Genomic DNA, 57,671 nt, shown 5'->3' with positions numbered 1-57,671 from the left:
ATAACAAAGTAAAAGAAGCTGGATACGAAACTTTTAAAGAGCCCTGGGATGCGGTCTGGGGACAAAGGTATGCAATTATTAAAGACATTGATGGCAATTTTTTAAGTCTTTTTGCTAATCAATAAAATAAACAGGTAGAGTAGGAGCGTTCAAATGAAAGAAGTATCCTTTGATGATATTTTTATACTAGGAAACACTGTAGTTGATAACAAACATTATAAGCACGTCCATTATCCAGAAATGCTTATTCGTTATGACAGTAACTTCCTTGATTTTAAAGTTTTACCGACAGTCAAAGAATTTGTAGCAATTGAAAGTTATTTAAGAAGTTACCATATCGAACACGGTCAAAATCATTTGAAATTTTCTTTACCTGAGAATAAAAAAATGTCTGAACCATTCGAAACATACTTAACTAAAAATGGTTATGAAATCAGTTGTTTAGAACTCTATGCGATTGAACCTAAAAACTTCCCACAAATCAGATTGATGTCCAATTTCTGACGGAGGATCATCTAGAGCAACTTATAAACATTAAGTATGAAAATGATTTAGAGTATGGCGAAGCTTTTGCTCGACAAAAGACTCAACAAATTAAAAAGCAATTTTCAGATCCAAAGATACAGCAAGTTATTGCGTTTTATCAAGGAGAAGCTGTTGGTTATGTCGATTTAATCTTGAGTAATCATACCGTTGAGATTGATGAACTATCCGTTGTTCATATAAAGCATCAAAATAAAGGCATTGGCAGCCACATTCAACGCTTTGTTATGGATCAATACTTAGATAAAAAAATCATTTTAGTTGCAGATGGTGAAGATACACCGAGAGAAATGTATAGCAAACAAAATTACGAATATCTTGGTTTTAAATATGAGTTTTTAAAAACTGAACTATAGGTTTTGATTTTTAAATTATTCAAAAAAATCGCAAGAGAAGAGGGGACTAGCTACTCTTTTCTCTTGCGATTTCAGCTCTTTTGACTTGTTCCAGTAGTTTAATGAGTTTGTCTCGATTCCACAATTCCACATTGAGTTTTTCTGCTAATTGTTCAGCTCGTTGAGTAAAGTTACTGTTGGTAATAACGAATCCTTTATCTAAAGAATAAAACCCAATCCCCGCATGAACTTCTTGAACAGCTTTATTTCCAACATTCTTTTTCCATCTCTTACACTGAAATCCATACTTAACTCCATCTTTATGAGCAATAACATCAATACCCTGATCGCCGACACTAGGAGTTACTTTCACATTTGAATAACCAAGTTCTTTTAGTAAGTATTTGGTATAATGTTCAAACTCAGAACCCGTCATCATATCAATCTCACAGACTCATAGAGAAATAGAGTCGATATTCTTATCTACTTACGCATATGATTTAAAATAATTTTTCTACATCGTTTATAATTTTTTGTTTTTGAGCGGCCAATTTTTCTAAATCTAAGACACTCTTTTTAGCTCGCATAATTTCAATCATTTCCATCAAATCATTTTCATTTGCTTCGTGCATAATATATTCTTTTATCTTGCGTTTATCCCATTTTTTTCTCAAAATTACACTCCTTAATTATTTAAGTAAAATAACTCACATTAATTCATTATAGTTGATAATTATAGAATTTTAATAGAGCTGATTTTCTATAGTTTGTTAAAAGATAGTTTCTAAATGTTTTAATCACTAATGAGTAATGATAACTACTAAATAAATATCAACAGAGAGACAGTCAGTGTTTAGATTAATTGTTGAGCTCTATAAATCATTTTTTAGATAATAAATGACGCGTAAGACACTTATATTCAATTATTCGCCAATTTTCCTGTAATTTACTCCTAAATAGTGGGGCGCTTAAGATAATCATTGATCAAACAAACTAAAATAGATTCTGGTGAAACTTCATATAATGTATATTATGTAAACCAAAATAAATTTATAATAATGGATCATATGAATTGCTACTTTTCTTGTGATCTCCCCCTCTTTTAAGGATAAAAATGCTTAATTATACTAAATTTACGCTTTTTATCCCAAATAACGAAAAAATATTATTACGGAATGCTCTGATAGCTTTTTGTGTCTGTTAATAATATTTTTTCCGCTTACTTCGGATCAGCATTAAAAATATGTGCTCTGACAATTCATATATTTTTAACGCTAAACATTTTAAGGACTTTAAAAAAACTACGTCAATCGAACACGTTTACTGATGTTGTAAATAATCATGCCACCGATAGTCATCGAGAATAATTCTCCCAGACCAACACTAAACCAAGTGATGAAAAATGGTAGTTCATAAAACATTGCTAGCGTACTTGCTACGGTAAACACCAAAACTAACAACACTTAAGAGCGTCGTTATTACGATATATAATGCTGTTACTAGTGCGACTTTTGTGACTTCTGAGGCAGCCATTTGTTGAATGGTGGCTTTTGATTATTCATTTTAAACATGATAAATAAGCTCCTTTGCAAGGGTTTTTATCCCTTGGTAATAACTTTGGCCACAGGAATAGCAATCTGAGGAAGTGCCGAAGTGTGGTTTGTTTATTTCAACGTCCAACCGCCGTCGATTGTTACAATACTGCCTTGCATATAACTAGCTTGTTGGCTCGCTAAAAAAAGTGTTACATTTGCTACTTCTTCTGGTTGGGCCCAACGTTTTACCGGTGTTTCAGCGGCTACTTTTTTCGCCATCTCTCCCTCTCCCATAAAATCAGCAGCATTCATAGGAGTCTGAATAGCCCCAGGCGCCATGCCACATACTTGGATACCTTGATCCGCGTAATCGAGTGCAAGTTGCTTAATAAAGCCAACAATGGCATGCTTACTCATTGTATAGGCCATCCCTCCACCACCTGCTACAAAACCCGCGATCGAACTCATTGACAAAATGACACCTTGTTTTTTTGCGAGCATTGTAGGCAGAACAAGCTGAGTTAAACAAAAAAAACTTTTGACATTTACTTCAAACAGTCGATCAAATAGCTCCTCTTCGGTTTCTAACAAAGGTAGAAAATCATCCAAAATACCGACCGTGTTTAATAAGATATCAATACTACCAAAGTTCACAGTACATTGTTCAACAGCATCGGACAGGTCATTTGGTTGACAAACATCACCTGTGAAATAAGCAAATGATATTGGGTATTGTTCTTTTAAGATTTTGAGTGGCCTTTCTTGGCAATCGAAAGCAAAAACGAAGGCATCTTGTGCTAAAAAGGCTCTCGCTTGTGCAAGTCCGATACCAGAAGCAGCCCCTGTTACAAAAACAACCTTCTTTTTATACTCAGAATAATGAACAGTCGTATTCACTACACAATCAACCAATCGTTTGCTAAGATATCGCAAACTGCAGGTGCAAAACTAGAAAAACCTTCATCACTTGTTTTAATTAATAAATACGGCGTTACTGGCAAACCATCAAATGTATCATGGTTAACGAGTAAAACATACTCTTCTGCTCCACTCCAGCCTTTTCGGATAATTTTCTCACCGTTTTTTAGTTTTGGTAAAATTTCTTCAAATGTCATACTATCCCTCTTTCTTTTATATTCGTCGTTATTTGTGAATCGCTTCACATATCTATGACGCATTACATTATAACATTGTTTTCTAGTCGCTTCATCTGTTAATCGAAAGAAAAAAGAAGCAGTCTAAACTGCTTCTTTTATCCAATAATAACTGTTTCATCAGGGTATTTGAATGTTTGTTTGTTACTGATGCCTCTTGAAACGAGTGAGAAGACAACCGTCATAATCCCTACTCTACCGATAAACATTAATAAGAGTATGAGTATTTTACCTAACGGGGTTAATTGCGGTGTCAGACCCATTGTTAATCCGACAGTACCCAATGCTGACACAACTTCGAATACAATGTACTCTAAGCCAAGTTCGTTTACATCAGGAACCGTTTCGCTAATCGAAAGAATCATCGTACTGACAATCACTAATGACAGCATTAGAAAGAACAACACTAAAGCTCTTGAAACAGTTGTTTCTTTAATCGTACGTCCTTTGTACTCTGCCCGTTCTTTTCCTTTGAAAATACTAATGACTTTAATCAGTAAAATCCCGAATGTTGTTGTTTTAAATCCTCCGGCAGTTGAACCTGACGTTCCACCGATGAACATTAAAATAATCGTTAATAGTAGTCCGGCATGAGTCATTGAAAAGTAATCCACGGAATAAAAGCCTGCTGTACGTGGCGTCACAGACATAAAAATGGTATTAAAGAAGCGTTGGATGAAATTACCCTCAACTAAGCTTTGACCATTTTGCTCGGTTAACATAAATCCGATTGTGCCAAAAATCAATAATCCAGCTGTTACAAGTAAAGCAATTTTACTATGTAAACTTAAACGACGTGTCTTTTTATAATCTAAAATATCATACCAAACAATAAACCCTAGACCACCCGAGATAATTAAACCACTAATTACCGATAAGACCCATGGATTTTGTTGGAAAGGCACTAAACTATCACCAAACACGTCGAATCCTGCATTACAGAAAGCGGAGATTGCGTGAAAAAAACTATACCAGATGCCCTTTTCGAGTCCGAATCTCGGAATAAAATCAATTGCTAGTAAAACCATCCCAACAAATTGAATGAAGAAAGCATTTTTCATAATATAAATCATTAAATTCATTTCACCTGAACGCCCTTCGATGTTAAGCGATTGGCGTAAGGCAATTCTCATACCCAGTCCGACTTTTTTACGAGTAATCAAGTAAAAGATAATCGGTAAAGACATAAAACCGAGTCCACCAATCTCAATCAAAGTAATAATGACTAGTTGACCAAAAAAACTCCAGTGGACCGCAGTGGTTACCGTAGTTAGCCCGGTAACGCATGTGGCTGAGGTTGCTACAAACAAAGCATCCAGGAAGTTGGTCGCCTCCCCTGTTTTTGATGAGATCGGTAGAGATAATAGTATTGCGCCAAGTAAGATGATGCTTGCAAATCCAAAGGTAATCATTTGAGCGGCGGTAAAATGAGAAGTATATTTTTTTCTGACCATGTAGATAGCCTCGCTTTAGCAGATTATTTTTTCATGTTTTTGACTTTAATCATGCGTGTAACGCCTGCTCGCTCGTTCTCCTCTAACTTCATCTTGATAAAATAAATTGTTTCTTCTAGCTCAGGGATTGTCATATATTCTAATGCGTTTACTCGACGTCTGGTTTTTTCAATTTCTTCAGACATCAATTGGCAAGTTTTTTCAATCTCCGTTAGTTCCAGCAATTTAGGTAGAAAATTAGTGAAGCGTTCGATCGATAAGTCCAAAGGCACATTTGAGTTTAAAAATCCGTACTCTAATGGTGCATTCACATATTCCTCATTATAATCGAACTTCATCACGGGTACAACGACACTCATAATATTTTTTTCAGTAATATCTAATGAAACGTTCGTTGCTGGTAAGATAAAAAGCTCTTCAATAAAATTTTCGTTGATCGATGCATTGGCTAATCGAAAAGCTTTCATTGCATGAGTCATTTCTTCTTCTACTTCTTGTCGTAGTGTATTGTTTTTTCGAATCAACAAGATGAACTGACGCATCAATTCATCTTGTTTGTCTTTTAAAAGTTTATGCCCACGTTTCGCTGTTCCTAGTTGCTTCGATAAACGGGCAAGTTCCATTCTTGTTGGATTAATATTTTTAATCGCCATTTGTCTCTACCCCTTTTCTGGCAGATATTCGTCAATCATTTCGTCTTTAATTCGTTTTAATTCCGTTCTAGGTAAGAGATCTAGTAATTTCCAACCTAAATCCAATGTTTCTGTGATAGAACGATTGGTATGATAGCCTTGGTTGACGTATTGCTCTTCGAATAACTCTGCGAATTGGGCATAGATTCGATCAGTTTCTGATAAAGCCGACTCTCCCAGTACGACAGCTAATTCTTTTGCTTGTTTTCCTTGAGCGTACGCTGCGAACAATTGGTTCATTGTTGCCGCGTGATCTTTACGTGTCTTGCCCTCTCCAGTTCCTTTATCTTTCAAACGGGAAAGCGAAGGTAACACATCGATTGGCGGTTGAATGCCTTTCTTGTATAAATCACGAGTTAAAATGATTTGCCCTTCTGTAATATAACCGGTTAAATCGGGAATTGGATGGGTTTTATCTTCTTCAGGCATCGTCAAAATCGGTATTTGAGTAACCGAACCTTGTAGACCTTTAATGCGACCCGCACGTTCATAAAGTGTTGCTAAGTTCGTGTATAAGTAACCTGGATAACCGCGACGTCCAGGAACCTCACGACGAGCAGCAGAGATTTCACGTAGCGCCTCACAATAGTTTGTCATATCTGTCATAATGACTAAAACGTGCATTCCTTTTTCGTAGGCTAAGTATTCTGCGGCAGTTAGCGCCATTTTAGGTGTTGCAATACGTTCAATCGCCGGATCGTTTGCTAAATTCATAAAAACAACCGAACGATCAATCGCTCCTGTTTGACGGAAATCTTCCATAAAGTATTCAGCTTCTTCAAAAGTAATACCAATTCCAGCAAAAACCACAGCAAAGTTATCATCCGTATTCAATACCGCTGCTTGACGAGCAATTTGAGCGGCTAATTCTTTATGGGGCAAACCGGATGCAGAGAATACAGGTAATTTTTGACCACGAACCAATGTATTTAAATGATCGATAGATGAAATACCTGTTTGAATAAATTCATCTGGATAGTCACGAGAAATCGGATTGATTACTTCACCATTAATATCCATCATTTTTTCTGGTAAAATATCGGCACCACCATCTCGCGGACGTCCAAGACCATCAAAGACACGTCCTACCATATCTTCAGAGACACCTAATTGTAACGGGTGCCCTAAGAAGCGGACGGCTGAGTCACGTAAGTTAATACCGCCTGTCCCTTCAAAGATTTGAACAAGTGCTTTGTCTTCTTCGACTTCTAACACTTGCCCTTGGCGGATTTCTCCATTTTGAAGGCGAACTTCGATTAACTCTTCGTATTTGACACCAGCGACATGGTCGACAGCCATTAAAGGACCGACGACTTCGCCAATTGTTTTATATTCCTTAATCAAGTTACATTCCTCCTTGTTGTAAGATATCTTTCATCGTTGCGTGAATTGACGCTTCTAACTCGATAATTTGCTCGATTTTTTCTTCAGCGACATACTTCATACGAGCGATTCGATCACGTAAAAGAACCGTACCACGCATTACTTCTGGTAAATGTGCGCCTAGTTCAATTGCTTTTTGGCCTTCTTCGTGGAACAAAACAATTGTTTTAAGCATGTGGTATTGTTTTTCACGCGAAGTAAAGGTATCAACATCATCAAAAGCATTTTGTTGTAAATAATCTTCACGAATTTGTTTAGCTGTTTCTAAAGTTAGTTGATCTTTAGCAGATAAAGAATCGATTCCGACTAGGCGTACAATTTCGTTTAATTCTGATTCTTTTTGTAAAATACGCATCGCCTCTGTTACTAATCCCGACCAATCCACTTGTAGTTGTTGATCTAAATAAGCGCCAACCTCTATTAGATAGAGTGAATAACTCTTCAACCAATCGATTGATGGGAAATGACGTTGTTGTGCAAGAATTGAATCTAGTCCCCAGAATACTTTAACAACACGCAACGTATTTTGTGTCACGGGTTCAGAAATATCTCCTCCTGAAGGCGATACCGCACTAATCGCTGTGATACTTCCTTCGCGACGGTCTTTACCTAAAGTAATGACGCGTCCTGCACGTTCATAATATTCAGCTAAGCGACTACCTAAGTATGCCGGGTAACCTTCATCGCCTGGCATTTCTTCTAGACGTCCGGACATTTCACGTAAAGCTTCTGCCCAACGAGAAGTTGAATCAGCCATAATCGCGACTGAATACCCCATATCGCGGAAGTATTCGGCAATGGTGATTCCCGTATAGATAGACGCTTCACGTGCGGCTACGGGCATATTAGAGGTATTGGCAATTAAAACAGTCCGCTCCATCAATGATTCTCCCGTATTTGGGTCAATCAGTTCTGGAAATTCATTCATTACGTCAGTCATTTCGTTTCCACGTTCGCCACAACCAACATAAACAACTAAGTCAACATCTGACCATTTAGCGATTTGATGTTGGACAACCGTTTTGCCAGCACCAAATGGTCCAGGAACTGCTGCTGCTCCACCCTTGGTTACCGGGAAGAATGTATCGATAACACGTTGTCCGGTAATCATTGGAACATCTGGGTTGTTCTTTTCTTTCACTGGACGTGCACGACGCACGGGCCATCTTTGTAGCATCGTAATTTCTTTGTCTTCTTTTTCTGTTTCTACAACGGCAATGACTTCATCAATCGTATACGCTCCTTGATGAATCGCTTTAACCGTTCCTTTAACACCTATAGGGACCATAATTTTATGATTAATGACTTTAGTTTCTTGAACTGTCCCTAAAATATCACCGGTTTCTACTTCTTCACCAATTTTAACCGTTGGTACAAAGTCCCATTTTTTTTCATGGTCTAGTGCAGGCAAGCTGACCCCTCTACCTAAAAATGGTGTTTGTGTTTGTTTTTCTAAAACGTCTAACGGGCGTTGGATCCCGTCAAACATTTGAGCAATAATTCCTGGTGCTAATTCAACAGAAAGAGCTTCTCCTGTTGAGCGGACAGGTTCACCTGGTCCAATCCCTGATGTTTCTTCATATACTTGAATGGATGCAACCGTTCCGCGCATCTCGATAATTTCTCCGATCACGCCCATGTCTCCAACATAACAAATATCTTGAATACTTGCATGACCCATATTTTCAGCCATCACTAATGGTCCTGAAACTTTTACAATTGTTCCGATATCCACCTGTTTCACTCCTTTATAAAATGTTTTGGCCGACTGCCTTTTCAACATTTTTCTGTACTTCAGCAAGTCCGATTCCTTGTGAACCATCATGGTCGGGAATTAAGACGATTGCTGGTGTTAATAATTTTTTGACAGATTCGATTTTTTGAGGAATTTGTCGTGCACAAGCCTCGGTGATGTAAATGACACCGTACGACTCTGCAATCATATGGTCGATGCTTTCCAGAATCACGGTTTCATTCAGTCCGTAATACACACTAAAACCAAATAATTTAAAAGGCATAATAGATTCTTTATCACCGATAACACCAATTTTATATGTCATAAAGTGATCGCATCCTTTCTTTTATGGCATCGGTCGTAAAACCACTACGTTTACCAACAATAATCAAACGCAAGTTCATCGCTTCGATATCTTTTGCATTTAGGTAAGCGAGCAACGGAAGTGGACCAAAGGCTTGCGTTTGGGCACTCTGTAAGGTATTTGTTAAATGATTATCGATAATCACATCTAAACGTAAAAAATCAATTTTGTCTTTTGATAAAGCGGGTTCGAGTAACTCCGCATACTCACTTTCTGAAATAAACTGAATAAAGTCACTTAACCACTTATTTGAAAACGCTAATAAGGTTTCTTTTTCAATACTGCCATCTTCTGAAATAACCGTCGACATAAAGCCTTTGGAGCGTTTTTGCATCAAGCAGCGTGCAACGGTGATCAGATTTTTCAAATCAATCGAAGCAATAATATTTTCTAAAATGTATGTATCTTTGAGTGATTCAGCGATTTTCCGTTGCTCACTTAAGAAAAATCGATCATAAATGACGTCAATTCCTTGTAAGATACGGGATTCTTCAAAATATTCGCGTACTTCTTGAATGCTTCGAACGATTGTAGGAGGCAGCGTACTCGATTCGCCAGTCTCAATCGCTGCTTTTAACTCATCGATACTATAAAAGCCATCGGGTATAAATAAGTAATCGTAATTTTCTTGCATTTTATCGGCTTTTGTCAAAACTTTTAAGTTATGTGTCGTATAACGCATCGTATACAGCCAAATAAGTCTTGGATTTGGAACAATTTGAATCAGCTCTTCATAAGTATCAACCAACTCTTGATTGAGCGATTGTTCAAAATGATGTTCAAAGTCTGCGGTAATATATTTTCCATATACCGTTTGTTTTAAAATCTCTCCTACCTTATCAACAGATGGTGCTTGAATGAGTTGGTCAAAGGTTTCTTTAGATAGCAATTCATTTTCTTTAATACGAATAATCGGATTGACTGTATGATAACTGTTATTCATGTCTCTCCTCCTTATGAAAATAATGACTCCATGACACTTCTACCTGTTTTCTTCCGTTCTTCTAACAATAAATCACGGTATAAGAAATTGTATTGTACCCCTTGATGCTCGATTAGAAAACCATAGTCGGCTTGTAATTGTGGCGCTCCGATAGTAATGGTCATGTTTAATTCTTTACTCGTAGTTTCTGACCAAGCGTCATTAAAAATCGCAGGATCCATTTTCCTAGCAGGAAGAATGGTAACTTCCGTTAATTGAAGTTGTTTTAAAATTCCCTTAGCAAAACTTTGTGTTTCTTCAACCGTCCAATCAATCATTTGCTGGCGCACTTCATCGAACAAACGTTCAAGATATGCCTGTTTTTTCTTTAATGCATTTTGACGCGCTTCAACCGTCAGACGGTTGCTTCGTTGTTGATGCGCTTTTTTGATTTGATCTGTTTGTTTTTCAAGTTGAAGTTCATGGTCTTTTATCAATTTTCGCTGCTCAACTAGAAAATGGGTATCTATTTCTGCCAAGCGACTTTCTTTCAACTCATTTCGTTCTTCGATTCCTTGTTGATTAATCTTTTCAATAATTAAATCAATAGCATCCATGCTAACTTCCTCCTTTATGGTTCGTTATTAAATGCTACCTAAAAGTAAGAAAGAGATAACGAATCCTAAGATTGCATACATTTCAACCATTACGGCATACATTACACCTTTAAAGAAATGTTCTGGTTTTTTAGCTAAAATTTGAATACCTGCAGCGGAAACTTTCCCTTGAGGAATAGCTGAAGCTAACCCTGTAAAAGCAACGGGCAAAGAAGCACCTAAGTAAGCAAGCCCAGTGATAATGTCCATATCTGGTGATAAGCTTGTAAAGATCATTGCTGCAATCGCGAATCCGTATAAACCTTGTGTGGCTGGTAATAATTGTAAGATTAATGATTGACCGAATTTCTCTGGTTGATTCGTCATTAAGGCTGCCGCAGCTTCCCCTGCTTTACCAACACCAATCGCTGATCCGATTCCTGAAAAGATGGTTGCTGTTGCCATCCCTAAAATAGCAAATAACATTCCTGCATTGTTTTCTAAAATAAATTTAATCATGTGTATTCTCCTCCAATTTTTCTTCTATATTGACATATTTTTCAGTGGGTTTGAACGAATCAAATGGTCGTCCGCCACCTTCATAAAATTTCCCGAAAAACTCAACGTACTGTAATCTCGCCGCATGGACATAAGCGCCTAACATCGATAAGAAGACGTTGAGTCCGTGTAGTGCCACAAGTAAGACGATTCCAATGCTGTAACGAGCTGCGGGCGGCATTGTACCGACGAGCATATTAAAGGCCATCGCAATACTCCCACCTGAAATCCCTAAGGCCATCAAGCGACTGTAACTAACAAAGTCTCCGATGTAACCGGTAATCCCATATAGTTCATAAAGACCACTAAAGAAACCACCGACTTTTGATTTGCTTTGAATCATTGGGATAACAATAATTAGAAAGGCACAAAAGAGTGCTAAGTACGTTCCAATTTTTGTTAATAAATCTGAATTAAACAATAAGCTACCAGCTGCGGCAATAAAAATACCGGTTAAAATACCTTGCCATGAAAAGCCTTGGCTAATCGCACTCAAGTAATCCTTTTTCTTGATGTTTTCTTTCGCCGCTAAGAAAAGCCCGGTGTAAATTTGAATGCCACCAAAGACAACCGATAAACCAAAGATTGTCATAAAGTCTTCAGTCGGCGCTAGTAATTGAAAGGGCATCTCAACACCAAAGACGCTACCGTAAATTGTCCCCCAAATCATGATTGAAATGGACAGAATTTGGAATAGCTGGACAAACTTTTTCATTCCTTTAGGTAAAACGAGTAGTCGTAATGCCAGAGTAGTGAACAAGAATGTTAAGAAACCATAACCTAAGTCTGCTACCATCATCCCAAAAAAGACGAGATAAAAAGGAGCCATCCAAGGTGTGGGATCAATCTCTTCATACTTAGGAACAGAATACATACCCGTTAAAATTTCAAAAGGCGCCACGAAACGATTGTTTTTCATTTTTGTCGGTACGTGATTTTTTTGAATTTGTTCTTTTGTTGGTTCTTCAAAAGAAAGAAACAGGGATTGATTGAATTGCTTTTGTAAAAAAGTTGTAATCCGTTCTTGATCATCTTGATTCACCCAAGCTCGAATGACGACTAAGTGTTTGGCCAATACGAGTTTTTCCTTTGCTTGCTCACGTGTGAGACGGGCCAGTAAAACTTCTTCATTAAATTGCAAAATCGACACTTGATCTTTTAAATAGCCGATCTCGATAGTTAATTTCTTACTCGTTTCGACCGCTTGTTTCAGTGCTTTTTTCGCTTGTTTTAAAAGCTCTGTCGTACTTTCTTCATAGGGGACTTGCTCAAAAGATACTCCTAGAGAAATCAAAGAGCTTTGAACCGTCGCTACTTTTTCTTTTAAGACGGCATAACTGAATTTAACTTCTTTGTCATTGCTGTAGTTCACTTCAAAATAAATATCCTTTTCATCGCTTAAGTAAGCACGGACACTTTCCCAACCATCCGCTGCAACTTTAGCCAATTGAATCTCAGTCGATTTTAAGACATAATCAGGTGCAATATCATATTGATACCATTGTGTTGCCCACTCTTCGACTTGTTGCCACTCGATTTGTTCTTGTTCATTTTTTTGCCATTCTTTCTTTAGACGGTCAATTTGTTTGAGCAAACTAACTAACGCATCTTCGTTGAATCCTGCTTCTAATGCTTGTAGTGAATAATTCTTACGGGGCAACTCTTTAATTTTTTTCTTTGATGAACCGTGATCTCGAATAAATGTAATGCCTTGCTCGATTTGAGTGAGCCAATAATTGTACTCACGAATCATCGCTTGATCGATTTCTTCTATTTCTGGAAAGTAAGTAGTTAACCACGCTTCATTTTCTTCAGAATCGAAAATATCTTCAATTTCCACATTTTGAATACTCTGTAAACTTTGTAAAATCGCATCGTGCTGTTTTCTTTCCGCAAGGAGTGTCATTTTTGTTAGACGACTAACAGCCATAAGCTCCCCTCATTTCTTTAATGATTTTTTGGACCATTTCATTTTTTTGTTGAAGATAAATTTCTTCGTTTTTAGCATCGACTTGCTGTGCTTCTGCTTGAAGTTGCCGTTCTAATAACCGTTCTTGTTCCAACAATGATGATTCCAATTCAACCATCAATTCTTTTCGTAATTGCTGATTTAACGTTTGTTGTTCTTGCAAGGCATTTTGTTTTTCTTGTTGATAGTAATCAATTTCATTTAATAATTGCTTTTGTGCCTGCTCATTTTGTTCTTCTGCTAAGCGAATACGCTCAAGTGCTTCTTTCATCTGATGTCCCTCCTTTCAAAAATAAAAAGAGCATACCTCTGATCAGAAGTATGCTCTAAAAAGCTCGATAGCTACTTCAAATAAATTCTTCTCACCCCTTGAAGAATACGATCCTTGAAGCAAATAGCTCAACCATTTTATCTATTCGATTTTGTATCACCTAATTAATATATCAAAAAATGGATCAACAAGTCAAATTGATTTGTGTCTTTTCGGTAAAAGAAAAGTGAAATTCTAATGAAATTCCATTCTAATGATTGATTTATGGGGCTGTAACAATTGTACCACTTTCATTCTAAAAAAGGAAAAAATAAATAAAAATGCAGAACAATCCAAAGAATCGTTCTGCATTAAAAAATTATTGACGAATTAAGTAATCAAATGCCCCTAATGATGCACTTGCACCATCACCCATTGAGATGATAATTTGTTTATAGGCACTATCTGTACAGTCACCTGCAGCGAAGATCCCTTCAACATTTGTCATCTTATGACCATCAACAGCGATTTCACCACGTGGGTTCAATTCAACCGCTGTGTCTTTCAACCAACCTGTATTTGGTACTAAACCGATTTGAACAAAGACACCACTCAAAGCAATATGATGTTCTTCATTTGTTTCACGGTTTGTATACGTGATACCATTTACTTCATCGGTACCTGTAATTTCTTTTGTTGCTGCATTCGTAATGATAGTCACATTACTTAGAGCATTGGCACGATCTTGCAATACTTGGTCCGCTTTTAATTCTGGTAAGAATTCTAAAACGTAGACATGTTTTGCAAGGCCAGCTAAATCTAAAGCAGCTTCAATTCCTGAGTTTCCACCACCAATAACAGCAACATCTTTTCCTTTGAAAAGTGGGCCGTCACAGTGAGGACAGTTGGTTACACCTTTTGTACGGAATTCTTCTTCACCAGGAACATTGACATTACGCCAGTTTGCTCCAACAGCTAAGACAGCTGTTTTGGTCTTAAGAATCGCGCCGTTTTCTAATTCAACTTCAATCAAGTCGTTTTTACGAATCGATTTTGCGCGTTGGTTTTTCATAATATCAATCGGATATTCTTTTGCATGGTTTTCAATTTGAGCCATTAATTTCGGACCTTCTGTATAAGGCGTTCCAATCATGTTCTCAATTCCTACAGTATCCATTACTTGTCCACCGTAAGTGTCGACAACCATTCCTGTTTTAATCCCTTTACGAGCGGCATAGATTGCTGCACTGTTCCCAGCAGGACCACCACCAACGACTAATACGTCAAAGACGCCTTTATCGTTGAATTCGTCTGCGCTCGCAGGACCAGCAATCATTTCTACTAGTTGCTCAATCGTTAAACGACCACTTGCAAACTCTTCGCCATCTAACATAACGGTTGGAACAGCCATGATTTTTTTCGCTTCAACTTCATCTTGGAACATGCCGCCTTCAATCATCACGTGAGAGATTAACGGGTTAACCACAGACATAATGTTCAATGCTTGAACGACATCCGGACAGTTATGACATGTCAAACTAATGTATGTTTCAAAAGCAAGTGGTTTATCAATTGCTTTGATTTGATTAATGACTGCTTCATCGACTTTTGGCGCACGACCACTAACTTGCAAGAGTGCTAAAATAAATGAAGTGAACTCATGTCCTAAAGGTAGACCAGCAAATTCAACACCACTGGTTTCACCTTTTTTAGCAATTTTGAAACTAGGACTACGACTCAAAGAAATCTCTTCTAGGGAAATACGGGGACTCATTGCCACGATTTCTTCTAGAAACTCACGAACTTTATTTGAATTTTCGTCAGTCGTTAAACTCGCTTGGAAAACAACATCCGACTCTAATAAAGTCAAATATTGGGCTAATTGATCTTTTGTTTCTTTATCTAATGCCATTGACATAAATCCCCCTTAAATTTTACCTACTAAATCTAAGCTTGGTTTTAATGTTTCTGCTCCTTCTTTCCATTTAGCTGGACATACTTCACCTGGATGCGTACGAACATATTGCGCTGCACGGATTTTATCAATTAAAGTACTTGCATCACGGCCAATACCATCTGCGTTAATTTCCATTGCTTGAACAACACCCTCTGGATCGATGATGAATGTTCCACGTTGTGCTAAGCCATCTTCGCCTAAAACATCAAAACCTAATGAAATTTTATGTGATGGGTCACCAATCATGATGTACTCGATTTTACCAATCGCATCTGAATGATCGTGCCAAGCTTTGTGAGTGAAGTGTGTATCTGTAGAAACAGAGTAAACTTCTACACCTAATTCTTGTAATGTTGCGTATTGATCTTGTAAATCTTCTAACTCTGTTGGGCAAACAAAAGTAAAGTCTGCTGGGTAGAAACAAACAATGTTCCATTTTCCTTTAAAGTCTTCTGATGAGACTTCAATGAATTCTCCCTTGTGATAAGCATTTGCTTCAAATTCGACAATTTCTTTTCCGATTAATGACATAATACATCCTCCGATTAGAATAATTATTTGAGAAAAACATCTCTAAATAAGAATATACAGAAGTTTAAACAAGAATTCAACCAATATGCTTAAGTTTTTATTAATATCTTTTAAGATAGACTTAAGTTGACTCGAATCGCACTAAAACCTTTATATTCTCAATTAGACCCCTTCATTCTCAATTGACTGTTTGTGATGGATACGATTTTTAAGTAGTTCACCTACGACATAACCAACTAAAAAGATCAACCAACTATATAACCAAGCACGAAACATGAATGAAAAAACAAAATAAACAATGACGACGCTAACCCAAAATATATCTTCATGAAAGCTTGCAACTGTTCGATTGCGAGTCTTTTTAAGACGTTGACGCTTCTTTTTAACATTTGTGCTCATATTCACGATTCGTTTAAATTCTTTTTGAATGAGTGACACATATAAAATAAGAAACACGCCGATGCCGCATAAGATAAAGAAGAAAAAGATACCCAGCATCGAAGAATAGAATAAATGAAAGAAAAAGAATATTGTAGGTAAAGCGAAAAGGAAACTAAGGAAACCTGCACTCATTCCAAAAAGATAACTCTTACGATACTCTTCCATTTTTTGTTCAGCATGCGCACGTATCTCAGCTGAAACAGAAAGATCAGCTAGCTGTTGTGTTTTTTTACGATATTGCAAGAAATGAATGAAGGAAATTAAAAAACCAATCCCCCATAAAAAAAGAATAAACATGAAGATTAAAAACGTTAAGACACCACCATTACCGTATGGTAGTAACGGTAAGCAAGAAAAACCAAAAGCAATCATCGCAAGTCCCACACCCATTGATATGTTCAATGTACGAGTTTCTGCCCAATAAGTTTCAATTTCATCGATCGTTAGAGTTGTTTGTTCGTCCGCTGGATCAAACTCCACTTCGGGTTTTACTTTGTTTAATTCAAGTTCTGTTAAAATATCATCAATGGAACCAAATTCACTAATCACGATACCGATGGCTTCTTTTTCAGAAACACCCTCTGCAACCAATCCTTCAAAATGATCTTCCGCTGTATTTAATAAATCTTCCTTCACTTGTAATGTTTCCGGGGTAACCGGTACTTGTAAAAACAAGACCTCAATGTAATCCTTAATTACTTTCATTTGTCATACTCTCCTTTAAAAAATAATCGACGACTTTTTTCGTCAACTCCCATTCTTGCCTTTTGGTTTCCAAATATTCTTTACCTAGTGGACTAATCGAATAATACGTCCGCTTCTTACCGTGAGTTTGGTTACCCGGATAAGATGTTAAGTAGCCTTGTTTTTCCAAACGGGTGAAAGTGGAATAAAGCGTGGTTTCTTTGATAATGTAGACTTCCTGTGTGCCTTCACGAATTTTTTTGGATAATTCGTAGCCATAGGAATCACCTTGCATTAACAAAGAAAGGATAATGGTATCGTTGTAACCGCGAATACTATCACTGGATATCATTTTTAACCTCTTTTCTAATAATTACTCCATCTGTCAAAGTAATTATACCTAAAGTACTTCATCAGGTAAAGTAAAATATCGAAAAAGAAAGCATCGAAACTAGCTTTAGCTGCTAAAGCTAGTCCTAATTTACAAAAAGAAGGTGCCGTTTTTTCGAATAAACGGCACCTTCTTTTTGTAAATGAAAACATTAAATTTTTTATTCTTTTGAGTAACGAAGAATGAAAATAGCCTCTTCTATTTATAAATATCTCTCCGATGCCCAACTTCTAAAACTAAAATAGTGATTGTTTCATCACTAATATTTGCTAATAAGCGGTAGTCACCAATTCGGTAGCGCCACTGGTCACTCTTATTCCCAACTAAACTTTTTCCATGAATCCGAGGTGAATCGGTTCCTTCTAAATTTTTAGAAATCCAAGATAGGATCAATTGCGCTTGATGTCTATCCATCTTTTTTAAGGCTTTTTGAGCATTCTTTTCATAACGAACCGTATATTTTTTATGGATCATAAGCCTAATTCTTGAAGCATCGCTTGATGTGAAATACTTTCGTCATTTAACTCATGCGACTTAATGGCTTTCTCATATAAAGCCATGTCAATTTGATCTTCTAATCCTTCTAATAGTTTCGTTCTAGCTAGTTCTGATAAACTTAACCCGTTGAGATCAGCCATCGATTGAATAAATGCTTTTTCTTCGTCAGTCACTCGGAATGTTACTGTGCTCATATTAAAAACCTCCTTGTATACGTTTGTTCTACAAAACTATTGTAATACAAATGTGTACAATGGTCAAGAATTCAAATTCCGCTCGATTCACGAATTTTTGTCGTATGCCTTCTGCAGTAGTACAGCACAGAGGATTTTTTGGATACTAAAATTTATCCGTCCCGAAAAGAAAAAACCTTCAGATCGTGTCACACATCTGAAGGTTCTAATTGACTTATTTGAAAGCTTGGTTTACATCTTCTAACATGATTTTTAATGATTCTAGTCCAGAACCAGCTAAATACCAAACTTCTGAATTTAAAACAATGACCTTACCATTTTTACCAGCATTTGTGTCTTTCACTAAGTCGTTATCTGCTAGCGATGTCTCAGATTGATCGCCACCGACTGCTTTTGTACGATCGACGACAAAAATGATGTCTGGGTTTTGTTTTAAAATATATTCATATGAAACGTTTTGTCCATGAGTTGACGCTTCAATATTTTCATCGGATTGTTTAAATCCGAACGTGTCATGTACAATCGAGAAACGTGAACCTTTACCGTAAGCAGATAACTCGCCTTCATTCATTAAAACAACTAGAGCTTTTTCGCCACTTGCTTCTGCTTTTTCTTTTGTCTCTGCGATTTGAAGTTCCAAATCACCTAAAGCGACTTCAACTTCTGCTTCTTTACCGAAGATTTGTCCGATTGCTAAAGCATTGTGTTGAATTGAATTCCAAGTATCTGTGCTGTCCACTTCAAAGAAAATCGTTGGTGCAATTTTTTCTAAATCGGGTAAGAAATCACGTTGACGACCTGAAATAATAATTAAATCTGGTTGCATCGCATTAATTTTTTCCAAATCGGGTTCTTTAATGCCACCTGCTGATTCCACCGTTTCAAAATCAGTTAAGAAACTCGGTAAATTACTTGTTGGTGCGCCAATCACTACATCTTTTAGACCTAAAACATTTATCGTATCTAACGCACTATTATCGAAGATAACGACTTTTTTCGGTTGATAAGGGACTGTTATTTCACCATTACCATCTGTAATTGTTACTTCTTTTTTGGTCACTTCTGATGTCGATGTTTCTGTACCTGAAGTCGCATCCGTATTTTTTGTACCTGAGTTGCCACAGGCTGCTAATCCTAAAGTTAAAACAATTAAACTGCTTAAAATAATTTTTTTCATATTTGTTCCTCCAATTTTTTTAATGGAAATACATGCAGAATCTTTTTCCTTCAATTTCGCAAATCTTAACATTCATACCAAACAAACGATTTAAAATTTCCGGCTGAATAACGGTTTCTGTCTCTCCTTGAGAAAAGATTTTTCCGTCTTTCATCGCAACGATGTAGTCTGCAAATCCTGCTGCAAAGTTAATATCATGCAAGACAATGATAACCGTTTTTTTATGTTCTTTAACGAGTTTCTTGAGTAAATGCATCATTTGATTGGCATGGTTTAAATCTAAGTTATTTAGTGGTTCATCTAATAAAATATAATCGGTATCTTGCGCTAAAATCATCGCAATATAGACACGTTGTAGCTGACCACCCGATAATTCATGAATGGAATCCTCTTGTAATTCGATTAATTCCATCTGCTCTAAAGAAGTTTGAACAATTTCATGATCTTCTGTCGTTAACTTCCCACGATTATAAGGGAAGCGACCAAATGAAACCAAGTCATAGACAGAAATGTTCAATTGAACGCCATTACTTTGTTTTAAAATTGCTAATTTTTTAGCGAGTTCTTTTGACTTCCAATTGCGAATTTCTTCATGATCTAAATAAATATCACCGGACGATTGTGACTGCAAGCGGCTAATTAAAGATAAGAAAGTACTTTTACCAGCGCCATTTGGTCCGATAAAGGCAATCAATTGCTCTTTGGGCAATTCAATATCAATCGCTTCTAGAATCGATTTATCTTCGTACTTCTTTGAAATATTTTCTGCTTTAATCATGCTTTTTTCCTTTCTGCGATAATTTTCCCAACAAAGAAAATTCCACCGATAAATTGTATAACCACACTAATCGTTGTATTCCATTTAAAGACTTGCTCAACTAAAAACTGACCACTAATCAGTAATGTTACACCAATTAAGAAACTACCTAGGAACAATTGATGATGACGATACGTATTAAAGACGCGATAGCTAATTGTCGCGATGATAAAACCTAAGAAAATTGTCGGACCAACTAATGCCGTCGCAGCTCCAGTTAATAAAACAATACTCACTAGCGCTTTTTTTTGAAAGGCATGCAAGGCAATCCCTAAGTTTATCGCTGGGTCATTTCCTAACAATAAAATATTCAACTCGGGTGCCACGTGCCACAGATAAGCAACTGAACATAAAATGATGATTGCCGCCACAATGAGATGGTTGCTATTCACATTGCTAAAGCTAGCAAAGAGCTTTCCTTGTAGTAAATCATACTCATTCGGGTCCATTAAGACTTGCAAGAAAGTACTTAAGCTAGAGAACATCGTCCCAGAAACCATTCCAACCATTAAAAGTAAAAACAAATTCCCCGTGGCTTTTTCCATAAAATAAAGCAAGAATAGAACACTGAAAATCGTCATCAATAAGATGTTTGCTAAAAACATCCAGATCGATTCTTGCGATAACATCTTCACACCACCCACAAAAAAGAACAAGAGTGTTTGAATTAAGATATAAAAGTTATCGAGTCCTAAAATACCAGGAGTTAAAAATTGATTTCTGGTTAACGTTTGAAACGAGATGGTACTAACGGAAGTTGCTAACGCAACGAGCATAAATGCTAAAATTTTCTTTCCGCGAATTGGTAACGAAAACGACCAGTTGCCATATGTTTGATACGTTAAATACAATCCGATAAAAAACAAACAAAGCAACACTAATGCGATAATTTTGAAACGATACGAAGTTTGTTTCATCGGATCTTCCTCCTTGTTAACAAGAGTAAGAATAAGGCACCACCGATAATACCGACAACGACACTGACTGGGATTTCATAAGGTGCGATAACCACACGTGCTAAAATATCACAAATGATTAAGAACGTACTTCCTAAAATCGCTGTTAGTCCCATCGTATCTTTTAAATGATCACCGTAAAATAATGAAACTAAATTAGGAACAACCACGCCTAAAAAAGGAATGTTCCCAACCATAATTAATACTGAACTACTACCTAATGCTACGAGAGCAAAAACAATCCATTGTAACCGTTGATGGTTCAACCCTAGATTGGTTGAAAGTTCTGAACCTAAACCCGCAATGGTAATCTGGTAACCAAAAAAATATAAAATAATAAAAACCGGAATGGTTAAATAGATTAACTCGTACTCCCCTTGCATCACGGTTGCAAAGTTTCCTTGTAACCAAGAAGAAACATTTTGAACCAACTGAAACTGATAAGCAAAAAAAGTAGCGATTGCTCCGATAATATTTCCAAACATGACGCCTGTAAGTGGTAAAATCATAGGATCACCTTTAGGAAGAATCTTACTTAAATTCAAAAATAAGAGAACCCCTAGATATGAAAAGATAAATGCCGCCGTTGATCGACCTAAAATAGAACTGTTCGGAAATAAGAGCATCACTAGTAATATACCTAATTGGGCACTATCCATCATACCTATTGTTCCTGCGGACACAAATTTATTTTGCATTAAGTGCTGCATAATCTTACCACCAACACTTACCATGCCACCAGCTAAAATCAAACTGACGGTTCGAGGAATTCTTGTTTTTAGAAATAACATTTGCTGAACTTCATCACCAGCAAGCAATCCTTTGATTGAAACACTATGAACACCGACAAACAAAGAAATGAGTGTTAGCGCAAATAACAAAAGGATTAGATAGCTTCTTTTCATTTAAGACTCCTTTCCAACCATTGAGAATGATTCTCATTCTCTCAAACAGTGTATGTTATTTTCTGAAAAATATCAATCACTTTTATTAAAAAATGAACAGAATTGACTCAATTATATGAAAAGAGAGCGAATTATTAATAATTCGCTCTCTTTTACCTACTTATTTTGCTTTAAAATCCCTTCTAATGCCAAATCATTAAAGAAATGTAAGGGGTTGGAAAACTTCGGATTAAAGTAAAAATCCATCGTTAGTATTTGATCCAAGGTTGTATGCTTTGTTACTAAGGCAGATAAAGTATTAATCAATTCCAACTTCGCCTCACGATTTGTTAATAACTGTGCACCTAGCAATACCTTTGTTGTACGGTCAAAAATAAATTTTAATGTGAGCTCAAAACCAAGATCCTCTTGAATGAACGAGGCCTTGTTGTATGTTTTTGCAACACTCTGAACATCAAATCCAAAATAAGGTGCTTCACTCTCGTTAATTCCTGTACTCCCTAAGTAGTGCCCAAATAACTGACTTACAACCGTACGTTGGACAGTCGGAAAAGGAATTTTAACGTCTAATAAGATATTCGTTGCTGCAATAATCCCTGTCCGATACGCATTTGTTACTAATGGAATATAACTTGGAACATTCGTTTGGCTAAAGAATACAGATACGAGATCTCCAACAGCATAAATTGAAGGGTCCGATGTTTGCATATATTCATTCGTTTTAAGTGTCCCGTCATGATTCACATCAATCAGATCCGCAACCAACTCAATATTCGGTCGAGGGTTAATTGCATAAATTAATGCATCTCCTGTAATTGTCTTCTCTCGGTTAATCAGTACTTCTTTAAAATGTTTATTTTGATCAACAACAATTTTTTGAACATTGCTATTTAAATGCAGCTCAACATTTTTAGGTAAATCCTTTAGAAGAATCGAAGTCACTTCATCATCAAAATAGCGAAACAAACTACGATTCATCCGATCAATAATAATTACTTGCTTATCTAAACGACTCAGTGACTCTGCTAACTCTAAACCGATCAACCCGGCACCAATAATGACGACTTTTTGACAAATTTCCAATGTTTCTGCAGCTGATTTCGCTTGAGGCAAGCTTTTATAATTTGTAATTTTTGCTTCTGCTTCTTGTGAAAAACTCGTTTGATATTGACTTGATCCCATTGCTAAAACTAAATAATCATACGTCAAGACATCCGTTATCATTAATTCTTCATTCTTCATACTAATCTTAATTTGTTTTTTTTCAGGCATGATTTTTGTAACTTTAGTATTAATCATGACATTAATCCCCATTGTTAGTAATTCACTAGGGCTTGTCGTGCGACAGTCTTCTAAATGTTCAACGTATTTTTCTAAATATAAATTCAAACTACTTCCGATATAACCGAGTACGCTCGATTGTTCGATAATAATTACTTCAACGGAAGGATTAATTTTTTTTAAATGGCTTGCCGTTGCAATTCCCCCATGGGAGCCACCTATAATCAATACTCTCATGGTCATTCTCCTTCAATTGCCTTATTCTGTATTAATATTTCTTTGACACGTCGGATTTCAGACGGTAAATACTTTTCTGTGATAGTTATTGAAGTCTCCCAGATGTATGGTTGACTATCCGCAAACTCGCTCACTAATAGTAGGTGATAGTAAACACCTTCCATCGCCTCTTCAACATGGATGTTTTCATATCCTTGCAGACTACGTTTTAAATGATTCAAATAATATTCTGATTCTAAATTTGCCTCCATGACAATACCGATACGCTGTTTCTTTTTATCTTGTTTATGAAAAACATCATAAATTAATCCGTAATGAAAATCTAACGTCTTCCACTGGGTATTCGTTAAATTACGAGATAAGCGTTCTTCAACGATCGACATACACTGATTCAGTTTATTTGTTGAAACATCAGAAAGCGCATAATGACGGAATAGGGCCATTTCCTCTTCAAAACTCCCTCGATAAAAAGTTGCTGTACAATGTAAAACAAAGAGGAACGCTTCTCCCTTTTCGGACATTCGGTTTTCACCTAATATTTCTTGCTGCACAAGTTGACTCGCTTCGTGTATCCTTTTAATTAGACTGGATTCCTTTGCAAGTGGCACATAGATTCCTTCTGATAATAAAAATAAATAAAGATAGATAGCTTCATCCTCAAATGACTGGTAAGCAAAACGACTCAAAAAACGCGCAAGTATATTCTTAATTTTTTGAAAGATCAAATCTTCTTCTAAGAGTTGTTGAAAATCAGCTGAAAAATCTTGAACCTGGTCTTCATGGTAATCGAAGCGATGTTCCATAATATTAAACCAAACAACCAATTTCCAAAACTCTCTTGGGCTAAACTTCCGTTCGAATAAGGCTTCGATTATTTGAATTAAATGTTGGCTTTTACTTTTATCAAAATGTTGTTGAATATAAGTAAACGAATGACTATGCCAAAAAAAATGAAAAAAGAAATAACGAATTTGTTTTTCTTCACCAATAATGTTCTTATTTTTTATTTGAACATCAAACTCAGCTAATAATTGATTAATTGCTTTAAAGCGTCGAAAAATAGAAGATTCACTTACTTGCAAAGACATCATCATTTTTGTAATAGAGATATTTTTGTGTGAAAAAACAGCTAAAAACAATTGATAATCAAGCGACTGCTCTAAATAGTGCGTTAGAAAGTCTTTTACTGAAAAGCGATTTGGCAGTTTCAGTTCATAAAAATCCTGTTCGTCACGAAGAAGCTGGGCTTTGTTATCGTAACTGGTCAATTCCATTTGCAAGGCGATGAGTTCTTTTTGTAACGTTGGTAAAGAAACGTGTATTTCACGCTCAAGTTCTTTCAATGAAATCGGCACATCATGGTAGAGCAAGTATTCAAATACGATAAATTGGACTTCTTGATTTTTAGTGAGTAATTGGGTAATTTTCATACTTGCCCCCCTTTACAATCTTCAAGGTCAATCGATAGCAGTTCAAAAGTGAGTAATTTATGATTAATTGCCGTGTCCTGAACCGGGAAAAATTGTTGTAGCGCTTGTTCAAGGACCACCGGAGCTAGCTGATCCGAATAATAGTCATAGAAGAAATCTTTCGTAATAACTTCTTCTACACGATAAGTAAAATAATGACTTTGATAAGGAGTGTCTAACCAATTTTTATAACGAGCCATTAATTTCAGTTCATCATTTTCCTCTTCAAAAGGACTAAATAACGATTCTTCCTCTTGAACTAATCGTAATAAATAGACTCGTTTTTTAGTAATGCGTAAAATTTCATTCAAATCATTCTTCGTTCGAATCGCTGGGTTCATCGCCGAAAAAAGGACATCGTATGATTGATTCGATGTCCTAGATAAAAAAGACGCTTGATCCATAAGCTGAAAATCTGCCTGTGACATTGGAAAGGACGTCTGAGCAAGTCGTATCATTTCCTTTGAAAAATCAACTAGTATATATTTTTTAGTCAATGACTCCAAACCAAGTAAATATTTGCCACTCCCGCCCGCTAAATCGACCAATGTATCAACTGGTGATGATATTTCTCCTGCTAAATAGGCACTAATGTCTCCTACAATGTTAACTTGTGACTCGGATTGAATCGCTGTATATTCTCCAGCAAATTCATCCCAAAAATCTTGTTCTTCATTTAACTCGTCCCGATTCATTTACTTGCTCCTTTGAACAAAAAGAGGCACTAAAAAAGGATAGCTTGTCGCAAAATCTAAAATCGAACGACGTCGATGATTCGAATCAATAAAAAGTTCCGTTTCATTTTCGTGTCTTTCAATTGTAATGGTTTGCTCCTGATTTAACTGCACTTGATACTTTTCTCCGCCTAACCATTCAAAATCATAATCAGTATTCTCCATCGTGGTAATAAAGATCCGGTCCAGTACCGTTTGGTTAATTGGAAAATCACTAATAAGTTTCAAAGAAAGTGCCTGCGTATTATCTAATAAACTTGGTTGAACTTCAAAACCTTGTTCTTTGAAGTATTTAAAAAGTTCATTAATATCTTGGTTAAACAATGATAGTTGACTACGAGAGAGAAACTTATCACAGTACCACAATGAGATTAACGTTCGAACGTGCGTATCATTGACTTCAATCGACATTTCTTCGATATTGACTGTTAGAAGTGGGAGATAATCCACGACAAATCGGTCATCAACGACTTTTAATTTAAAGTAAAAAACTAAATTATTTGATTCATTCAATTGATATGCAGTATAAAAATGTTTCGTTTCCCAAGTATTAAAATGTTCCGTTTGCTCCAACCCCACCGCTTGAAAAGGTTTTAATAACTCATACGAAAAGTATGTAATTAAATTCGTTTGAGCAATCGTTGAGATATCTTTATCTTGAAAAATTAATGCTTTGTATAGGTCAAGCAAAGTTCGGAAGTCTGCTTCGAGAATTTTTTTTCGTAAATACAAATCTTCCAGCTCGAGTTCCGTATCTGTAATCCATTGTTCGATTTCAGCTTTATAACTTTCTTTACCCATCAAATAGGCATCTGGAAAATCTGTTTGAGCTAATGATTGTTGATTATCTTCCATTGAAATTCATTCCTTCCCCAGTTAAATAAAAGCTTAAGAAGGTACTTAAAGCTTCTTCCATACGTTCAACCGATCCAAAATGTTTCGTAATCAAACGGAGCTCTTTGGTAATCACCGCACGTTGAAGACGTTTTTCGTCATACTCTCTTAGAAGTTGCTCCTTTTCTAAGAGGATTTGAGAGTCATCTTCCTTTAAATAAGGCAACCATTTAAGACGTTGTTCTTGTAATTCCTTTTGCTTGTTATAAATAACAGCTAAATCATCTTCAAATTTCCCTCGATTAAAGAATCCTTTGTTTTGTTCAATATTCATCTGTTCATTTTTTAAGTCATGAAGTTTATGGTCAATCTGATCCACTGCAATTTTTGCATTAATTTTTTTGGCTTCAATTTGATCCATTTTTGTTTCCAAAACCTGTAACTCTTCTTTATAAGATGTTTGAGGATTTTGCCACTCGTTTAAAATATGGGGAAAAATATAGATTTCTGGAATACTAGAATCCAAATAAATGGTCGGCCTTTGGTGATAGTATTGATCGATTTGATAATAAAAAATCGTAGCAGACTCTTTTTTTATTTGACGCATAAACGGAAAGGCATTAATCAAGCTTTCATGGATTTTACTCGATAACAATTCATCAATTTCGTGGTTTTGATTAGAGTTTTCACGTAGCTCTTTGTTTAAGCGCCCGTTATAAATCCGATAAATCTCTTGGATATTTTCCTGATTAATTGCTTGTTCAAAATCTTGTAGATCTTTTAATAATGCGCTAATATTTTCAGTTGCAACTTTTTTGATCTCGTTAAAAGATAAGTCTTGTACTTCTTTCGTCGATGTCTCAGTCAACTCTTTATTTTCTGTCTCCATTTTATCTCCTCCTCTTAAATTTTATATCTATAGTGTATCATTTTTTAAACAAAAAAAGGGATTGGTTGCTTTTATTTTTGAATAAAACAACCAATCCTCTTCAATTAATCTTGATCAAATGTTCTGAAGCGAATTTGTTGATTGTCATCGCGCTTTAAAACAGTTGTTTCTTTTAGATAACTAAAAGTTAATTCTTTTAGTTCAGGGTTTTCGAGCATTTTTTCATAACCTAAGAAAATATCTTGGATATATTGTTTGTAAGCTTTCTTTTTTCGTAAACGTTTTTTCATAGTGCACCATCCTTCATGACTATATTATCAATAGTTTTATGAAGATTCAATCCTCTTTTTAGACTTATTTCGGTGCAACATAACCGACACCACTCGACAAGGCAATTTCATTTGGAATTACCCGATAATTGATATAAGAGGCATCCCCCTCAGAGATTAAAATCCCTTCATCGCTCACCGCCTCAACAAAAGCCACGTGACCATAAAGTGGGTGGTAACCTGCTACGCCTTGTTTAAAGCTAATCATATAACCAACCTTTGGAACGTCAGACGTCACATAACCTTCACGATCCCCCGTATTCCGCCAGTCTGCACCATTTCCCATAAAGTCTCCAACTTTTCCACCCAATTGAGTTACACGGTTATAAACATACCAAGTACATTGATCAGAACCGTACGAACCAGACGTATTATAATTTTGTCCATTAAACTCTGGGAAACGAATCTTATCACGATAAACTTGTGGGATTTGATTAAAATTCATCATTTCATTACTTAAACTAACGCGAGGTTTATCAAAACGCGTTAAATTATATGCAGCAATGATTGAGTTCAATTTATTGTTATAGTGCGTATCAGTCGCATACTTACCGGTCAATTCTCTTGTTGCTCGTAAATAGTTTTGTGCCTCTGAGCGCCAAGCTTTTCGATAAAAGTTTTGATTACCTGAAATACCCGAACGTAAAAGCGAGACGTAATCCGCTAATGATTCTTGATAACTTGGATACGCTCTAAAGGCTGACGTAATGCCGTATAGTTCTCCCTTACCATTGTCTTCCATCGTTGGAAAACTAACCGACGCACCACCCGAGCTACCTTTAATACCGAAAACGTTGTAATAGGGTGCTCGAGATAGGCCGCTCGAACCAGAACCACTTTCTAAAATACCCTGTGCGATCAAAACGGAAGCAAAAACGTCATACTTCAAACCTAAATCACGCGCTGCTTCACCAATCGATTCAATAAAAGCCGTTGTTTGCGAGTTCACTTGGAAATCAAAAGTTACTGGATATAAGTCCAATTGCTGTTGACCATAAGCACTTAAATCCCAGTTACTTGGTCGATTGACACTGTAGTCAGGTGTTCGGATAAAGTCATAACGTGTTAACAAGTCCTTTTCGTCAGCTGAATCGTCGGTCAGATCATCGAGATGCAAAGTGAAAATCCGTACGCCTGGAATCACTTCTTGCGTTTCTTTCTCATCCGTTTCAGCTAGTAACACTTGATTTCCTACTTGTTCTTTGGCAAGTGTATCATCAGCCATAATAAATTTGTTTTGGCCTAGATAAATCGCAACTCTTTGTTCTTTTTTCCAGACAAGTAAGTCGCCTGGTCGAACCTTACTTACTTCTGCTTTTGCACCAAATCGGACCAATTTATCAAACGTTTCAGCTAAATCGACACCAAAAACTTCTTGATATAAATAACGTGGGAAATTAATATTATTAAAAGCTTCCGGCCCTTTCCCAGTGTCATCATAAGGTGCATTTAAATGGTTTAATGCAGCATAAACAACTGCTGCATCTTGTTTATTTTGGTAACTATGCAATAAAGGCAACTCAAAACCATTTAAATCAGATTCGATGAAATTTTGTGATTCCAATTGGGCATCTAAAATGGTCCCCACAGAAGGAAAAGGTCCTTGTGGTAGCGTGTGAATCGCATGGTCATTCGGTGTTTCTCTAGGCAATTCTTGCGAGTCTTTGATGACCTCACTCGAAGAATCTGTCGATAATTCCGAGGAATCACTCGGTACATTTGATGAACTATCGACAGTCGTATCTGTGGATTGTTCTAGTGATTCTGACGTGCTTGATTCTGTGCTACTTTGACTAGAGTCCGTCGTTTGCGTGCTTTCACTTACTTCACTACTACTATCCTCACTACTTGTATCGCTAGTCAACTCAGACTCTGAAGAAGAGGACGCTGTACTTTCACTCGTTGTTTCAGAAGACGCCGTCGTATCGCTCGTGCTCGTATCACTACTGTCCGTGTCCGAAGTGGCGGAAACCTCTGTCGTATCTTCCAGGCTCTCTGTAGTGCTTGGTTCTGGGGCAACTGTCTCTATTAACTCAGGAATGCTAGGAGTTGTCGGCTCTTCTGGAGTAACTGAAATAACCAACTCACTCGACTCACTCGACTCACTCATTTCTTCTATTTCTGTCGCGATTGTCGATTCCCCTTCTGTTGTTTCAGATTCCGACACAATAGAATCTGTAGTCGTTGCTAGCACGGGCGTTACATAAGCAGAAATGAGTAACGCAGTCGTTAATAGTGTGAGCGCTTTTTTTAAAGGCTGACTCATTTTCATAGCATACACCTCCATTTTTCTAATCTTACTCTAATTATAACATAACCTTTCTTCTAGTCCTAAAGATATGATAGCGCTTTCCTTATAAGTAAATACGAAAAAAGTACAAGGATTTCTTTGGTATCGAAATCCTTGTACTTTAGATGATTCTTTGATAGGCAAGCCGTTTACCATTCGGAATAGGGAAATGAACGACACCTCGGTACGAAAACCCTGTTTGGGCAATCACTTTTTGCATCGCGAGATTTAATTCATGTGTATCGATTCGTATATCATGAAATCCTTTATCACGTGCCACTAAAATGGCGTGCTCCATTAATTGGGTGGCAATGTTTTGGCCTCTATACTTTGGATTAATCGCCACCCGATGAAAAGATAAATACTCACTATCCGTTTTTAACCAGTCACCTTCACTTATCTCTGTATAAGCTGGATCAATCCCTGTTATAAGAGCAATCGTCCCGGCAATTTCATTTGTATCTGTTCTTAAAACATACGTTGCTTTGTTTTTAATATCGGCAGTGAGTTTTTCAGTAGTCGGTCCATAGCCATCTTGCCATTGAGGTGACCCTTGGATCTGAAGTAAATGAATCGCTTCTGACATGATTTTTGCTAGTTGAGGTAAGTCTTGTAATGTTGCTTGTTGAAATTTCATTGCTCGCTCCTTTATTTTTGATGGTAAATAAGCTGCGACAATCGGTCACAGCTTTATTTACTACATTATAGGTAGGAAACTTTACACCTCCCACTTAGTTAACGATAATTGGTAAATTGTAATTCAATTGGTAAATCCAATTTACGTAATAATTGAATGACTTCTTGTAAATCGTCACGACTTTTTCCAGTCACACGAATTTGGTCTTCTTGAATCTGAGCTTTCACTTTAATTTTAGCATTTTTGATTGCAGTCGTGATTTTTTTACTGTTTTCACGATCAATACCACTAATCAAATCCGCTGTTTGACGAGCCTTAGCTCCTAGCGCATGTTGCGTTTCACCAAAATGGATATTCTTAATTGGCACACCGCGCTTGACTAATTTTCCAAATAAAACATCTTTGATTTGTTCGACTTTAAAGTCGTCATCACCAATCACCGTCATTTTATTTTTTTCAAAGGTAATCTCAACAGTTGAACCTTTAAAATCAAAACGATTCTTCAACTCTTTTGTAGTCATTTGAATCGCATTTTTTACCTCTTCCATATTCATCTCTGAAACAACGTCAAAACTTGCATCTTTTGCCATAATAGGCCTCCTCGAAAGTTATTTATCTATATTATAGCAAATTCTTTGTTGATATTCTTTCTTTTCTCATCATAAACTGCTATTCTAAGTTCGGATGTTTTGAATGAAAGGATGAATGAAAATAAATGAAACAAAACCCTCAAATTGAGTTATTCAAAAAAATTGGAACCGTGATTCTCACAGCTATTGCAAATGGGATAGGTATGAACTTCTTTTTAGCACCTGCCAATGTACTTTCTGCCGGTTTAAATGGTATTTCTCAAATTACAGTTGCTGTCGCTGATGCGCAATTCAGCATTCACTTAAGTCTAGGTGCACTTATTTTAATCTATAATATTCCTGTATTTATTTTAAGTTTTATCAAACTTGGGAAAAATGCTACCATTTTTAGTCTCATTAATGTAATGGGCGTATCGCTTGCTACGATGATTATTCCAGAAGGTGCAGTTTCTTCCAATATCTTACTCAATGCGATTGTCGGAGGCGTTCTAATTGGTGCCGGTGTCGGTCTATCTCTTAAGATGGGTTTTACAACAGGAGGAATGGATATCATCTCTGTCATCTTCTCTAAAATGACCGGAAAAACAGTGGGTAGTTATATGTTAGCATTGAATGGTTTGATTGTATTGATTGCCGCGACGATCTTTTCAATTGAAAGCGCACTGTATACCGTCATCTCGTTATACGCAATGAGTCGTGTTGTCGATTTAATTCATACAAGTCATCAAAAGATTACGGCAATGATCGTAACTACTCGTGCCGAAGAAGTTGGCAAAAATATTTCCGAACGCTTATTCAGAGGGATGACCTTACTACCTTCAATTGGCGGCTACTCTGGATTACCAAGTAGCACGATTATGATAGTCATTACTCGTTATGAGCTATACGATTTAGAACAAGCAACCATCGAGATTGATCCAAATGCTTTTATTAACATTTTACCTACACATTCAATCATGGGACGCTTTGCAAACGATGATGATGCTCGTCATTTTAAGGCTACAGGAGTTTTTCCTGACATTAAAGTTTCCAAACGCTAATCTTTCTAATTTTACAAGTTCGATAAAAAATAGTATGATGTGGACTAGAAACTATTAAAAGGGGGATTTTTTTGTGAGTGAGAAATACACTGAACAAGAAGTTCAAGAAATACAAGACCGAATCCTAACATCTTTAGAAACGGTAATCGACCCTGAACTTGGGATTGATATCGTAAACTTAGGTTTAATATATGAAGTAGAGTTTGATGCCGAATCTGGCGATGCACTCGTTAAAATGACCTTAACAACGATGGGCTGCCCGCTAGCAGACGTAATCACTGATAATATTCATGACGCTTTAGAAGATCTAGATGAAGTCAAGAATGTTGAAGTTAAACTCGTTTGGTACCCAGCATGGACTACTGATCGTATGTCAAGATACGCAAGAATTGCTTTAGGCATTAGATAAGATTTTCGTATCGAACTCGAGTATTCGTAGTCAGCAATTAGACTTTTCATACTCTCACATACATACCCTATCAAACGATTAAAAACTCTCTTATTAACTTTTCCTAAGTTAGTAAAAGAGTTTTTTTATGTTGAAACGTATGATCTTAGAATACTGTCTAACATTGTCGACCAAGATTGAAATGATTACATCAACGAATGATCTCCAAATCAAAAATGCCTTTTTTCTTAACGTTAACGTAATATTTCAAGTGATACGCTGCTTCTCCCTTAGACATCGCCTCCATAATCGCTTGAAGTTCTTTTTCATAGTCATTTTTTGTAGCATACCAAGCTAACGCGACCGCATTGTCTCCCCAAAAACTATGCCCGTCGACTCCTAGCAACATCATTTCGGGATGGTGCTCTTTTTTTCCAAACACCGAACTATTAATGAATTTATAAAACGAGGATACTTTCCCATCGATCTTACTCTCAATTAAAATTTTATTACTTTGGATATTTTTGACGACCAACCTTTGTTCAGAATTTTGGAAATTAGTATTATCGAGTAGTTCATCTAGAGAGACATTGAAATACTTTGACAGTATTAATAATTTTTCAAAGTTTGGTTCAGATGTTCCATTTTCATATTTAGAAATGGATTGTCTTGAAACATTTAATATCTCTGATAACTCCTCTTGTGATACACCGCGTTCTTTTCGTAATTTTTGTAGCTTCTCACTAAACATTAGCATTCACTCCTTTGTCATTACGATAACCAAATGATCGACATTAAACAACCAATAATAGGTAGAATTTCCGCAATCATAGGTTGCAACGGCCTTTTTTTGCTTCCTAAAATCTAATTTGCTAGCAATTTGTCATTAATAGACGATAAATTTAACGCATAAAGTCAAATAACATCGATAAAAAAGACAACAAAACAATCAACGTTTTGCCGTCTTAAAAATTGATGATTGTAAAAAAATCATCATTCATCTTCTTTTGCTATAAGTCATCAGTCTGTTCTTTTTCTGACCAAAAATGAGTCACTGCTTGTTTCAATTGGGGAGCTTGATAACAGACTTGATAATGTTGCCAGTGTTCCGGGAAAAGCGTACGATATCGGGGTGTCGTAAAGCGAGCATCTAAGAGTAATACGACGCCTTGATCCGTAGCATCGCGAATCACACGGCCTGCAGCTTGAAGTACTTTATTCATACCAGGTAATTGATAAGCATACTCAAAGCCACGGTTATTCTTTTCATCAAAATATTCCTTGATTAACTCTTGTTCGGGATTGACTTGTGGTAACCCTACGCCAACAATTGCCGTCCCAATCAGCCGATCCCCTTTTAAGTCAATTCCTTCTGAAAAAATACCCCCAAGGACACAAAATCCCACAAGCGTTTGTTTCGGATTTGAATGAAATTGTTTCAAAAAACGTTCCCTTTCTTCTTCATTCATGTTTGATTCTTGAATGATCGTCTGAACGTTAGGATAAATCTCTTTAAATAAGTCAGCCACTTGGTCTAAGTATTGATAGGAAGAAAAAAAGACTAAATAATTCCCTTGTTTTGCTTCAATCATCGTACCTATCGCTTCAACAATTTGAAGATAGCTATTGGCTCTTTTTTGATACGTTGTTTGAATATAGTTTGCGATTAAAATCGCTTGATTGCTCTTCTCAAAAGGACTTCCTACTCGATAAACAAAGGATTCCTCCCCCCCACCTAGCCGGCTTTGATAATAATCCAGTGGGCTTAAACTCGCTGAAAAAAGTAAACTCCCCTTTCCTTTGTCCAGTGTCGCTTCTAGAAAATTCGAAGGATCCATGCAAAATTGTTTGATTTTTATTTGATACAATCCGACTTCAATCGTTGTTTCATAAGAATCATCATAGAACTCACTAATCTTTAAAAAACGAATGCATTCAAAATAATGTGGCAAAATTTGATTTTTTCTTGAGTTATCTGTCTCCTCAACTAGTAACTCTTGAATTTGTTCATTTAATTGAAAAAGTAAATTCACTAGCGTTTCAGCAGGTGTTTGTTGGTGCTTAAACCTCCACCCCTCTCTTTCACTCTGTTCTTTTAATAAATCAAATTCTGAAATAATTTTGGCTAATATTTTGTGCATTTTTCGTTTTGTCTTCGGAATCAACGAGGTGAGCGCTATAAATACTTGGTCGCTAATACTAGCTGAATACATCTCTCGTGAACGATTAATTAAATTGTGTGCTTCATCAACTAAAAAGTAAGAATCTGAAGCATTGTCTTCAAAAAAACGTCTCAAATAAACAATGGGATCGAATAAGTAATTGTAATCCGCAATAATAAGATCACAAAATAAACTCACATCTAAAGATAGTTCAAAGGGACAAATCGTATGTTTTTTAGCATATGTTTCGATTACCGATCGAGTCATTTGATTTTCGTGATGCAACAGGTCCCATAACGCTTCGTTAATTCGATCGTAATAACCATTTGCATATTTGCAATCAACTGGATTACAAAGTCGTTCATCTAAAAAACAAATTTTATCTTTCGCTGTCAAAGTAACACTTTTTAAAGAAGCCCCTTTCTCCTTTAAACTTTTTGCAGCATCTTCAGCAACAGAACGAGTAATCGTTTTAGCCGTCAAATAAAAAATGCGCTCCCCTTGCTCTTCACCTAATACTTTTAAGGCGGGAAATAAGGTCGAAATCGTTTTTCCTGTTCCAGTAGGCGCTTCTGTAAAAAGTTTTTTCTGAGTCTTTAATGCTTTATAGGAAACAACAGCTAAGTCACGCTGCCCTTTACGGTATTCTTCATAAGGAAAGAGTAGTTGCTCTAACGAAGTATTACGTACTCTACGCCAATCGTCTTGGAAAAGTAGCCAACGACTATACTCCGTCATTAAGTCTTTTAAAAAACTTTCGAGTTGGTCATTCGTAAATCGTCTAGTTTCATATGTTATTTGTTCTGTTGTCGTTTGGAAATAGGTTAACCGAACATCAATTTCCACCAACTGATTGTCTAACACGTAAATATAAGCATAAACCATCGCTTGGGCAAAAAACAGTTCTTTTTTTGCAGCTTCTAATTCTTCAAATGAACTGCTTGATGTTTTAATTTCATCAATTACCCAGACACTGTCATTTTTAAAGATGCCATCTGCTCGGCCTTCAATTTGAATCGAATCGTTAGCCAAATTATAAATAGTCTTTAAAAAAACTTCGGATTGATATTCTTCTCCTGCTTCTTTTTGCAATTTCCGATGAATTCGCGCACCTTCTTGAGCATTATGAAGACTCGTCCGGCGATTATCAATATCACCAGAACGCAAAACGAATTCAACTAAATCGCGAACTGATATTTTCCCTCTACGCAAGTTAATCACCTTCTTCAAGAGCTAATTATAGCGGATATCCAGACAATCATATAGCTTTAATTAAAGATTTTTAAAAGACTTATCCTTTCTTTTTCAAAAGATCGTATAAATGTTCCAAAAATGTTTGAAATAACGTGATTGAAATTCCCATTTTTTGGTAATTTTCTAAAATTGATTGGATTTCCATTAGTAAATAACCAATATACAAGACGGACAGTAACACGATTCCCGTTTTCCCTGGAATAATTAGGGCAACTGGAAGAAAAAAGACTAAAAGAATCATACTTGCTACTTTGCGAATGATACCGTTAATCCCTTTTTTGGAAAGAATTTCCTGGTGCATCTTAGCCGCTAGCACACCACTCACAAAATCGATCACCATAGCAATCGATAAAACAGAGAGTAAATACAAGATATTTTGTTCCTTCATCAATGCAATTAATTCATCAAGTTTCATATGCTCACCTCCTCCTACTCTTATTAACGAGTTGAGCCAACAAATTGTCACAGTTTTTTGTAAATTCTTATTTTGTCAATCAACTTTAACTAGGTTATACTAAAGAAAGAACGTTTACAGGAGGTAAAAACATGCAAATTAAACAAATTCCCACGGGACCGATCCAAGAAAATTGTTATCTTATCTGGGATAAAGATGAACTCTTAATTGTTGATCCAGGTGCAGATGCTGCGCTATTAATTAAGGAAATTGAAGCAACCAAAGCTAAACCACTTAGCATTTTACTAACACATACGCATTACGACCATATCGGTGCAGTCGACGCACTACGTGATGAATATCAAATTCCAGTCTTTGTCAGCCCTTTAGAAAACGCTTGGTTAAGTGATCCTGTTTTAAATTTATCCAGTCGTCATCCTGAACTAGGTGGTCTAATTGTCCGACCGGCAGAGCAAGAATTTGAATTAAAAGAGTACACGATTGGCGATTTGCACTTCCGCGTCGTTCCAACTCCAGGACACTCTCATGGTAGTGTAAGTTTCGTCTTTGACTCATTTGTTGTGAGTGGTGATGCGCTCTTTAAAGGTAGCATTGGGCGAACGGACTTACATACAGGAAACCTAGAGCAATTATTAGATAGTATCCAAACACAATTGTTCACCCTTCCTGAGCATTACAAAGTCTATCCTGGTCACGGCGATTCAACAACCATCGGCTTCGAAAAAACAAACAATCCTTTTTTTAATCGCTAAATAAAAAGAATCGAGGAAGAGAAAATGACAAAAACAGAGTTATACGTTGTAAGACACGGAAAAACCATGTTCAATGCGATTCAACGCGTTCAAGGCTGGTGTGATACACCTTTAACGCCGGATGGAACTCAACGAATCCATGCGCTAGGACGGGGATTAAGAGACTACAATTTTGTTGCGGCGTATTCAAGCGATAGTGGTCGTGCGATTGAAACAACTCGAATTATCTTAAGTGAACTCGAAAATGGTTCACAAATTCCCTATCATTTAGATAAGCGCATTCGTGAATGGTGTTTTGGTTCATTAGAAGGCGGCTATGATGCTGAAATGTGGGGTGTTATCCCTCGTGTTTTAGATTTTAATTCTTATGATGAGATGATTGCCAATCAAACAAGTTTTGAAGATATCTGTAATGGCATTTATACCGCTGATACGGCAAACTGGGCTGAGACTTATGAAGAATTATCGTTTCGAATCCGTACAGGGATTGAAGACATTGCCCACCGCGTTGAAAAAAATGGTGGCGGTAAGGTTCTCGTTGTTTCTCACGGATTAACAATCGCTCTTCTTCTTCATTTAATCAATGAAGAAAACAATGTTCGTATTGATATCGACAATGGTTCTGTCACCCGTTTAACCTATGAAAATGGTACCTTTACGATTCATGAGATTGCTGATCGTCAATATTTTCAAAAAGGTGAAAAGATAACTGAATAACATTTATTAAGAAAAGATAAGTTCGTTGTACTAACGGCTTATTTTTTTTGAAATTGCTTGGTATTTAAAAATAGAAACGGTATACTTACATTTGTGATTATTTATCTAGAGGAAGGAATGAAATTATGGAGTTTATTGAATTACTCAAAGCGATTGCTTTAGGTATCATTGAAGGTATTACAGAATGGTTACCGATTAGTAGTACGGGACATCTGATTTTGGCAGATGAATTTATTAAATTAAATCAAACGCCGGAATTTATGTCGATGTTTAATGTCGTCATCCAATTAGGTGCCATTATGGCTGTGGTGGTCCTTTATTTTAACAAATTAAATCCCTTTTCATTATCGAAAACAAAAGAGGAGAATAAAGAAACTTGGTCACTGTGGTTTAAAGTAGTCGTAGCAATCATCCCTTCAGCGATTATTGGCTTACCCCTTGATGACTGGTTGGAAGAAACCTTCCACCACTTCTTACCTGTAGCATTAATGTTGATTATTTATGGTGTCGCCTTTATCGTAGTTGAAAAGCGGAATCGGACTAAAACACCAAAAGTAACTGATTTAAATCAAATTACGTATCAATTTGCTTTAATGGTCGGTTTCTTTCAAGTTTTAGCGTTAATTCCAGGAACGTCTCGTTCGGGAGCAACAATTTTAGGTGGAATCTTGATCGGCGCCTCACGTTTTGTCTCTGCTGAATTTTCATTTTTCCTTGGTATCCCAACGATGTTTGGTGCAAGCTTACTGAAAATTGTTAAATTCTTAGCCACCGGCAACAGTTTTGACTTAAATGCGACGATTATTCTCTTAACCGGTACGATTGTATCATTTGTAGTCTCAATCCTGGCCATTCGCTTCTTAATGAATTATATTAAGAAAAATGACTTCTCAGCGTTTGGTTGGTATCGAGTAATCTTAGGAATTATTTTAATTGGCTATTGGTTTATTTAATCAAAAAAGGACATCGAATTTGTTTTCGATGTCCTTTTAAATTACGTATTTTTAATTATCATTCCGTCAATCACGTCGACAGATATCTCGCATTCGTTGACAATTTTTTCGAATCGATCAAAAATTTCTTTCCACTTAATAATTTCGATTGGATCTTTTTCATTACTGAAAAGTTCCCGCTTCAGACTACTATACAGCAAGTCTGCTTCCGATTCGATTTGATTGACCTCTAAAATAAGTTGCTTCATTTTTTTAGAATTTTTAAATTTTGGAAACTCTAAAATCGCGTAGTGAACCCCTTTTACAGCTTGATTAACATGACTCGCAAAGACGTCTGCCCCAGGTCGAATCTCTGTGATTACTAAGTTCTGGAATAGATACGTCATCGCATTAATACCGTCAATAATATTATCCAGGCGTTCTGAAATAATTAAGATATCTTCTCGATCAATCGGCGTAATGAATGCGTCATACAACTCATTCGTTAACTCGTCAATTAATTGATCGTTCTCTTTTTCTAATTGGTGAACGACCTCCGAATCGACTTCAATTGTTTCAGGATTAAATGTTTGAACAATTTGTTCTAAATGTTCAGCTGCTAAATGTGCATTTTTTGCTAATAACTCCATTGTTTGAAAATAATTATATTGTTTTTTTCTAGCCATGATAGTCCTCCTTAAAAAATAGATATAAATAATTTTGCCATTGCGTATGCGATAAGCCCACAACCTGGAAAGGTCATTACCCACGCAAAGAGCATTTCTTTAACGATTTTCCAATCAACACTCGATAAACGTTTCGATGCTCCAACTCCCATGATTGCCGTTGTTTTAGTATGTGTTGTTGATACGGGAATCCCTAAGATTGAAGCCAGAAACAAACAAATTGCTGCCGCAAAATCCGCAGAAAACCCTTGATACGTTTCGAGCTTAACCATGTCCATTCCTACAGACTTAATGATTCGCATCCCACCTACTGAGGTCCCGATTCCCATCGTAATAGAAGACAAAGCCATGACCCAAATCGGGATTACAAAACCATTCCCAGTCTTTTCAGCTAAATCGTTATAAAATAGCGCCAACATGAAAACACCCATAAACTTTTGTCCATCTTGAGCGCCGTGTAAAAAAGCATTCGCTGCGGCGGCACTTGCTTGTCCGTAATGAAAGAATTTATTCGCTTTACGTCTAGGTACATGTTGGAAAATTAAGACCATTAGTTTCGTAATTACGAAGCCACCACCAAAACCTAAAACGGTTGAGACAACAAGCCCGATTAATACTTTCTTCCACTCACCCATGTTTACTGCACCTAATCCTCCAAGCGCCATAGCGGATCCTGTCAGCCCGGCAATCAACGCATGTGACTCACTCGTCGGGATACCAAAGTACCACGCCGCCACGGCCCAGACAACGATTGCAAATAAAGAGGCAGCTAAGGCGATTTGTGCCGATTGCACACCTTGACTGTCAAAAGATACAATATTACTGATTGTCTCTGCTACCTGAGCGTTGAACATCGTCATGATTAATGCCCCTAAGAAATTCATCACAACTGCAATCCAAATCGCCGTATTCGGTTTCAAAACACGAGTTGAGACAGCTGTTGCAATCGCATTTGGAGCATCTGTCCAACCGTTGACAAAAATAACACCCATTACTAAAATGATTGTTACAATTAAAGCTAGATTCAAATTTAACACCACCAGTTATTTTTTTCATTCTCATCATAGCATAACTAGACAATCGATTGATAGCGCTTTATAAATATATTTTTGATAAAAAGGAATTTTTTTCGTGTTAAGTAAAAATTCTTTAAGAGCTTTACAGTTAATTAACTACCTATAAGCGCACTTAACGTTGATATAACAGTAATCTTAAAAAAATCGATATTGATAAGAACTAGTAAATACAGATAGAGATACAGACAAAAGCACAGACCTTTTATATATAAAAATCCACCACTGCTTAAATAAAATAAACGAATTACTGAATGAATCCTATTTCTAATAAAGAAATCAGGGTTTTTTTATTTTGATTTCTTTAAAAACTTAATCTTTTGTTCGCTTCCAAAACAGAACAAACGTTCGTATAATTAAGCCATAATTAACTGATAAGTGGTGATAATGATGTATTTTAATTATGACTTAGAACCTCGAACGGATTACCTATGTATCGATTGTAGGTCGTTTTATGCGAGTTGCGAAGCAGTTATGAGAGGATTGCACCCTTTGGAAACAATGTTGGTAGTTTTAAGTGGCGCTGATCGTCCGGGTGGACTTGTACTATCGGCGTCTCCTAAAGCAAAGGAAGTGTTAGGTATTTCGAATGTCACGAGAAGCTATGATGTTCCAAAGCACAAGGACCTTGTTATCGCTCCCCCGCGCATGTATGAATACATTAAAATAAATATGTTGATTTTAGAAACTATTCAAAAATATGTCCCAGCAGAAGATGTCCATGTTTATTCAATAGATGAACTTTTTATACGATATCAGAATGTTAAACGCTTATACAATAATGCTGATGTCAAATTATTCGCTAGAGCATTAATGAAAAAAATATTTGAAGCTACCGGTATTTATACAGCAACTGGTATTGGTGATAATATGTTGCTTGCGAAATTACCTCTTGATAACGAAGCAAAGAAGAACGCTGACTCTATCGCAATATGGCGTTATGAAGATGTACCGAGTAAAGTTTGGGGTATCAAGAAAATGACCGATTTTTGGGGAATTGGTAGCAGAACAGAGAAGAATCTAAAAGGTAAAGGAATAATGACGATTGAAGAATTGGCCAACTATGATCCCTACCGCTTAAAAAAATCGATGGGATTGATTGGTGCCCAATTACATGCTCATGCGAATGGCATTGATCGCAGCCAAATCGGACAAGAATATAAACCTGTTGAAAAAAGTCTTTCTAACTCTCAAATTTTATTAAAAGATTATGACGATCCTCGAGACATCAAAGTCATCATCCGAGAAATGTCTGAGTTGATTGCAGCCCGAGTTCGTCATATAGGTGCACAGACATCTACAATTGGATTGTTTATCGGGTATTCTAAAATCGAATGCATACATGGATTTTCTAAACAGATGAAAATATTACCCACTAATAATTCTAAAGTCATTACAAGTTATATGTTAAAAATATTTGAGGATAATTATCGACCTGGTTTATTTGTACGACATATTGGGGTTAGTTGCTCACACTTTAGTTACGACACGCATATACAGTTAAGCTTATTTGATGATATTGACCAACAAATAAAGCAAGCTAAAATAGATATATTAACAGATAAAATTCGAGAAAAATTTGGATTTGCAGCAATCATTCACGCAAGTTCCCTTTTGGAAAACGCAACAGCAGTCAGCCGCTCACAAAAAATTGGCGGGCATTAGGAGGAAAAATCATGCAAACATTAAAAGGATCAGTATCAAAAGTAAAGATACTAAAATTGTCGCAATCCCCTCTCGTCAGATTTAGTTTAGATGGAGTCAATTGTTTGATTACTAAGCATAGTCTAAATTTTTTGTATCAAGTACAGGACGGCACTGATTTGGTTATTTGCGGTGCATATAATAGTAGAAATCAATTTGTCGTTAGTAAATTTTGTGTGGTAAATTTGAAAGGAGTAGGTGTATAGATGTAAATATTTTTTTCAAGCGCAGGTTAGAGAAAATTACTAAATAATGTATTAACTAAACCTAGAGGTAAAACAGATTTTGAAATCTCTCAAGAGTTCCTAATTGATAAAGAGATTAATACGCTCGTAACAAGGTATATTATTTATGTTCATTTAAGAATAAGTAAATCCAGATGGTCACTGACAGACACCTGGATTTATTTTTTGTCTGTTATAAATATTCGTGTTCTCTCAACACACCTTTTGCGGTACATTTTAAATTCCGAATCATATTCTTTCTATTTAAAATTATTTCTACACTTTTTATTCTATCATCACCATCAGATAAAATACTGATCTTTGAATCAATAGATGAGTAGCGAAAATTTAAATCCACATTTTCCCCATATCGTTTGGATAATCTTTTAATTACATCCTCATGTGAATAATCCCCTTGATGATACAATTTGCACCGTATCAAATACATAATTTCCCCATCAATCTTATTTAATTTAAGGACATCTGAAGTGTTGGGGTTTTTATATGGGTATAAATTTTGATCGTACCATTTTTTATACCTCTTACCTACGACCCCATTTTTTTTACCTCTTAAACTAGGATACTCTATCTGCCCTGCTATATCTGGTATCGACAGACTACAAAAAAATGCTGCTTGTTCTGCATTTTTAAGTATAGCATCGTCTATTGTTTCTACAATATTTTTTAACGCATCTAATAGCTGTCTTGTTTCCGCTTCGATTGCTTCTTCCATTGAAAAACCCCTCCCATTCACAGTTTACTTTACTTAAGGTTGACAATTAAGTCAATAATGCAAAAAAAGCCGGTCAATCCATTTAAGGACGACCGGCTTTTGAATTAAATCATTTTATTAACTAACGCTTGGACCACGCTAGGATTGTAACCCGTAGCTTTTAACTTGTTAATACGGGTTTGACCATCTCCCCATCCGCCAAAACCTAAAGCAATTTCCTTGGCCACTTCCTGATTGGTTTTCTTAGGATTTGATGTACCAAGCAGTTTTTTATTAACATCATCTTGTACCTTTTTAGCGTTGTAACCTGCTTTGTTTAAGCGATTGATACGGTCTTGACCTGTACCCCATTTGCCGGCAATAACCTCATCACGAATGGCAGTAGCGGATAATAATTTAGGTTTGATTGGTTTTTGTAGAGCTGGCTTAACTGGGTCTTTTGGTTTTGCCGGTTTGTTACCAATCGTTTCCCCTGTGATAGCTTGAATTAATTCTTTTGCTAGCGAATCAACGTTTTTAGTTAGTGATTGAATCTCTTTATCGTTAGTGATAAAACCTAATTCCAATAATCGGTAATTCTGACCACGATCTGCATAAATATTTAAGTTATATAAGTTATCACGCTTGTTGACACCTTTTTTATCTTTAACGCTTCCCCACCAACCAGCATAATTTTTGATTACATTAGCTAGTGCTAAGTCGTTGGAATCGGGATTAAAGCGATTTGAGATAATCACATGGCCACCCGTCGCTGTTTTGTTACTTGAGGCATCTTCGTGGATTTCTGTCACGCTTGCAACTTTCGGCGTAGTATAAGCACCTTTACCGAGTTGAGACTGTTGATACATATCTTTCGTAATGTCGTAAAATGTCACTTTGCTATTTTCTAGCAACGCAGCATATTTCTTTAAAGCTGGAAGTAAGACATTACGATTCCAATCTCGTTCGTTAAGACCTAATTCTTTATTTACTCCGCCTGGATCACCAGCACCATGACCTAAAACGATTAAATGTTCTTGCATGATAAATTCCTACTTTCATTTTTAATTTTTTGTACTAAAAAAGGACTAGCAATCGCTAATCCTCATCACTTTTATCGCCATCTTTTAAATAGCCAATCTGCTTATACATTTGATTACCTAACACTGCGACACCTGTCACTAATACCGCCTGTGCAATCGTATGAGAAGTAAATCCACCCAAAATTAACGGTGTCATTAACAAGCTAATGCCCAATAAAACAAATGGGATTAACTCATTGCGAATAAAACTACTTTGTTTGATAAACGACCCCAATACCAACAAGACTGGAATCATAATCATTCCGTCTTTTGCAATAAATTCTAAAATATTTTCCATGTTTAACTACCCCCAATAAATTTTGATATAACAATGACGATAACAGACACGCAGATACCAGCAATCGTCCGCCACGTCCACTTTTGATTTTCTTTTAATTCGTTGATGTCTGATTCATTGTTGACTGACTTGTGCCAAGCATCTGTAGCTTTTGCTGATACATCACTAATATTCTTTGTGTTTTCTTCAATTTTTGTTAATCGTTGCAGTACTTCGTGCCATAAATTCGGTTCTTTTTCCATTTGACACCTCCTCATAAAATTAAAAGAGCAACGCTAAGCGCTACTCTAAACTGTCAACCAACTCACCATTTTTTGTCGTGCGATTGGATCAAAATCTGTACGGCGTAAATCATCTAATGTTTGCCCTTCGTCCAAATCGGACGGCGAAACAACTACCTGTGTGTTAAATTGATTTCCACCTTCGTATTTCTGATATTTGACCTCTACTGTTTTTACTTCGCCCGTCTGTTCGTCGATTTGGTAAGTTAAACCTGTCATTTTGATTTCCATATTATTTTTCCTCCTCAATATTCGCATCGTATGCTTCTAGCAATTCGTATAACCCTTGTCCTGTTTGCCCATCAATTTGACCCTCGTAATTTTCGAGGTAGTCCATGATGTCTTTGATTCGATTGGCATATTCGCCGTAAACGATCGTTGCTTCTTCTTCCAGTAATTCATCCAACTGTCTATTGATTTCTTTTGTGTCTTTGTTATCAAACGTATACTTGTCATTGCCATTCGGAATATAGTTGCCTTCATCATCTTTCTTCCCAAATTCCTGAAAAATGGCTTCTCGGTCTGCTTCCCACTCCTTGATTTTTTTAAGAATCAAATCGAGTAACTTAAATTTCCCACGATTGATTTTTTGATTGCTAGTTGGAATGTTGTAAACGGCGTTGTGGATATTCGCCAAAGATTTATTTTTTAATGTTAGTTGTTTCATTAATTTTTTCCTCCTAAAATAACCTTACGCCGATTGACGTAATTCTTGGATTTCGTTTTTTAATTCTTGGATTTCATTTTTGAGTTGCCAAATGTCATTGGCGTGGTTGCCTTTAATTCGAGAGATTTCATTGTTTATTTTCGTATTTTTTAGATCCAATTCCTGAATCGCCTTCCATGCTAGACTGTTCATGGCGTATTGCTCCACACCATCACCGTCAATGATTTCAGATGGTGTATTATAACCACTGCCAATAACTAAACCAATTCTTGTTTTTTGTTCGCCACTTTCTAACTCTGATTTTAGGTTGTATTCATAAATGTCGGAATTGCGAATAATACTCAATGCGCTAGATTGTCGCTTACGTATATTTGTTTTAAATACTTCCAACGAACCTGTTGGAAAGGCTGACGCACGAACAGCAACATATGAACCAGCACTTGAAACTTTGGTTGCTCTAATTTCGTTACCTTGTAGATAAACCGGTTGAGTATCTCCACTTGAACGTAAAACAGAATAGCCATTCATAGATTCAAAAGTTGCGTTTGTGTTTCCTCCCCTAAAATGACTAGCTCTTATTGCTAGGTAGTTACCTACACCACCCGCAGTCCGCACTTTAGTTACCGCGACTTCATATCCATCTGAAGGCTGTAAGAATACATGATTTTCATTACTTCGAACAACTACGTAACTAGTCAACGAGGTCAACGAACCTTCTGCTTCTACGAAAAAATCTTTTGCTCGAATACGCCCGTTTGCAATCGACATATTTCCGTCAGCACCACTGTTAAAGAATGAGGTACCTGTGATTGATCCTCCGTTAATGTATGCACCATTAATCGTGTGACCTGTTAACGTACCTACGCTAATCTTCGAAGCATCCAAACTAATAATCTTCGCACTCGCAATACTTGCGTTTGCTATCTTAGCGCCACTTACTGCTAAATCTGCAATGTGCGCTGTTTTGATAACGGCATCTGATATTTTTGTATTACCATCTAACCAAATGTTTTTACCTGCAATTAAAACACCTTCAGGCGACAAATTGATTTGCGTTAAAATATTGGACGTGTCTGCAACTTTCGCCCAAGCAGTCCACGTGGTGCTATTTCCCCTACGCTGATAAACGCCATCATCTGCTTTAGCGGTTTGTTCAATGTTTCCACCGCTTGCGTCGTTCCATCTCACATCAGTTTCCAATAACACATATGTTCCCGTGGCTTGAGTTAATCCAATTACAGTTCTATTTTTTAGCTCCTTAGCCATCTGTTTAGGATAGTTGCTAAAGTACCATTGCGGTGTTTGGTTGTCATTTCTTGTGTCTTTAACAGATTTATCACTTAGAATTTCCGCAGTTACTTGGTTTTTGGTTAACCTTAATGCAATGTCACTACCCAAACTTGCAATCTGCGACGTATGACCATTAGCAAGCGCCGTTGTGGTAGACCATTGACCTTCAAGTTGCGTTACTTGAGTTTTGTCAGCTTTGCCTTGGACGATAGTGTTAAATCCTTGAACTGTTTGTTCGAGGGAACTAAACATTGTCACTCTACCGATAAACCTACTAACTGTTAGTCCGACAGGATAATGTCCGATATGATTCCACAAGCTAACCATTGGTTTACCCACTTCACTTAGATATATCTTGATGTGGTTAGAAATTTCCCCGCCACTATCAATAATTTCTAAACTCCATCCTCCACCAGCGCCTACTTCTAACTTTGGTGTTAACCTTGCTAGAATTTTTGTGGGAGTGGAAGTATTATTTACTATTTTACCTGTTATTTCATAAGTATAAATATCAATTAATGGACTACCGTCAATGTTAGTTATCTCTTTTGGATTCGCAGTGTTTGTTAAATATTCTTTATACCAACTACTTACGCTTTTCTCGACTTCAGTAACTAAGCTATTCAACCCACTGAAACTACTCTGCAAGCTACCAATCTGGGTTGTATGTCCATCAGTCTTAGTATTCAGTGCGGATATCTTACCTGCTTCAAGTTTAAGTTGACTGTCCAAACTGTTGACAGTGCCAGTTAGTGTGTTGACCTCTGTCTTAGTTGCACGTGCCTGTATGTCCGCTTTATTTTGGTTAATCTGCGTGGACTGTGTGTTGACAGTACCTTGCAGTGTGTCAAAAGTTTGCTGACTGACTTTGCGTGACAGTTCACCGTTGATGTCGCTGATTTGTACTTGGACGTCTTCGGGTGCAGCACTCCAAGGCGTTGCTTTACTGCCTTTTTCTATTTTTATTTTAGACTCTTCAGGTGTAACCCCTTCAGGAAGAATGAAAGTTAATCTCATGAACTTCGGAGCCTTGTCTTCAGGTATTCCTGATGCTGGTTTGTTAGTTAACAACGACCCGTCTTGTGGTATTTTAAAAGTATCAGCAAGTGTCCCAAACTCAGAACTAATATACGTTTTATCTTTATTGAAAAGAAAGTATTGATTGTTAACACCTTTAAGACTACTTCTTGTATATATATCTCCAGAGTTTATAGCTATATAGTCGCTGACATACCATCTGGTTTGTGGTGTTAATTTAGCTAAAGCCCACGTTAATCCAAAATTGAAGGAAGCACCGGAAGATAACCATAAATTTCGATTCTCATAACTCAAATTATTATAAGCATCCAACGCACTCTTCGCATCTGTTATCGCTGTATTCGCATCTGCTACCGCCTGTCCAGCTAATGATGCAGCGGTGTTTGCTTGATTTTTGGCGAATCCTGCGTCTGCAATTGCTTGGTTGGCGTTGTTGATTGCCGTGTTTGATTGGTCGATGGCGGTTTGGACTTCTTGTTCCATCTCGTCGATTTTAACACCTATTTGTCTAAACGTATCAGCATCTAACACGACTTTCCAAATGGTTCCAGTCCAGACAAGCATATCTTCGCTTGTGCCGTTTGGCTTATACCAGGTATCACCCACTTTTGTTGCAGTCGGTTCACCCAAACCATTTTCGCCATACAAACCGTAAAAAACGGTGTTGTTGCCATCGGCGGATGTGATTGCATAATTGACTTGCGTACTGATCTCTTTGATTGCTTTTTGTTGCTCTTGCATCTGACCGACAAGCGACATTCGCTTTTGACCAATTTCAATTTCATCGTATGATTCAGTTAAGACATTCCACACTGTACGAATCACTTTTGCCACCGTATTTACACCCAATTTAGGATAATAAACACGGACATCATCACATAGATTGACTTGCTCTAAAAAGGCGTATTCCGCATAATCTGCTGACTTGGATAAGTCAACGAATGATACTTTAATCGAGGTGCTAGGTACGCCGATTTCATTTGCTTTGATGTATTGATTCGCCAGTGCTAACAGTCGTGCTTTTGTCGGTACTTCGTCGTGGCCAAACTCACTACTAAAATCAACGGGCAATGTTACTCTGTTTGGATATTTATTGACGTGTTGACTGTCTACGACATATCCATCAACGTGTACGACTATTTCTCGTTCTTTGTCATCAGTGTAAATTGCATACGGTGCAATAGATGTATAGGTATTCGCTATATTTCTTTCTTGTTCAAAATCAGTGATATTTCGACCGTAAGCCAATACCGTTTTAGCGGTTGTTCCACGTTTTTGTAGCAAACTAATGTGATAGTTGTCAAAGCGGTATTCGCCGCCCCAAACGTCTAAAATTGAACCTGCCACACCACCAAGTGCCATTCGTGGATTTTCCACTTTATCGATACGCCATTTCGTTTTATTGCTTGTCGGTATGTCACTATCAACGACAAATGGATTGGCTTCAACGATCGATGCTTTCCACTGTGATAAAGCCACTTGTGCACTACCAGTGATACTTACTTCTGGTTTGATTGTCAATTCTCGTGATAGATAACTCACGTGTTCCGCGTAGATTTCTGCTTTTCCGTTGTGGTTCGGCACGATTCTTTTAATTCGAAAACGTTGATCTTTTAATAGATGGTCAGCATCGGCTTTAATAATGTAGTTTTCCAAGGCCAATGGAAAAAGAGGGCTATCTGTTAAGATTTCCCCCTCGAAAATATAGATGCCATTGCGTTCTTGCGTGACCGTCGCTTTTAACATTTGAATTGGTCCTAGACCTAAAGTAAAAAAGTCAGTGGCATCGCCTTTGTATAAAATAGGATACTTACTCACACGATCACTTCCCATCTAGGGATAATCTTGATTTCGGTAATCGTTCCCGTTTTTGTGACAGCATGTGTACCAGGTTGGATTGGCGGTAATGGATAAGTCGTGATTTTATCCCACGCGCTTACGCCGCCAGTCAAATTTGTGACAACATCGAGTAACGTATCAATCACGATTCCGCCATCAACGTTTTTAAACTCCCACAAAGATGAACCAATTTTTAAGGTAATGTTTCCTGTGCCTTTGATGATGATTTTTGGCCGTGCTTGACGCTTGGTTGGATTACTGATTGTTGAGCCTAGAATTGATTCAGCTAGACCTGTTTTTAGGAATTTGTAAGGTTTGCATACGAATGTCAGTATCGCCTTCTCGTATTCTTCCGATGTTGATTCAAAGTCATATTCATCAATAAAGATCGCTTGATAAATATAGTTTGGATCAATGCTTGTTGTTAATTGTCCCCAATGGGCATCCTGTTTTAACCAATTGGAGACTCTTGTGATTTTTTCTTGGCTGTAATTATCCATCAAGACGTAGAACTTTTTCGGTACATTTTTTAGTTTTCCGTCAGACATCAAAATTTCGCCATCCATTCCATCAATCGGAACAAATTCACCTTTGATTTGAGGACTAGTGAAAGAAATGTCTTCCGATATCATCAAATCAAATTCTGTCGATTTTTGACCTTTGTATTCAAAATAACCAATCATCCGCCTAATCCTCCTCCTTCAATTTGTGCTAACCAACCTAAATCGCTGTTTAGATTTCTTAGGTCTAGGTCTTCTATATTTCCTTGGGTATTTACGTTTATTTCTGGTTTTAATCTCGCTATTGTATTTAACATTTGGCGCATTAAAGAAACTAACTCCCGATTATCATTTTGAATGACTGTCGTTGTTTCAATGTTTCGATTATTGACCGCTTCAAGATTCTTAACGAGTGTGGAATTTTTCGGAATACCTACACCTTCAGCATAACGTGGAACCATTTGCTTCGTTTGTGCTGCAGTGTAAACTTTAGATCCTCGTGGTAAATCAAGCATGACGTTTCTGCCTTGTGGGATATACGTTTCTCCGGTTGGGTGTTGCACTAACTCACGATACATCGCCCCACGTTGGTCATTGACCATCGCTAGTCCACCTGGATGAAAATTAGTTCCTGTTGCATTTTTTGTGAATTTTTCAGTGATCCATTGGGTGATGTTTTTTGTAACGGTTGTTAATGTGATTTTCTTATCACCTTGGCGTCCAAAAGTTTGAACAGCTCCTGTTGCTTTTCCTGCGTTCCAACTTGCATCATCTACTGCTTTTAAGTACTTAACTTTGGCTGTTGCTCTCTCAAAGTTATTCACACTTCCAACACCTGTCCTTGACGCATTTTGAACATTAGTCGAATCACCAGTTAAAATTTTATTCTTTGGATTGTTGTTATGAAAATTACTTAGTGCTGTTTCAGCTTGAATCGACTGATTAATGACGCTTGTTGCATCGCCTAACAATGTTTTTAGTCCAGGTTCATTTTTATTAAAAGTATCAATAGATAATGTTCCATCTTCAACTTTTGCCATTAAATCTTGATTTTCAGCAACTAAAGCTTTTATTTGCGGATCTAATTTAATCCAAGCATTCATTGTTTCGGTTGATGCAAATACTTTGCTAGATAAATCGGTGTTATTTCCCAACATCATTTTTTCTGTCATAGGCATCTTTTCCCAAGCGCCATAAACTTCTTTTGATGTTGCAACTTTCTCTAACAAATCTGTGTTTTCAGCTAACATTATTTTTTCATCATTTGGTATCGATTGCCAACGCTTGAAATTCTCATTAGACTCATAAATTTTAGTTAGTAAATCATAGTTTTCACCTTGGAATTGTTTTACTGTATCTGGTATTTTTTTCCAATCAGCCATTTTTTCCTCTGACTGACCTACTGCAGAAATGAGCTTTTGATTCTGTGCATCTAGTTCTTTTACTTCAGGTTGAAGTTCGTTCCAAAGCCCGATGTTAAAAACAGTTTCCGCCATCATTTCTGGTGTATTTGATTCAATAACTGCCTTTTTTTGATCAAAAGTTAACTTTTCCCAGTAACCCTTTGCTTGGAGTGTTTGAGTCATGGTTTGGGTTACATTACTATCAAGTAATGCCTGTTGTTCTGTAAAAGACATTTGTTCCCATTTTCCATTTGCTATTGCAGCTTCTGCAATCATCATTTTGACATCTGAGCTAACGTTGGCATCTTTTGAAATCCACATCAGCTGATTCCAACCTTTTTCAGATTTGGCAGCCTTATTCACTTCCTCTTGGGCATTTGTACTAACTTCTCCCGTTTTAGGATCTAAAATTAAATCATTCCAGAATGACCCAAATGCATTAGATTGATCTAACGTTAAAGCAATTTCTTTTTTATTGCTATCAGCAGCTTCTTTCACCGCTTGAGAAAAATTCCCAAATGATTCAACAAGTTTTTCGTTATCTTCGATGAGATATTGACTGGCGTTGGCTGTTTCAGAAATCATTTGACCACTCGCAAGATGGACAACATCGATTAGTTCTGGGTAACGCTCTAATATCATTGCCATCTGGTCTTCAGTGATAGTTGCCGCACTCTCTCCACTTTTCTTTAATAGTTCCAGTTGACTTTTAGCGTATTCACTATTTAAATCATACCCTGCATCGACTAATCCAGTTTCTAAGTCTTTTACCATATTGGCGTACTCGGTTTTCGAACCGTTTCTTTGTTTTCCTAAATTGCTTAACCATTCAGCTGCTTGTTCTTTTGAAGCAGTTGTGACATCCCCGGTCATAGCTGCAAGGATTTTTTTTGTTTCTGTTTCACTTTTTCCTAGCGATTGAACATACGCAACTGAAGACTCTTCAGATAAAGCTCTGATTCTTACCGCATCTGCATAACTAAGCTCACGATTGTGTTTGGAAGCATCTTCTCTAATTTCAGCAATTTTTTCATTGTTTTTTTGAACAACTTCTAAATATTGTTCTTGATGAGCTACTTCTTCCTCTGTGATTTTTTCTGATGCTTTTTTCACATCTTCAGGCATTAAATCAACTAGTTCTTTTAAAGTCCTAATTTTAGCAATCATATTCGTTTCAATAGATTCGCCCATTTTAGCGAAATTTTCAGCCAGCGATTGTGTATTTTCCGTCAGCCCTTGTTCTAGTAATCTAAATTGCCCGATTGCTTCACCACTATAGGTTTTCACTTCCGTTAATGCATCACCCGTTGCTTTACCGACATCGATACCCCAGTCCTTGGTACGCTGTGCGGAATTGTAAGCTTCTTCTCCCCACAACTTCCAAGCACCATAACCGACTGCCAAGGCACCACCAACTCCGACAACTCCTAAAATTGCTGGAGTTAACGGACCCAGAACGCCCATCATCGCACCTAAACCTGCTGGACCAGATGCAGTTGCAGCCGCTCCACCAAATTTACCGACAGTTCCAACGCCACCACCAAGTGTCGTTAATAAATCACCTGCAGAAACATTGCCATCAGCAAAAGCTTTTGTAACTTCCGTGATTGCTTTTTTCTTGGCCATACTCGCGGATAATTCAACGAAGGATTTCCCTACGCCACCAATTCCACCGGATAATTTACCAGTGATTGATAGTAGAGGACCGGCAGCTGCAGCCGTGGCTATTAAACCAAGTATCATTTTTTGTGTTTTCGGATCAGCATCGCTAAAGGCTTTTGCTAAATCACCAAGACCCTTTATTAGAGGTTTACTTACCGCTAAACTATCTCGTAATGCATCCACGAATGGACCACCTAAATCGATAGCAGTATCAACGACTTCGTTTTTCAGCATTTTTAATTTTGATTCTGTTGTTTCATAACGTTTATTTGCTTCTTCAGTTAAAGCCGTGTTTTCCTTCCATGCTTTGTTTCCTTGTTTGACTGCACCTTCAAAAACGCCTGAAGCATTTGCTGCACGTAATAAACTATCACGCAAACGTACTTCGGTAATGTCCATATCATCCAAAACGCGAATTGCTGACTTTCCTTGCTTTTCAGCGTTGGCCAGGCCTTCAACGAATTTCATAATGGCTTTCGATGGATCATTTTTAAACAATTCAGCAAATTCCATATTTGTCATGCCAGCAACTTCAGAAAATTGATGTAATGCAATGGCAGACTTATCTGCTTCTTTATACATTTTTCCAAGTTGTTTCGAACTAACTCCTAAAGCACTTGCCATACCTTTTTGCGCTTTTCCACCCGTTTGAACTGCAGTATTTACATCATTTAACGTATAACCGGCCGCTCGTGCCATCGCATCTAATTCATCAAATGCGACTGAACCTTTTTCGGTTGCTAATTGCATATTGACCATGACTTTAGAAAATGCGGAACCACCCGCTTCGGCTTCCACCCCCACGGAACTTAAAGCAGCAGCGAATCCCATTATTTCGCCCTCTGACATACCAATTTGTTTCCCGGCACCTGCAAGGCGTAATCCCATATCAACAATTTCTTGCTCAGTAGTAGCAAAATTATTCCCGAGATCAACAACAACGGAACCTAATTTACCAAAATCTTTTTGGCTCATTTGAGTGATATTGGCAAATCGGGCTAAAGAAGTTGCGGCAGATTCTGCGCTCATGTTTGTAGACTCACCGAGATCAATCATTGTCTTAGTAAATCCGACAACATTGTCCGTTTGAATCCCTAACTGACCGGCAGCTTCTGCAGTTGCGGCAATTTCTTTATGACTCGCTGGTAGCTCTTTCGCTAACCCACGCAAACCATCTTCTAAATCTTTAAATGAATAAACGACTTTTCCATTTTTTCCCACGACTTCATCGTTTGTTTTAAGGACTCCAGCAAAAGCAGATTCCCAACTAATTGCGGCAGTCGTGACAGCTGCAGCTCCAACGACTAATGGAACTGTTAATCCTTTTGTCATTGCAGAACCTGCAGACTCTAATCTTTTACCATGAATAATTAAAGAGTCACTCGCCTTATTAACCGCTCCTGTAAAACCCTCATTTCGAATTTTATACTCGGCCATCGCACCTGCAGTTTGTTGCAACTGGATTTTATAGTTCGCTAATTTTCCATTAGCATCTTGTAGCTGTGCTGCTAATCGTTTCGTTTGTTCTGTTGCCTTACCGTCAACAAAAGAATCATCGTAGGCTTTTTTGAGGTCTTTCACTTGATTCTCTTGTGCACCAATAATTTTGGTCAAACCATCGTACTTTGTTCCAAGTTTGCCTAATTGATTACCCGCCATGTCAGCAATTTTCATATTCGCTGACATTTCTTTTGCTAAATAACTAACTTGTTTTTTACTATTCGCTACTCCACGACCAAAATCAGCATCATCGAGTCCTAGCTTTATGACCATATTTCCTAATGGCGTTGCACCTGACAAGTTCCTACACCCCTTTCACCAATTCCCATAAAGGACGAATTTCTTTTTGTTTTTTCTTCGGTTTTTTATTTGAATCTTTAAGCAAGATTTCATCGATGTCTAAACAATCCGTATTCATGCAATCACGAATTGTCATCGATTGGACGTTGGCCACAATTTCTTTTATAAGTCCGAGTTGGAGGTCGTAGAATCGAGACCAGCTAATAGTTTCTTCATCTGTTCCTCTTGTGCTTTTTTTGCTTCTTCGTCCTCTTTTCGACTGTTTCCTAAAACGCGGTAACGAATGATTTCAAAAATTTGTTTGAAATCGTGTGAATCCAATCCTTCGAGAATTGCTTTTTTAGTCACTGCTTTATCAGCAAACAGACCCGCTACAAATTCGGCTTGTAATTCTTGGTAGTCTTCTAACCTCGTTTCAACCTTATTTCCTGATGCATCCACACGTTCTTCCAGTGCCGCTTCTTTTCGAATGTATTCTAATTTCTTTGATTGCGATACAAAATCAAAAAAGTATTCCTTCATTTGACCTTTATCGTCGCGTAACTGTAATTTGACTGTTCTTTCTTCTGACAAAATGATTCCTCCTTAAAAATTCAAAATAAAAAACAAGACTAGCGATCAAACTAGTCTTGTTGAAAATTATTATTCTCCGCCTGTGAGTGGCGCGCCTAAAACAATCGTACGTAATTCTTCCACAGATGCACTACCAAAAGCACGCATCACGTGAAATTCTTTTTCTTCTGTTTCAACGGTTACTTTGCGAGAGACAGCACTCATTACCGTTTCACCTGGTTCTGGTGTAAAGTCCTCATCTGTTTTTGTAGCAATTGAAAAGCCATCTGTCGTTAACGTTCCAGCTAAGATCGCGTAAGCAACAGGTTCGCCTTTCATGTCTTCTGACTCACAAAAAGCTGCAACAAAAGGTGCTTCAGTATTGTTTCCAATACCATCGATTCCTTCTTTAACGATTTCATAACCGTAAATTTCTTGTTCGATTTTCGTTGGTAAATCTAACAAACCAAAGTTTGCAGCAACTGCACCTACACCTTTACGTACAACAAAGTATTCAATATTTCCACCGAAAACTTTAACTGCTTCTTTTGTTAATCCTGTTAATTCCATCGTAACTGGTGCACCTTTTTCTGGATCTCCTTTGATTACGTGGATTGGTGCGGTTGTGCTTGGTTGGCGATTTTTATCTAACGCTCTAATAGATAAACTTTTAAATCCATATGCTACTGCCATTGTTTATTTTCCTCCTAATTTGAAAACGACATCGCCTAGTAATAAGCAACGTCGTTTAGTTTTGTATTTTTTCTATATCGCTTCGCTTCCACAAAGCGTTTTGTTTCTTTGAAGTATTCATCTAGTCCACCAGATAGTTGGCCATAACCCATTTCCCACAACTCTTTTTGAATGGCGTGTGATATTTCTTTCGTTGTTATTAAATCGATTGCTTCCACATTGACCTGGTAGGTAAACTGTTTTGAAAGAGGAGTATCTCCCCCGAAATAAGAATTGGTGCTTGGTCCTAATGGCACAATCAAGATAAATGGCTTACTAGTATCTAAATCTTCTTCTGATTCGTACATGTTGATTTGAGTTTCATCAACAAGCGCGGTAATTGAAGGATTAACTTTCAATGCTTCGTAGATTTCCATTATCATTAAATTCATTTCGCCAACTCCTCCAGTCCGCTACGCATTCTTTTAAATGCTACTTGTTGTGCTTTATCAGCTGCACTTTGGACTTTACCCATTCCACGAGGAGAAATAAAACGTCCTTTTCGCACGTAACCAAATTCATTCAGATGGACGAGCCGCCATCTATCTTTATCGCCACGCCATCCGACCGATACTTCTTTGATTCCTAGCGCGCTCCCCTTTACATTCGAACGCACCACTTCGTCGTAGGTGGCTCCTGTGTCCATATAAGAGGAAACAGCAGCTTTAGTAATTTCAACAATTTCATCGCCTGTTTCCTTTAATGCTTTGTTGACGATACGTGTTGTTTTCGCTTTTCCAAATTTTGCTTCAATATTTTTTAAAATATCATCAACACCTGAAACCTTTACACTCAACTCGTCGCCCCCAATACAATTTTAACAAATCGGTTATCCTCAAAATCAAAAGAGACATCAACAATGTTCCATTCTTTTTCAATTCCATAACGGTAATCATCGACTTTGACAAAATCAGTGTTCAAAGGTAAGTAATCTTCGTGTGGATCACGAATCTTAATCGTTAATCCTTCTTTCGTACCTTTAACAGATAAAATCTCCAAGTCTTTCATCGATGGGTTATAGACTTGTGCCATACACTCGTACTTTTTTTCTTTCATTGAACTACCTGGTAGCGGACCGCTTCCTGTTTTACGCCAAAATTCAATCTTGGTTCGTAGGTCTCCACTATCAATTTTCGG

63 protein-coding genes and 1 other annotated feature (2 of these 64 only partly in view) are annotated in these 57,671 nt (G+C 37.0%); of the genes, 10 read left to right on the top strand and 53 right to left on the bottom strand.

Annotated features, from left to right (window positions below):
* The 3 genes in view from IEV09_RS02275 to IEV09_RS12720 are tightly spaced (at most 28 nt apart) and all read left to right on the top strand, a layout consistent with a single transcriptional unit that may run on beyond the window.
* Positions 1-125: the end of a VOC family protein gene (locus IEV09_RS02275; RefSeq protein WP_188366630.1), read on the top strand. It extends 250 nt beyond the left edge of the window; the window shows 125 of its 375 coding nt (coding positions 251-375); its start codon lies beyond the left edge, outside the window; the stop codon is at positions 123-125.
* 28 nt (positions 126-153) lie between these two features.
* On the top strand, positions 154-504 hold the full coding sequence (locus tag IEV09_RS12725) for a DUF5613 domain-containing protein (protein ID WP_209651409.1): 351 nt from the start codon (positions 154-156) through the stop codon (positions 502-504).
* Positions 486-899: a GNAT family N-acetyltransferase gene (locus tag IEV09_RS12720; RefSeq protein WP_209651415.1), complete on the top strand. Its 414-nt coding sequence runs from the start codon at positions 486-488 to the stop codon at positions 897-899. Before IEV09_RS12725 ends, IEV09_RS12720 begins: the two co-directional genes overlap by 19 nt.
* A gap of 46 nt (positions 900-945) precedes the next feature.
* Here the strand turns inward: IEV09_RS12720 and IEV09_RS02265 are convergent, their stop codons facing one another.
* The 34 genes from IEV09_RS02265 to IEV09_RS02100 all read right to left on the bottom strand — a co-directional run bounded on the left by IEV09_RS02265 (position 946) and on the right by IEV09_RS02100 (position 31,331).
* Positions 946-1,314: a restriction endonuclease gene (locus IEV09_RS02265; protein ID WP_229731649.1), complete on the bottom strand. Its 369-nt coding sequence runs from the start codon at positions 1,312-1,314 to the stop codon at positions 946-948.
* Between the two features lie 64 nt (positions 1,315-1,378).
* Positions 1,379-1,552, bottom strand: coding sequence for a hypothetical protein (locus IEV09_RS02260; RefSeq protein ID WP_188366628.1), 174 nt, complete (start codon positions 1,550-1,552; stop codon positions 1,379-1,381).
* Positions 1,553-2,179: 627 nt separating this feature from the next.
* Positions 2,180-2,341, bottom strand: a complete 162-nt coding sequence (locus tag IEV09_RS02255) for a hypothetical protein (protein ID WP_229731648.1) — start codon at positions 2,339-2,341, stop codon at positions 2,180-2,182.
* 201 nt (positions 2,342-2,542) lie between these two features.
* Positions 2,543-3,310, bottom strand: a complete 768-nt coding sequence (locus IEV09_RS02250) for a 3-oxoacyl-ACP reductase (RefSeq protein ID WP_188366627.1) — start codon at positions 3,308-3,310, stop codon at positions 2,543-2,545.
* Positions 3,310-3,528 (bottom strand): DUF2829 domain-containing protein, encoded by a 219-nt coding sequence (locus tag IEV09_RS02245; RefSeq protein ID WP_188366626.1) that lies wholly within the window; start codon positions 3,526-3,528, stop codon positions 3,310-3,312. The genes IEV09_RS02250 and IEV09_RS02245 overlap by 1 nt, the downstream gene beginning before the upstream one ends.
* A gap of 137 nt (positions 3,529-3,665) precedes the next feature.
* On the bottom strand, positions 3,666-5,021 hold the full coding sequence (locus IEV09_RS02240) for a TrkH family potassium uptake protein (protein ID WP_188366625.1): 1,356 nt from the start codon (positions 5,019-5,021) through the stop codon (positions 3,666-3,668).
* Between the two features lie 23 nt (positions 5,022-5,044).
* Complete coding sequence (locus tag IEV09_RS02235; RefSeq protein ID WP_188366624.1) at positions 5,045-5,674, bottom strand: V-type ATP synthase subunit D; 630 nt, start codon at positions 5,672-5,674, stop codon at positions 5,045-5,047.
* Positions 5,675-5,680: 6 nt separating this feature from the next.
* Entirely contained in the window at positions 5,681-7,057 is a 1,377-nt protein-coding gene (locus tag IEV09_RS02230; protein WP_188366623.1) for a V-type ATP synthase subunit B, read from the bottom strand.
* Position 7,058: 1 nt separating this feature from the next.
* Positions 7,059-8,831: a V-type ATP synthase subunit A gene (locus IEV09_RS02225; RefSeq protein ID WP_188366622.1), complete on the bottom strand. Its 1,773-nt coding sequence runs from the start codon at positions 8,829-8,831 to the stop codon at positions 7,059-7,061.
* Between the two features lie 13 nt (positions 8,832-8,844).
* The gene (locus tag IEV09_RS02220) at positions 8,845-9,156 is read right to left on the bottom strand and encodes a V-type ATP synthase subunit F (RefSeq protein WP_188366621.1); all 312 of its coding nucleotides are present in this window, start codon (positions 9,154-9,156) and stop codon (positions 8,845-8,847) included.
* Positions 9,146-10,138, bottom strand: a complete 993-nt coding sequence (locus IEV09_RS02215) for a V-type ATPase subunit (protein WP_188366620.1) — start codon at positions 10,136-10,138, stop codon at positions 9,146-9,148. Before IEV09_RS02215 ends, IEV09_RS02220 begins: the two co-directional genes overlap by 11 nt.
* Positions 10,139-10,149: 11 nt before the next feature.
* Complete coding sequence (locus IEV09_RS02210) at positions 10,150-10,734, bottom strand: ATP synthase subunit B family protein (RefSeq protein ID WP_188366619.1); 585 nt, start codon at positions 10,732-10,734, stop codon at positions 10,150-10,152.
* A gap of 27 nt (positions 10,735-10,761) precedes the next feature.
* Positions 10,762-11,232, bottom strand: coding sequence for a V-type ATP synthase subunit K (locus tag IEV09_RS02205; RefSeq protein ID WP_188366618.1), 471 nt, complete (start codon positions 11,230-11,232; stop codon positions 10,762-10,764).
* Positions 11,225-13,201, bottom strand: coding sequence for a V-type ATP synthase subunit I (locus IEV09_RS02200; RefSeq protein ID WP_188366617.1), 1,977 nt, complete (start codon positions 13,199-13,201; stop codon positions 11,225-11,227). The genes IEV09_RS02205 and IEV09_RS02200 overlap by 8 nt, the downstream gene beginning before the upstream one ends.
* Positions 13,191-13,511: a hypothetical protein gene (locus tag IEV09_RS02195; protein WP_188366616.1), complete on the bottom strand. Its 321-nt coding sequence runs from the start codon at positions 13,509-13,511 to the stop codon at positions 13,191-13,193. The genes IEV09_RS02200 and IEV09_RS02195 overlap by 11 nt, the downstream gene beginning before the upstream one ends.
* 85 nt (positions 13,512-13,596) lie before the next feature.
* Positions 13,597-13,645, bottom strand: a sequence feature (sodium ion sensor (DUF1646 type); this cis-regulatory element may regulate processes involved in with the transportation of sodium ions).
* A 224-nt stretch (positions 13,646-13,869) separates the two neighbouring features.
* Positions 13,870-15,402: an alkyl hydroperoxide reductase subunit F gene (gene ahpF / locus IEV09_RS02190; protein ID WP_188366615.1), complete on the bottom strand. Its 1,533-nt coding sequence runs from the start codon at positions 15,400-15,402 to the stop codon at positions 13,870-13,872.
* Between the two features lie 15 nt (positions 15,403-15,417).
* Entirely contained in the window at positions 15,418-15,978 is a 561-nt protein-coding gene (ahpC, locus tag IEV09_RS02185; RefSeq protein WP_188366614.1) for an alkyl hydroperoxide reductase subunit C, read from the bottom strand.
* Between the two features lie 162 nt (positions 15,979-16,140).
* Positions 16,141-17,124 carry a permease prefix domain 1-containing protein gene (locus IEV09_RS02180; RefSeq protein ID WP_188366613.1) on the bottom strand — a complete coding sequence of 328 codons (984 nt, stop codon included), beginning with the start codon at positions 17,122-17,124 and terminating at the stop codon, positions 16,141-16,143.
* Positions 17,111-17,455 (bottom strand): PadR family transcriptional regulator, encoded by a 345-nt coding sequence (locus IEV09_RS02175; protein ID WP_188366612.1) that lies wholly within the window; start codon positions 17,453-17,455, stop codon positions 17,111-17,113. The genes IEV09_RS02180 and IEV09_RS02175 overlap by 14 nt, the downstream gene beginning before the upstream one ends.
* Positions 17,456-17,692: 237 nt before the next feature.
* On the bottom strand, positions 17,693-17,968 hold the full coding sequence (locus IEV09_RS02170) for a type II toxin-antitoxin system RelE family toxin (RefSeq protein WP_188366611.1): 276 nt from the start codon (positions 17,966-17,968) through the stop codon (positions 17,693-17,695).
* Positions 17,965-18,186, bottom strand: a complete 222-nt coding sequence (relB, locus tag IEV09_RS02165) for a type II toxin-antitoxin system RelB family antitoxin (RefSeq protein ID WP_188366610.1) — start codon at positions 18,184-18,186, stop codon at positions 17,965-17,967. Before relB ends, IEV09_RS02170 begins: the two co-directional genes overlap by 4 nt.
* A 214-nt stretch (positions 18,187-18,400) precedes the next feature.
* Positions 18,401-19,363: a siderophore ABC transporter substrate-binding protein gene (locus tag IEV09_RS02160; protein ID WP_188366609.1), complete on the bottom strand. Its 963-nt coding sequence runs from the start codon at positions 19,361-19,363 to the stop codon at positions 18,401-18,403.
* A gap of 19 nt (positions 19,364-19,382) precedes the next feature.
* Entirely contained in the window at positions 19,383-20,141 is a 759-nt protein-coding gene (locus IEV09_RS02155; RefSeq protein WP_188366608.1) for an iron ABC transporter ATP-binding protein, read from the bottom strand.
* Positions 20,138-21,097, bottom strand: coding sequence for an iron chelate uptake ABC transporter family permease subunit (locus tag IEV09_RS02150; RefSeq protein WP_188366607.1), 960 nt, complete (start codon positions 21,095-21,097; stop codon positions 20,138-20,140). The genes IEV09_RS02155 and IEV09_RS02150 overlap by 4 nt, the downstream gene beginning before the upstream one ends.
* On the bottom strand, positions 21,094-22,041 hold the full coding sequence (locus IEV09_RS02145; protein WP_188366606.1) for an ABC transporter permease: 948 nt from the start codon (positions 22,039-22,041) through the stop codon (positions 21,094-21,096). Before IEV09_RS02145 ends, IEV09_RS02150 begins: the two co-directional genes overlap by 4 nt.
* 156 nt (positions 22,042-22,197) lie before the next feature.
* On the bottom strand, positions 22,198-23,559 hold the full coding sequence (locus IEV09_RS02140) for an FAD-dependent oxidoreductase (RefSeq protein ID WP_188366605.1): 1,362 nt from the start codon (positions 23,557-23,559) through the stop codon (positions 22,198-22,200).
* A 2-nt stretch (positions 23,560-23,561) separates the two neighbouring features.
* Positions 23,562-24,989: an AcpB/EbpR/MafR family transcriptional regulator gene (locus IEV09_RS02135; protein ID WP_188366604.1), complete on the bottom strand. Its 1,428-nt coding sequence runs from the start codon at positions 24,987-24,989 to the stop codon at positions 23,562-23,564.
* A complete protein-coding gene (locus tag IEV09_RS02130; protein ID WP_188366603.1) occupies positions 24,986-25,723 on the bottom strand; it encodes a class I SAM-dependent methyltransferase in 738 nt (245 codons plus the stop codon). The genes IEV09_RS02135 and IEV09_RS02130 overlap by 4 nt, the downstream gene beginning before the upstream one ends.
* Entirely contained in the window at positions 25,724-26,617 is an 894-nt protein-coding gene (locus IEV09_RS02125) for a hypothetical protein (protein WP_188366602.1), read from the bottom strand.
* On the bottom strand, positions 26,607-27,485 hold the full coding sequence (locus IEV09_RS02120; RefSeq protein WP_188366601.1) for a viral A-type inclusion protein: 879 nt from the start codon (positions 27,483-27,485) through the stop codon (positions 26,607-26,609). The genes IEV09_RS02125 and IEV09_RS02120 overlap by 11 nt, the downstream gene beginning before the upstream one ends.
* A gap of 104 nt (positions 27,486-27,589) precedes the next feature.
* The gene (locus IEV09_RS02115) at positions 27,590-27,775 is read right to left on the bottom strand and encodes a hypothetical protein (protein WP_188366600.1); all 186 of its coding nucleotides are present in this window, start codon (positions 27,773-27,775) and stop codon (positions 27,590-27,592) included.
* A 64-nt stretch (positions 27,776-27,839) separates the two neighbouring features.
* Positions 27,840-30,086: a glucosaminidase domain-containing protein gene (locus tag IEV09_RS02110; RefSeq protein ID WP_188366599.1), complete on the bottom strand. Its 2,247-nt coding sequence runs from the start codon at positions 30,084-30,086 to the stop codon at positions 27,840-27,842.
* Positions 30,087-30,225: 139 nt separating this feature from the next.
* The gene (locus tag IEV09_RS02105; protein WP_188366598.1) at positions 30,226-30,741 is read right to left on the bottom strand and encodes a GNAT family N-acetyltransferase; all 516 of its coding nucleotides are present in this window, start codon (positions 30,739-30,741) and stop codon (positions 30,226-30,228) included.
* Positions 30,742-30,839: 98 nt separating this feature from the next.
* Positions 30,840-31,331, bottom strand: coding sequence for a YajQ family cyclic di-GMP-binding protein (locus tag IEV09_RS02100; RefSeq protein WP_188366597.1), 492 nt, complete (start codon positions 31,329-31,331; stop codon positions 30,840-30,842).
* Positions 31,332-31,456: 125 nt separating this feature from the next.
* Here IEV09_RS02100 and IEV09_RS02095 point away from each other — a divergent pair, with 125 nt between their 5' ends.
* Complete coding sequence (locus tag IEV09_RS02095) at positions 31,457-32,371, top strand: YitT family protein (protein ID WP_188366596.1); 915 nt, start codon at positions 31,457-31,459, stop codon at positions 32,369-32,371.
* 73 nt (positions 32,372-32,444) lie between these two features.
* Positions 32,445-32,780, top strand: coding sequence for a metal-sulfur cluster assembly factor (locus IEV09_RS02090; RefSeq protein WP_188366595.1), 336 nt, complete (start codon positions 32,445-32,447; stop codon positions 32,778-32,780).
* A gap of 190 nt (positions 32,781-32,970) precedes the next feature.
* Here IEV09_RS02090 and IEV09_RS02085 read toward each other — a convergent pair whose 3' ends face one another.
* From IEV09_RS02085 to IEV09_RS02075, 3 genes are all read right to left on the bottom strand, one after another.
* Positions 32,971-33,510 (bottom strand): helix-turn-helix domain-containing protein, encoded by a 540-nt coding sequence (locus IEV09_RS02085; RefSeq protein WP_188366594.1) that lies wholly within the window; start codon positions 33,508-33,510, stop codon positions 32,971-32,973.
* Positions 33,511-33,769: 259 nt separating this feature from the next.
* A complete protein-coding gene (locus tag IEV09_RS02080; RefSeq protein ID WP_188366593.1) occupies positions 33,770-36,133 on the bottom strand; it encodes an ATP-dependent DNA helicase in 2,364 nt (787 codons plus the stop codon).
* 79 nt (positions 36,134-36,212) lie between these two features.
* Entirely contained in the window at positions 36,213-36,590 is a 378-nt protein-coding gene (locus IEV09_RS02075; RefSeq protein ID WP_188366592.1) for a phage holin family protein, read from the bottom strand.
* Between the two features lie 131 nt (positions 36,591-36,721).
* Here IEV09_RS02075 and IEV09_RS02070 point away from each other — a divergent pair, with 131 nt between their 5' ends.
* The 3 genes from IEV09_RS02070 to IEV09_RS02060 all read left to right on the top strand — a co-directional run bounded on the left by IEV09_RS02070 (position 36,722) and on the right by IEV09_RS02060 (position 39,012).
* On the top strand, positions 36,722-37,342 hold the full coding sequence (locus IEV09_RS02070) for an MBL fold metallo-hydrolase (protein WP_188366591.1): 621 nt from the start codon (positions 36,722-36,724) through the stop codon (positions 37,340-37,342).
* A gap of 24 nt (positions 37,343-37,366) precedes the next feature.
* Positions 37,367-38,059 carry a histidine phosphatase family protein gene (locus tag IEV09_RS02065; RefSeq protein WP_188366590.1) on the top strand — a complete coding sequence of 231 codons (693 nt, stop codon included), beginning with the start codon at positions 37,367-37,369 and terminating at the stop codon, positions 38,057-38,059.
* Positions 38,060-38,184: 125 nt separating this feature from the next.
* Positions 38,185-39,012, top strand: a complete 828-nt coding sequence (locus IEV09_RS02060; protein WP_188366589.1) for an undecaprenyl-diphosphate phosphatase — start codon at positions 38,185-38,187, stop codon at positions 39,010-39,012.
* A 41-nt stretch (positions 39,013-39,053) separates the two neighbouring features.
* Here IEV09_RS02060 and IEV09_RS02055 read toward each other — a convergent pair whose 3' ends face one another.
* Complete coding sequence (locus tag IEV09_RS02055) at positions 39,054-39,677, bottom strand: DUF47 domain-containing protein (RefSeq protein WP_188366588.1); 624 nt, start codon at positions 39,675-39,677, stop codon at positions 39,054-39,056.
* An 11-nt stretch (positions 39,678-39,688) separates the two neighbouring features.
* The gene (locus tag IEV09_RS02050; protein WP_188366760.1) at positions 39,689-40,669 is read right to left on the bottom strand and encodes an inorganic phosphate transporter; all 981 of its coding nucleotides are present in this window, start codon (positions 40,667-40,669) and stop codon (positions 39,689-39,691) included.
* Positions 40,670-41,137: 468 nt separating this feature from the next.
* On the opposite strand from IEV09_RS02050, the gene IEV09_RS02045 reads away from it, so the two are divergent.
* Entirely contained in the window at positions 41,138-42,415 is a 1,278-nt protein-coding gene (locus IEV09_RS02045; RefSeq protein ID WP_268234644.1) for a Y-family DNA polymerase, read from the top strand.
* Positions 42,416-42,426: 11 nt separating this feature from the next.
* A complete protein-coding gene (locus IEV09_RS02040) occupies positions 42,427-42,660 on the top strand; it encodes a hypothetical protein (protein WP_188366586.1) in 234 nt (77 codons plus the stop codon).
* 211 nt (positions 42,661-42,871) lie between these two features.
* Here IEV09_RS02040 and IEV09_RS02035 read toward each other — a convergent pair whose 3' ends face one another.
* The 14 genes from IEV09_RS02035 to IEV09_RS01970 all read right to left on the bottom strand — a co-directional run.
* Positions 42,872-43,411 (bottom strand): hypothetical protein, encoded by a 540-nt coding sequence (locus tag IEV09_RS02035; protein ID WP_188366585.1) that lies wholly within the window; start codon positions 43,409-43,411, stop codon positions 42,872-42,874.
* A gap of 104 nt (positions 43,412-43,515) precedes the next feature.
* Positions 43,516-44,433, bottom strand: coding sequence for an N-acetylmuramoyl-L-alanine amidase (locus IEV09_RS02030; RefSeq protein WP_188366584.1), 918 nt, complete (start codon positions 44,431-44,433; stop codon positions 43,516-43,518).
* 55 nt (positions 44,434-44,488) lie between these two features.
* A complete protein-coding gene (locus IEV09_RS02025) occupies positions 44,489-44,770 on the bottom strand; it encodes a phage holin family protein (RefSeq protein ID WP_188366583.1) in 282 nt (93 codons plus the stop codon).
* 2 nt (positions 44,771-44,772) lie between these two features.
* The gene (locus IEV09_RS02020; protein WP_188366582.1) at positions 44,773-45,012 is read right to left on the bottom strand and encodes a hemolysin XhlA family protein; all 240 of its coding nucleotides are present in this window, start codon (positions 45,010-45,012) and stop codon (positions 44,773-44,775) included.
* Positions 45,013-45,057: 45 nt separating this feature from the next.
* On the bottom strand, positions 45,058-45,282 hold the full coding sequence (locus IEV09_RS02015) for a hypothetical protein (RefSeq protein WP_188366581.1): 225 nt from the start codon (positions 45,280-45,282) through the stop codon (positions 45,058-45,060).
* A 1-nt stretch (position 45,283) separates the two neighbouring features.
* Complete coding sequence (locus IEV09_RS02010; protein ID WP_188366580.1) at positions 45,284-45,718, bottom strand: DUF1617 family protein; 435 nt, start codon at positions 45,716-45,718, stop codon at positions 45,284-45,286.
* Between the two features lie 24 nt (positions 45,719-45,742).
* On the bottom strand, positions 45,743-49,864 hold the full coding sequence (locus tag IEV09_RS02005) for a phage tail spike protein (RefSeq protein ID WP_188366579.1): 4,122 nt from the start codon (positions 49,862-49,864) through the stop codon (positions 45,743-45,745).
* On the bottom strand, positions 49,861-50,568 hold the full coding sequence (locus IEV09_RS02000) for a hypothetical protein (RefSeq protein WP_188366578.1): 708 nt from the start codon (positions 50,566-50,568) through the stop codon (positions 49,861-49,863). The genes IEV09_RS02005 and IEV09_RS02000 overlap by 4 nt, the downstream gene beginning before the upstream one ends.
* Positions 50,565-55,250 (bottom strand): phage tail tape measure protein, encoded by a 4,686-nt coding sequence (locus tag IEV09_RS01995; RefSeq protein WP_188366577.1) that lies wholly within the window; start codon positions 55,248-55,250, stop codon positions 50,565-50,567. Before IEV09_RS01995 ends, IEV09_RS02000 begins: the two co-directional genes overlap by 4 nt.
* A gap of 162 nt (positions 55,251-55,412) precedes the next feature.
* Positions 55,413-55,823, bottom strand: a complete 411-nt coding sequence (gpG, locus tag IEV09_RS01990; protein WP_229731646.1) for a phage tail assembly chaperone G — start codon at positions 55,821-55,823, stop codon at positions 55,413-55,415.
* A gap of 69 nt (positions 55,824-55,892) precedes the next feature.
* Positions 55,893-56,495, bottom strand: coding sequence for a phage tail protein (locus IEV09_RS01985; protein WP_188366576.1), 603 nt, complete (start codon positions 56,493-56,495; stop codon positions 55,893-55,895).
* Positions 56,496-56,530: 35 nt separating this feature from the next.
* Positions 56,531-56,926 carry a hypothetical protein gene (locus tag IEV09_RS01980; RefSeq protein ID WP_188366575.1) on the bottom strand — a complete coding sequence of 132 codons (396 nt, stop codon included), beginning with the start codon at positions 56,924-56,926 and terminating at the stop codon, positions 56,531-56,533.
* Entirely contained in the window at positions 56,923-57,330 is a 408-nt protein-coding gene (locus tag IEV09_RS01975; RefSeq protein WP_188366574.1) for an HK97-gp10 family putative phage morphogenesis protein, read from the bottom strand. The genes IEV09_RS01980 and IEV09_RS01975 overlap by 4 nt, the downstream gene beginning before the upstream one ends.
* Positions 57,327-57,671 carry the 3' portion of a phage head-tail adapter protein gene (locus IEV09_RS01970; protein WP_188366573.1) on the bottom strand. The gene runs 24 nt beyond the window's last position, so only the last 345 of its 369 coding nucleotides appear in the window; the start codon falls outside the window, past its right edge — the gene reads right to left on this strand; its stop codon occupies positions 57,327-57,329. The genes IEV09_RS01975 and IEV09_RS01970 overlap by 4 nt, the downstream gene beginning before the upstream one ends.

This window comes from Enterococcus alcedinis, assembly GCF_014635985.1.
Lineage (GTDB): Bacteria > Bacillota > Bacilli > Lactobacillales > Enterococcaceae > Enterococcus_I > Enterococcus_I alcedinis.
The sequence above is the reverse complement of the archived record's forward strand: the minus strand, read 5'-3'. Positions and strand labels throughout refer to the sequence as shown.

Coding starts and splice junctions, on each gene's coding strand:
- IEV09_RS02120 (WP_188366601.1), bottom strand. CDS start 27,485: ATGGAGACAGAAAATAAAGAGTTGACTGAGACATCGACGAAAGAAGTA.
- IEV09_RS02025 (WP_188366583.1), bottom strand. CDS start 44,770: ATGGAAAATATTTTAGAATTTATTGCAAAAGACGGAATGATTATGATT.
- IEV09_RS02145 (WP_188366606.1), bottom strand. CDS start 22,041: ATGAAAAGAAGCTATCTAATCCTTTTGTTATTTGCGCTAACACTCATT.
- IEV09_RS02220 (WP_188366621.1), bottom strand. CDS start 9,156: ATGACATATAAAATTGGTGTTATCGGTGATAAAGAATCTATTATGCCT.
- IEV09_RS02030 (WP_188366584.1), bottom strand. CDS start 44,433: ATGCAAGAACATTTAATCGTTTTAGGTCATGGTGCTGGTGATCCAGGC.
- IEV09_RS02205 (WP_188366618.1), bottom strand. CDS start 11,232: ATGATTAAATTTATTTTAGAAAACAATGCAGGAATGTTATTTGCTATT.
- IEV09_RS02210 (WP_188366619.1), bottom strand. CDS start 10,734: ATGGATGCTATTGATTTAATTATTGAAAAGATTAATCAACAAGGAATC.
- IEV09_RS02155 (WP_188366608.1), bottom strand. CDS start 20,141: ATGATTAAAGCAGAAAATATTTCAAAGAAGTACGAAGATAAATCGATT.
- IEV09_RS02160 (WP_188366609.1), bottom strand. CDS start 19,363: ATGAAAAAAATTATTTTAAGCAGTTTAATTGTTTTAACTTTAGGATTA.
- IEV09_RS12725 (WP_209651409.1), top strand. CDS start 154: ATGAAAGAAGTATCCTTTGATGATATTTTTATACTAGGAAACACTGTA.
- relB (WP_188366610.1), bottom strand. CDS start 18,186: ATGAGCACAGTAACATTCCGAGTGACTGACGAAGAAAAAGCATTTATT.
- IEV09_RS02040 (WP_188366586.1), top strand. CDS start 42,427: ATGCAAACATTAAAAGGATCAGTATCAAAAGTAAAGATACTAAAATTG.
- IEV09_RS02195 (WP_188366616.1), bottom strand. CDS start 13,511: ATGAAAGAAGCACTTGAGCGTATTCGCTTAGCAGAAGAACAAAATGAG.
- IEV09_RS02200 (WP_188366617.1), bottom strand. CDS start 13,201: ATGGCTGTTAGTCGTCTAACAAAAATGACACTCCTTGCGGAAAGAAAA.
- IEV09_RS02060 (WP_188366589.1), top strand. CDS start 38,185: ATGGAGTTTATTGAATTACTCAAAGCGATTGCTTTAGGTATCATTGAA.
- IEV09_RS02085 (WP_188366594.1), bottom strand. CDS start 33,510: ATGTTTAGTGAGAAGCTACAAAAATTACGAAAAGAACGCGGTGTATCA.
- IEV09_RS02035 (WP_188366585.1), bottom strand. CDS start 43,411: ATGGAAGAAGCAATCGAAGCGGAAACAAGACAGCTATTAGATGCGTTA.
- IEV09_RS02050 (WP_188366760.1), bottom strand. CDS start 40,669: ATGGGTGTTATTTTTGTCAACGGTTGGACAGATGCTCCAAATGCGATT.
- IEV09_RS02140 (WP_188366605.1), bottom strand. CDS start 23,559: ATGAGAGTATTGATTATAGGTGGCTCCCATGGGGGAATTGCAACGGCA.
- IEV09_RS02045 (WP_268234644.1), top strand. CDS start 41,138: ATGATGTATTTTAATTATGACTTAGAACCTCGAACGGATTACCTATGT.
- IEV09_RS02020 (WP_188366582.1), bottom strand. CDS start 45,012: ATGGAAAAAGAACCGAATTTATGGCACGAAGTACTGCAACGATTAACA.
- IEV09_RS02010 (WP_188366580.1), bottom strand. CDS start 45,718: ATGAAACAACTAACATTAAAAAATAAATCTTTGGCGAATATCCACAAC.
- IEV09_RS02135 (WP_188366604.1), bottom strand. CDS start 24,989: ATGAAAATTACCCAATTACTCACTAAAAATCAAGAAGTCCAATTTATC.
- IEV09_RS02015 (WP_188366581.1), bottom strand. CDS start 45,282: ATGGAAATCAAAATGACAGGTTTAACTTACCAAATCGACGAACAGACG.
- IEV09_RS02125 (WP_188366602.1), bottom strand. CDS start 26,617: ATGGAAGATAATCAACAATCATTAGCTCAAACAGATTTTCCAGATGCC.
- ahpC (WP_188366614.1), bottom strand. CDS start 15,978: ATGTCATTAATCGGAAAAGAAATTGTCGAATTTGAAGCAAATGCTTAT.
- IEV09_RS02235 (WP_188366624.1), bottom strand. CDS start 5,674: ATGGCGATTAAAAATATTAATCCAACAAGAATGGAACTTGCCCGTTTA.
- IEV09_RS02150 (WP_188366607.1), bottom strand. CDS start 21,097: ATGAAACAAACTTCGTATCGTTTCAAAATTATCGCATTAGTGTTGCTT.
- IEV09_RS01980 (WP_188366575.1), bottom strand. CDS start 56,926: ATGAATTTAATGATAATGGAAATCTACGAAGCATTGAAAGTTAATCCT.
- IEV09_RS01985 (WP_188366576.1), bottom strand. CDS start 56,495: ATGGCAGTAGCATATGGATTTAAAAGTTTATCTATTAGAGCGTTAGAT.
- IEV09_RS02070 (WP_188366591.1), top strand. CDS start 36,722: ATGCAAATTAAACAAATTCCCACGGGACCGATCCAAGAAAATTGTTAT.
- IEV09_RS02105 (WP_188366598.1), bottom strand. CDS start 30,741: ATGAAATTTCAACAAGCAACATTACAAGACTTACCTCAACTAGCAAAA.
- IEV09_RS02065 (WP_188366590.1), top strand. CDS start 37,367: ATGACAAAAACAGAGTTATACGTTGTAAGACACGGAAAAACCATGTTC.
- IEV09_RS02095 (WP_188366596.1), top strand. CDS start 31,457: ATGAAACAAAACCCTCAAATTGAGTTATTCAAAAAAATTGGAACCGTG.
- IEV09_RS02115 (WP_188366600.1), bottom strand. CDS start 27,775: ATGAAAAAACGTTTACGAAAAAAGAAAGCTTACAAACAATATATCCAA.
- IEV09_RS02130 (WP_188366603.1), bottom strand. CDS start 25,723: ATGAATCGGGACGAGTTAAATGAAGAACAAGATTTTTGGGATGAATTT.
- IEV09_RS02245 (WP_188366626.1), bottom strand. CDS start 3,528: ATGACATTTGAAGAAATTTTACCAAAACTAAAAAACGGTGAGAAAATT.
- IEV09_RS02215 (WP_188366620.1), bottom strand. CDS start 10,138: ATGAATAACAGTTATCATACAGTCAATCCGATTATTCGTATTAAAGAA.
- ahpF (WP_188366615.1), bottom strand. CDS start 15,402: ATGGCATTAGATAAAGAAACAAAAGATCAATTAGCCCAATATTTGACT.
- IEV09_RS02100 (WP_188366597.1), bottom strand. CDS start 31,331: ATGGCAAAAGATGCAAGTTTTGACGTTGTTTCAGAGATGAATATGGAA.
- IEV09_RS02265 (WP_229731649.1), bottom strand. CDS start 1,314: ATGACGGGTTCTGAGTTTGAACATTATACCAAATACTTACTAAAAGAA.
- IEV09_RS02170 (WP_188366611.1), bottom strand. CDS start 17,968: ATGATCCATAAAAAATATACGGTTCGTTATGAAAAGAATGCTCAAAAA.
- IEV09_RS02180 (WP_188366613.1), bottom strand. CDS start 17,124: ATGAAAGTAATTAAGGATTACATTGAGGTCTTGTTTTTACAAGTACCG.
- IEV09_RS02075 (WP_188366592.1), bottom strand. CDS start 36,590: ATGAAACTTGATGAATTAATTGCATTGATGAAGGAACAAAATATCTTG.
- IEV09_RS02110 (WP_188366599.1), bottom strand. CDS start 30,086: ATGAAAATGAGTCAGCCTTTAAAAAAAGCGCTCACACTATTAACGACT.
- IEV09_RS02055 (WP_188366588.1), bottom strand. CDS start 39,677: ATGGCTAGAAAAAAACAATATAATTATTTTCAAACAATGGAGTTATTA.
- IEV09_RS02175 (WP_188366612.1), bottom strand. CDS start 17,455: ATGATATCCAGTGATAGTATTCGCGGTTACAACGATACCATTATCCTT.
- IEV09_RS02240 (WP_188366625.1), bottom strand. CDS start 5,021: ATGGTCAGAAAAAAATATACTTCTCATTTTACCGCCGCTCAAATGATT.
- IEV09_RS02000 (WP_188366578.1), bottom strand. CDS start 50,568: ATGATTGGTTATTTTGAATACAAAGGTCAAAAATCGACAGAATTTGAT.